Annotated in this window: 50 protein-coding genes (2 of these 50 running past the window's edge); 30 read left to right on the plus strand and 20 right to left on the minus strand. The window is 46.7% G+C overall.

Annotated features, from left to right (window positions below; all coding sequences use genetic code 11):
* The 5 genes from R7Z78_RS03075 to R7Z78_RS03095 form a co-directional block, all read left to right on the plus strand.
* Positions 1–421: the 3' portion of a sodium:solute symporter family transporter gene (locus R7Z78_RS03075; RefSeq protein ID WP_169644592.1), read on the plus strand. It extends 1,313 nt beyond the left edge of the window; the window shows 421 of its 1,734 coding nt (coding positions 1,314–1,734); its start codon lies off the left edge, out of view; it ends in the stop codon at positions 419–421.
* 217 nt (positions 422–638) lie between these two features.
* Positions 639–1,646, plus strand: coding sequence for a LacI family DNA-binding transcriptional regulator (locus R7Z78_RS03080; RefSeq protein WP_017820101.1), 1,008 nt, complete (start codon positions 639–641; stop codon positions 1,644–1,646).
* A 146-nt stretch (positions 1,647–1,792) separates the two neighbouring features.
* On the plus strand, positions 1,793–2,437 hold the full coding sequence (locus R7Z78_RS03085) for a recombinase family protein (protein WP_054576561.1): 645 nt from the start codon (positions 1,793–1,795) through the stop codon (positions 2,435–2,437).
* Complete coding sequence (locus R7Z78_RS03090) at positions 2,434–3,618, plus strand: multidrug effflux MFS transporter (RefSeq protein ID WP_104976386.1); 1,185 nt, start codon at positions 2,434–2,436, stop codon at positions 3,616–3,618. Before R7Z78_RS03085 ends, R7Z78_RS03090 begins: the two co-directional genes overlap by 4 nt.
* A gap of 77 nt (positions 3,619–3,695) precedes the next feature.
* The gene (locus R7Z78_RS03095; protein ID WP_104976385.1) at positions 3,696–4,340 is read left to right on the plus strand and encodes an START domain-containing protein; all 645 of its coding nucleotides are present in this window, start codon (positions 3,696–3,698) and stop codon (positions 4,338–4,340) included.
* Between the two features lie 80 nt (positions 4,341–4,420).
* On the opposite strand, the gene R7Z78_RS03100 is transcribed toward R7Z78_RS03095, so the two are convergent.
* Positions 4,421–6,175, minus strand: a complete 1,755-nt coding sequence (locus R7Z78_RS03100; RefSeq protein ID WP_169644594.1) for a hypothetical protein — start codon at positions 6,173–6,175, stop codon at positions 4,421–4,423.
* Positions 6,176–6,602: 427 nt separating this feature from the next.
* Between R7Z78_RS03100 and R7Z78_RS03105 the strand changes: the two genes are divergently transcribed.
* Complete coding sequence (locus tag R7Z78_RS03105) at positions 6,603–7,556, plus strand: M23 family metallopeptidase (protein ID WP_104976384.1); 954 nt, start codon at positions 6,603–6,605, stop codon at positions 7,554–7,556.
* Positions 7,460–7,912, plus strand: a complete 453-nt coding sequence (locus R7Z78_RS03110) for a bactofilin family protein (protein ID WP_080276973.1) — start codon at positions 7,460–7,462, stop codon at positions 7,910–7,912. The genes R7Z78_RS03105 and R7Z78_RS03110 overlap by 97 nt, the downstream gene beginning before the upstream one ends.
* An 87-nt stretch (positions 7,913–7,999) precedes the next feature.
* Here R7Z78_RS03110 and R7Z78_RS03115 read toward each other — a convergent pair whose 3' ends face one another.
* Positions 8,000–10,750 (minus strand): M16 family metallopeptidase, encoded by a 2,751-nt coding sequence (locus R7Z78_RS03115; RefSeq protein ID WP_033906636.1) that lies wholly within the window; start codon positions 10,748–10,750, stop codon positions 8,000–8,002.
* A 364-nt stretch (positions 10,751–11,114) separates the two neighbouring features.
* Between R7Z78_RS03115 and R7Z78_RS03120 the strand changes: the two genes are divergently transcribed.
* Positions 11,115–13,001 carry a methyl-accepting chemotaxis protein gene (locus R7Z78_RS03120; protein ID WP_064369570.1) on the plus strand — a complete coding sequence of 629 codons (1,887 nt, stop codon included), beginning with the start codon at positions 11,115–11,117 and terminating at the stop codon, positions 12,999–13,001.
* Positions 13,002–13,118: 117 nt separating this feature from the next.
* Here the strand turns inward: R7Z78_RS03120 and fecE are convergent, their stop codons facing one another.
* From fecE to R7Z78_RS03150, 6 genes are all read right to left on the minus strand, one after another.
* Positions 13,119–13,883 carry a Fe(3+) dicitrate ABC transporter ATP-binding protein FecE gene (gene fecE, locus R7Z78_RS03125; RefSeq protein WP_017634499.1) on the minus strand — a complete coding sequence of 255 codons (765 nt, stop codon included), beginning with the start codon at positions 13,881–13,883 and terminating at the stop codon, positions 13,119–13,121.
* A 2-nt stretch (positions 13,884–13,885) separates the two neighbouring features.
* The gene (locus R7Z78_RS03130) at positions 13,886–14,857 is read right to left on the minus strand and encodes a FecCD family ABC transporter permease (RefSeq protein WP_017634500.1); all 972 of its coding nucleotides are present in this window, start codon (positions 14,855–14,857) and stop codon (positions 13,886–13,888) included.
* A complete protein-coding gene (locus tag R7Z78_RS03135) occupies positions 14,854–15,813 on the minus strand; it encodes a FecCD family ABC transporter permease (RefSeq protein ID WP_373417389.1) in 960 nt (319 codons plus the stop codon). Before R7Z78_RS03135 ends, R7Z78_RS03130 begins: the two co-directional genes overlap by 4 nt.
* A gap of 74 nt (positions 15,814–15,887) precedes the next feature.
* Positions 15,888–16,811, minus strand: a complete 924-nt coding sequence (locus tag R7Z78_RS03140) for a Fe(3+) dicitrate ABC transporter substrate-binding protein FecB (RefSeq protein WP_053308093.1) — start codon at positions 16,809–16,811, stop codon at positions 15,888–15,890.
* Between the two features lie 101 nt (positions 16,812–16,912).
* Entirely contained in the window at positions 16,913–19,051 is a 2,139-nt protein-coding gene (gene pvuA / locus R7Z78_RS03145) for a TonB-dependent siderophore vibrioferrin receptor PvuA (protein ID WP_017634503.1), read from the minus strand.
* A 121-nt stretch (positions 19,052–19,172) separates the two neighbouring features.
* The gene (locus R7Z78_RS03150; RefSeq protein WP_025768678.1) at positions 19,173–21,209 is read right to left on the minus strand and encodes a TonB-dependent receptor; all 2,037 of its coding nucleotides are present in this window, start codon (positions 21,207–21,209) and stop codon (positions 19,173–19,175) included.
* A 250-nt stretch (positions 21,210–21,459) separates the two neighbouring features.
* Between R7Z78_RS03150 and R7Z78_RS03155 the strand changes: the two genes are divergently transcribed.
* Genes R7Z78_RS03155 through R7Z78_RS03175 form a run of 5 tightly spaced genes read left to right on the plus strand, consistent with a single transcriptional unit; the run spans position 21,460 to position 28,707 of the window.
* Positions 21,460–22,671: an ATP-grasp domain-containing protein gene (locus tag R7Z78_RS03155; protein WP_005383468.1), complete on the plus strand. Its 1,212-nt coding sequence runs from the start codon at positions 21,460–21,462 to the stop codon at positions 22,669–22,671.
* Positions 22,668–24,500 (plus strand): IucA/IucC family protein, encoded by a 1,833-nt coding sequence (locus R7Z78_RS03160; RefSeq protein WP_104976382.1) that lies wholly within the window; start codon positions 22,668–22,670, stop codon positions 24,498–24,500. The genes R7Z78_RS03155 and R7Z78_RS03160 overlap by 4 nt, the downstream gene beginning before the upstream one ends.
* Positions 24,501–24,505: 5 nt before the next feature.
* Positions 24,506–25,711 carry an MFS transporter gene (locus R7Z78_RS03165; protein WP_064369565.1) on the plus strand — a complete coding sequence of 402 codons (1,206 nt, stop codon included), beginning with the start codon at positions 24,506–24,508 and terminating at the stop codon, positions 25,709–25,711.
* Positions 25,683–27,512, plus strand: coding sequence for an IucA/IucC family protein (locus R7Z78_RS03170; RefSeq protein ID WP_104976381.1), 1,830 nt, complete (start codon positions 25,683–25,685; stop codon positions 27,510–27,512). The genes R7Z78_RS03165 and R7Z78_RS03170 overlap by 29 nt, the downstream gene beginning before the upstream one ends.
* Positions 27,505–28,707, plus strand: a complete 1,203-nt coding sequence (locus R7Z78_RS03175) for a type III PLP-dependent enzyme (protein ID WP_104976380.1) — start codon at positions 27,505–27,507, stop codon at positions 28,705–28,707. Before R7Z78_RS03170 ends, R7Z78_RS03175 begins: the two co-directional genes overlap by 8 nt.
* Before the next feature lie 82 nt (positions 28,708–28,789).
* Here the strand turns inward: R7Z78_RS03175 and R7Z78_RS03180 are convergent, their stop codons facing one another.
* A complete protein-coding gene (locus tag R7Z78_RS03180) occupies positions 28,790–29,236 on the minus strand; it encodes a DUF302 domain-containing protein (RefSeq protein WP_017634511.1) in 447 nt (148 codons plus the stop codon).
* A gap of 227 nt (positions 29,237–29,463) precedes the next feature.
* Here R7Z78_RS03180 and R7Z78_RS03185 point away from each other — a divergent pair, with 227 nt between their 5' ends.
* The 6 genes from R7Z78_RS03185 to R7Z78_RS03210 all read left to right on the plus strand — a co-directional run bounded on the left by R7Z78_RS03185 (position 29,464) and on the right by R7Z78_RS03210 (position 36,733).
* Complete coding sequence (locus tag R7Z78_RS03185) at positions 29,464–31,455, plus strand: peptidase U32 family protein (RefSeq protein WP_104976379.1); 1,992 nt, start codon at positions 29,464–29,466, stop codon at positions 31,453–31,455.
* A 105-nt stretch (positions 31,456–31,560) separates the two neighbouring features.
* Positions 31,561–31,806, plus strand: a complete 246-nt coding sequence (locus tag R7Z78_RS03190; protein ID WP_005374689.1) for a DUF3297 family protein — start codon at positions 31,561–31,563, stop codon at positions 31,804–31,806.
* 225 nt (positions 31,807–32,031) lie between these two features.
* Positions 32,032–32,742, plus strand: a complete 711-nt coding sequence (locus R7Z78_RS03195; protein ID WP_017820083.1) for an ABC transporter ATP-binding protein — start codon at positions 32,032–32,034, stop codon at positions 32,740–32,742.
* Positions 32,729–35,239 (plus strand): ABC transporter permease, encoded by a 2,511-nt coding sequence (locus R7Z78_RS03200; protein WP_033906622.1) that lies wholly within the window; start codon positions 32,729–32,731, stop codon positions 35,237–35,239. The genes R7Z78_RS03195 and R7Z78_RS03200 overlap by 14 nt, the downstream gene beginning before the upstream one ends.
* Positions 35,239–36,363 (plus strand): lipocalin-like domain-containing protein, encoded by a 1,125-nt coding sequence (locus R7Z78_RS03205; protein WP_033906621.1) that lies wholly within the window; start codon positions 35,239–35,241, stop codon positions 36,361–36,363. Before R7Z78_RS03200 ends, R7Z78_RS03205 begins: the two co-directional genes overlap by 1 nt.
* Positions 36,364–36,466: 103 nt before the next feature.
* The gene (locus tag R7Z78_RS03210; protein WP_004746427.1) at positions 36,467–36,733 is read left to right on the plus strand and encodes a DUF2999 family protein; all 267 of its coding nucleotides are present in this window, start codon (positions 36,467–36,469) and stop codon (positions 36,731–36,733) included.
* A gap of 110 nt (positions 36,734–36,843) precedes the next feature.
* Here R7Z78_RS03210 and R7Z78_RS03215 read toward each other — a convergent pair whose 3' ends face one another.
* Both R7Z78_RS03215 and R7Z78_RS03220 read right to left on the minus strand, forming a co-directional pair.
* Positions 36,844–37,431: a GNAT family N-acetyltransferase gene (locus R7Z78_RS03215; RefSeq protein ID WP_104976377.1), complete on the minus strand. Its 588-nt coding sequence runs from the start codon at positions 37,429–37,431 to the stop codon at positions 36,844–36,846.
* Between the two features lie 91 nt (positions 37,432–37,522).
* Positions 37,523–38,383 (minus strand): helix-turn-helix domain-containing protein, encoded by an 861-nt coding sequence (locus R7Z78_RS03220; protein WP_104976376.1) that lies wholly within the window; start codon positions 38,381–38,383, stop codon positions 37,523–37,525.
* A gap of 184 nt (positions 38,384–38,567) precedes the next feature.
* Between R7Z78_RS03220 and R7Z78_RS03225 the strand changes: the two genes are divergently transcribed.
* On the plus strand, positions 38,568–39,467 hold the full coding sequence (locus R7Z78_RS03225) for an AraC family transcriptional regulator (protein ID WP_042522251.1): 900 nt from the start codon (positions 38,568–38,570) through the stop codon (positions 39,465–39,467).
* Positions 39,468–39,765: 298 nt separating this feature from the next.
* Complete coding sequence (locus tag R7Z78_RS03230; protein WP_104976375.1) at positions 39,766–40,863, plus strand: YdcF family protein; 1,098 nt, start codon at positions 39,766–39,768, stop codon at positions 40,861–40,863.
* Positions 40,864–40,916: 53 nt separating this feature from the next.
* On the opposite strand, the gene R7Z78_RS03235 is transcribed toward R7Z78_RS03230, so the two are convergent.
* The 3 genes from R7Z78_RS03235 to R7Z78_RS03245 form a co-directional block, all read right to left on the minus strand.
* On the minus strand, positions 40,917–41,252 hold the full coding sequence (locus R7Z78_RS03235) for a type II toxin-antitoxin system RelE/ParE family toxin (RefSeq protein ID WP_020195558.1): 336 nt from the start codon (positions 41,250–41,252) through the stop codon (positions 40,917–40,919).
* Positions 41,253–41,265: 13 nt separating this feature from the next.
* Entirely contained in the window at positions 41,266–41,508 is a 243-nt protein-coding gene (locus R7Z78_RS03240) for a type II toxin-antitoxin system Phd/YefM family antitoxin (protein WP_005383516.1), read from the minus strand.
* A 264-nt stretch (positions 41,509–41,772) separates the two neighbouring features.
* Complete coding sequence (locus R7Z78_RS03245) at positions 41,773–42,195, minus strand: organic hydroperoxide resistance protein (RefSeq protein ID WP_064369558.1); 423 nt, start codon at positions 42,193–42,195, stop codon at positions 41,773–41,775.
* Positions 42,196–42,332: 137 nt separating this feature from the next.
* Between R7Z78_RS03245 and R7Z78_RS03250 the strand changes: the two genes are divergently transcribed.
* The 4 genes from R7Z78_RS03250 (at position 42,333) to R7Z78_RS03265 (ending at position 47,220) form a co-directional block, all read left to right on the plus strand.
* Positions 42,333–42,791 (plus strand): MarR family winged helix-turn-helix transcriptional regulator, encoded by a 459-nt coding sequence (locus R7Z78_RS03250; protein WP_064369557.1) that lies wholly within the window; start codon positions 42,333–42,335, stop codon positions 42,789–42,791.
* Between the two features lie 305 nt (positions 42,792–43,096).
* On the plus strand, positions 43,097–43,654 hold the full coding sequence (gene ahpC / locus R7Z78_RS03255; protein WP_005374632.1) for an alkyl hydroperoxide reductase subunit C: 558 nt from the start codon (positions 43,097–43,099) through the stop codon (positions 43,652–43,654).
* A gap of 334 nt (positions 43,655–43,988) precedes the next feature.
* A complete protein-coding gene (ahpF, locus tag R7Z78_RS03260; RefSeq protein WP_005374617.1) occupies positions 43,989–45,557 on the plus strand; it encodes an alkyl hydroperoxide reductase subunit F in 1,569 nt (522 codons plus the stop codon).
* A 1,243-nt stretch (positions 45,558–46,800) separates the two neighbouring features.
* The gene (locus R7Z78_RS03265; protein WP_005374615.1) at positions 46,801–47,220 is read left to right on the plus strand and encodes a VOC family protein; all 420 of its coding nucleotides are present in this window, start codon (positions 46,801–46,803) and stop codon (positions 47,218–47,220) included.
* A 77-nt stretch (positions 47,221–47,297) separates the two neighbouring features.
* Here the strand turns inward: R7Z78_RS03265 and R7Z78_RS03270 are convergent, their stop codons facing one another.
* On the minus strand, positions 47,298–47,837 hold the full coding sequence (locus R7Z78_RS03270; protein WP_169644596.1) for a CAP domain-containing protein: 540 nt from the start codon (positions 47,835–47,837) through the stop codon (positions 47,298–47,300).
* 127 nt (positions 47,838–47,964) lie between these two features.
* The gene (locus tag R7Z78_RS03275) at positions 47,965–48,921 is read right to left on the minus strand and encodes a LysR family transcriptional regulator (protein WP_017634524.1); all 957 of its coding nucleotides are present in this window, start codon (positions 48,919–48,921) and stop codon (positions 47,965–47,967) included.
* A gap of 126 nt (positions 48,922–49,047) precedes the next feature.
* On the opposite strand from R7Z78_RS03275, the gene R7Z78_RS03280 reads away from it, so the two are divergent.
* The 3 genes from R7Z78_RS03280 (at position 49,048) to R7Z78_RS03290 (ending at position 51,247) form a co-directional block, all read left to right on the plus strand.
* Positions 49,048–49,734 (plus strand): DJ-1/PfpI family protein, encoded by a 687-nt coding sequence (locus tag R7Z78_RS03280; protein ID WP_005374612.1) that lies wholly within the window; start codon positions 49,048–49,050, stop codon positions 49,732–49,734.
* 120 nt (positions 49,735–49,854) lie between these two features.
* Entirely contained in the window at positions 49,855–50,385 is a 531-nt protein-coding gene (locus R7Z78_RS03285; protein ID WP_255209459.1) for a sigma-70 family RNA polymerase sigma factor, read from the plus strand.
* A 166-nt stretch (positions 50,386–50,551) separates the two neighbouring features.
* Positions 50,552–51,247 (plus strand): VC0807 family protein, encoded by a 696-nt coding sequence (locus R7Z78_RS03290; RefSeq protein WP_053303949.1) that lies wholly within the window; start codon positions 50,552–50,554, stop codon positions 51,245–51,247.
* A gap of 73 nt (positions 51,248–51,320) precedes the next feature.
* Here the strand turns inward: R7Z78_RS03290 and R7Z78_RS03295 are convergent, their stop codons facing one another.
* Both R7Z78_RS03295 and R7Z78_RS03300 read right to left on the minus strand, forming a co-directional pair.
* Positions 51,321–52,313 (minus strand): zinc-dependent alcohol dehydrogenase family protein, encoded by a 993-nt coding sequence (locus R7Z78_RS03295; protein ID WP_053350142.1) that lies wholly within the window; start codon positions 52,311–52,313, stop codon positions 51,321–51,323.
* 88 nt (positions 52,314–52,401) lie between these two features.
* The gene (locus R7Z78_RS03300; RefSeq protein ID WP_104976371.1) at positions 52,402–53,217 is read right to left on the minus strand and encodes an AraC family transcriptional regulator; all 816 of its coding nucleotides are present in this window, start codon (positions 53,215–53,217) and stop codon (positions 52,402–52,404) included.
* 111 nt (positions 53,218–53,328) lie between these two features.
* Here R7Z78_RS03300 and R7Z78_RS03305 point away from each other — a divergent pair, with 111 nt between their 5' ends.
* Positions 53,329–54,033: an MOSC domain-containing protein gene (locus R7Z78_RS03305; protein ID WP_104976370.1), complete on the plus strand. Its 705-nt coding sequence runs from the start codon at positions 53,329–53,331 to the stop codon at positions 54,031–54,033.
* 54 nt (positions 54,034–54,087) lie between these two features.
* Here R7Z78_RS03305 and R7Z78_RS03310 read toward each other — a convergent pair whose 3' ends face one another.
* Together R7Z78_RS03310 and R7Z78_RS03315 are read right to left on the minus strand one after the other, a co-directional pair.
* A complete protein-coding gene (locus R7Z78_RS03310; RefSeq protein WP_064355017.1) occupies positions 54,088–55,326 on the minus strand; it encodes a DEAD/DEAH box helicase in 1,239 nt (412 codons plus the stop codon).
* Positions 55,327–55,591: 265 nt separating this feature from the next.
* The gene (locus tag R7Z78_RS03315; RefSeq protein WP_033906610.1) at positions 55,592–56,593 is read right to left on the minus strand and encodes an arginine deiminase-related protein; all 1,002 of its coding nucleotides are present in this window, start codon (positions 56,591–56,593) and stop codon (positions 55,592–55,594) included.
* A 404-nt stretch (positions 56,594–56,997) separates the two neighbouring features.
* On the opposite strand from R7Z78_RS03315, the gene R7Z78_RS03320 reads away from it, so the two are divergent.
* Positions 56,998–57,671: the beginning of an ABC transporter ATP-binding protein gene (locus tag R7Z78_RS03320; protein ID WP_054578587.1), read on the plus strand. 1,177 nt of this gene lie beyond the right edge of the window; the window shows 674 of its 1,851 coding nt (coding positions 1–674); its start codon is at positions 56,998–57,000; its stop codon lies off the right edge, out of view.

Here is a 57,671-nt window from a genome sequence, read left to right on the forward strand (position 1 = left end):
GATCTGGTATGTAGCCGTTGCGACCGATATTGCGTGGCCTTGGTATTGCGTGATTGGCGTCCTTGTGAATGCCGTTGTCGCTTACATTGCTAGCCTTCTCCTGACGGGTAAACAAGATGAAATGCATCTTTACACAGTGAAAGGCCAGCAAGCGGAATATGCTCGTCTAAATAAACCAATCAAGGAAGATGGTTGGTATGTCGTTCCCGGCAAAATCGATGCTCCATGTTATGGCTTACTAGTGATGTTTGTATTCTCGATCGTGATGCTTTGGGGGATCAACGCGTTTACCGACAACGCTCCTATGCTGATTAACTTTATGCGTGGCTGCTCTATTCTTGTCGCTACCGCTTGCATCGGATACATGGGGTATTCACTCCTCTCCCCGAAACGTAAAGTTGCAGTCAAACAAGCAAATTAATGTTCTTTACGTAGATACTGTACGTCCAACAAACGGACAGTATCTACGCTCTAGATCTAGTGCTAGCTCAAAGCAAATCGAATGGGTTAACCCACATTTTGCTTTTTAACACTCCAAAGCCATTATTCTACTTAGGATACCCCGTCAGAACATTTATGAATACGTACCTATTTATGCTAGTCTTATGACCTCAATTACTGGCAACTAAGTTTTATTCATGAAATCAATTAAACACGTAGTCACATCAAAAGATGTGGCAAAGATGGCAGGCGTCTCTCAATCTACTGTATCGCGCGTGTTTGTTCCGGGTAGCTCAGTATCCGAAAAGACCAAGCAAAAAGTCTTTGAAGCGGCTAAAGCCCTTAACTACCGCCCTAACGCCTTTGCACGTAGCCTGACCACAAACGAATCGAAATTGATAGGTTTGGTGTTTCCTGATGCGGATTACCCTATCCATATGAAAACACTGCAGTTAATTTCCAGTGAGTTACAGAAAAAAGGTTATTCTGCCGTATTGATTCCATGGCAAGTGGATGAAGAAGAGGGCCACTCAATCCCAAATATCTTCCAGTATCGCGTCGATGGTGTCATTGCTGCTTCCGCAACCTTCAATAAGTCCCTTTATGAAGAATGTGAAGAGTTTAATATCCCAATTGTTCAATACGCACGAGTTGTTGAAGGTACTAGGAGTAGCTACGTTATCAGTGACAACTACGAAGCAGGCCAACAAGCCGCGCAACTTCTGCACAAAAGTGGCGTGAAGAACGCGGTTTATTTGACGGGAGAAGTGCCAACCTTTACGAATGACGAACGCCAAAGCGGCTTCTGCTCTGAATTTGAAGACCTAACCGGCAAGACGCCACGCATCATTGAAGCCAGCTATGACTACGCGAGCTCACTTGATAAAGTCCGTGCCATACTGGCAGACAAAAATCGGCCTGAAGCAGTGTTCTGTGCAACCGATAACCTTGCGATGGCGGTCATGGATATCGCCCGTATAGAATGCGGGTTGAGGATTCCTCAGGACTTACAAGTCATTGGTTTTGATAATATTCCTCAGACAGAATGGTTAAGCTATCAATTAACCACGTTCCGCCAGGATTTCCGTCGCCTCGCTCGCGAGTGCGTGAAGATCATTGTTGATCAAATTAATACGAAAAACGGCAGCCTAGTAAAAATGATGGTGCCAGTGAAGTTAATCGAGCGCCAGACAACAAAAGCTTAAATAGCTATAGCCAGCCATTCGGTTGGCTTTTTTATTTGCCTCTGACTCCCAAACGGCTCATTTAGTGTTGTAAGCATTAATGAACCCATGTATATTTATGAGCTATTACACTATATGAACCAAACAAAAAAAGGCTCATAATCCTTATGACCACGTATCTTTACACTCGTTATTCGCCAAAAAATCGAGCTTACCAAGAGCACCTTAATACTCTAAAAGCTTTTGCTCCCGAAGCTCAGCATTTTGAGGATAAGGTTCGTGGTTGCATGCCTCCAACCGAGAGAGAGGCATTCTTACAACTGCTCGATTCCGTCAGAACTGGGGATACGATTGTGCTCTGGTGGCTGACCGCATTTGGTCGCGACTTTAGTCAAGCATTGAACACAATAAAAATGCTACTCGATAAAGGGGTAACATTGAAAACCGTATGTGAATCACTAACTTTTGAGCCAGGTTCTGTTCAAACTCAAACACTACTCACAGTGTTATCTGGATATGGGAAAGTGCAGACTGAACATCGCCTGTTTGCCGCAGAGCAAGGGCGACAGGCCATTAAAGAGCAGCCAGAATTATGGAAACAGAAGTTTCGCGGCCGCCCCGCAAACAAAACCAAACACCAACAGATCGCAACGTTGCTGCTAGAAGGCTACACATTGCAAAACGTAGCAGAGCAATGCGAAGTCAGTCTATCGACTGTGAAGCGGGTCAAAGCAAAGCTAAATGAAGTGGATGACGAAGGCGGCTTAAGATCACGACGCCAAAAAGGTTGTTTGAATGGAGACCAGTCATGAGTCGCCCAATCAACTCTCATACTATACTACTCGCCTGTCTTATTATTAGCGTTGGCCAGTTGAGCATGGGGCTAGTCATGCCCTCTTTGCCATGGATAGCAAAAGACTTTTCCATCTCCCTCGACCAAGCTCAACTACTTGTGAGTATTTATTTGCTCGGCTTTGGCCCCTCTCAATTTATCTACGGGCCAGTGTCAGATGCTTTAGGACGAAAAAGAGTATTACTTACCGGTTTACTCATCGCGATGTCTGGTCTGCTGATGATTATTTTCTTCAGTGACACATTTACAGGGATGGTGATGGGGCGCTTTTTACAAGGGTTAGGTACAGGATGCTGCGCGGTACTCGCGAGGGCGTCGACTCGAGATAGATTTAGCGGGGATGAACTCCCAGTGGCAATGTCTTACATCGCCATGGCGGCTTCAATCACGCCACTTATTGCACCTGTGATTGGCGGCTTTATCAACTTCCACTTCGGTTGGAGTATGGTGTTTATTTCTCTATTGGGCTATGTCTCGCTGGCCTGGGTAATCATCGCCTTTAAGTTCACAGAAACCATCACAAAACGTTCTGTCATTCCGTCACCCCGAAAAATGTTACTCCAATACAAGAGCTTACTTACGTCTCGTTACTTTATGAGTTTCGCCAGTATCAGTTGGTTAAACTTCAGCTTAATGATTACGACAATCTCTGTGATGCCATTTATCATGCAAGATCAAATTGGCATGACCTCCGCTCAATACGCGATATGGGCGCTCATTCCCGCTTTGGGTATGTTATGTGGTACCACGATTTGTAACCGAGTAAGGCCAATTATTGGCAATAAAAAAATGCTGCTTTGCACCCCATTTCTTCACCTCGCTGCCGCAATATGGTTATTTTTCTGCCCTGTTGAGCCTCTATTTCTGATGCTAGGACAGCTATTAATGATCTTGGGTAATGGTATTGCCCTACCTTGTGCACAAGCGATGGTAATGCAACCTTATAAAAAGCAAGCAGGTGCCGCAGCGGCAATGTCTGGTGGTGGACAAATGGTCGTCTCCTCATTGGTCAGCTTAACTCTGGTGCAGCTTGGATTGAGTCAAGCATGGCATCTAGCGATCGTTATCGTAATATTTGCATCGCTTACCTTCACCAACATTCAACGTGGCTTTAGTGCAGAGCAACCTTCAGAACAATAACAACAAACATACTATTGTCCTTATAGCTACAACAAATCGTATAAATTTAAATTTAGGAAAAGTTGGCGGATACTAACATGATGTTGCATTTAAGAATGGGCGCCGTAACACTCGCCACATTGATATCCGCTGGTACTGATGCGAGCGCCAACGAGAACTGGCAGTTCGAGAGTGACAAGAATGGAATCACAATTTACTCCCGAGAACATAGTGACGGTTTAGTTGAGATCCGTGCCCGGATGTTCACACCCACCAGCTATGGTGCATTTTTAACGCTACTGGAAGACAGTGACAACATCCCGAACTGGATTGACAATGCCAGTCATAGCCGGGTTTTAAATCAGATATCGGCCACCGAGAACATCGTTTACACCCAGTTTAAAGCACCATGGCCTGCCAAAAATCGGGATATGGTCACCTACTCAAAGTACTGGGTCGATGAGCTGGGATTCACCGTAGAAATCAAAAGCGCACCTGACTCATATCTTGCTGAACAAAATGGTTATGTTCGAATTCGCTCGGTTGATGCGACTTGGGAGTTACAAAAACTCACAAACGATACAACACTCGTGGAATACAAGGCGTTTGCTGATCCCGGAGGTCTATTGCCAAACTGGCTGATCAACAAACTTTCAAAAGAAAGTGCATGGGCGACATTTGGTAACTTAAGAAAAGAGTTACCTGAATATCAGCAATACTCTCATCCTCAAATAGATGAGTAAGCGTCGCTCTTCCCACTCGCTTTTTAATGCGGTACATAATAACAAAAGGCGGCATATGCCGCCTTTTTCTACTCAATGTGTTACTGTTGTGCAACCGTTACAGGTTTAGTTGCACCACGGTAATCAAACTCAAAACCAATACCTTGGTCTGTCACGTCCATCGTCATACCACCAACAAGCTCGCCTTGTAAGCTTTTGACAACATCATCCGGAACCGGCTCCCCAGTGATTGACGACGCACTCTCTAACACTTCCAAAATACGCTCTGAATCAAAATCAAAGCTGAACAAGCCATTTGGAGAAAGTGATTGCGCCATCACTTCTTTGCTTGCTTCCGCAGCACTATCACCACTGTAAAGGGTGAAATGGTTTTCGTTTAGACGAGCAAACACGTCCACCTTCATGCCAGTATGCATTTCTAATAGGTCACTGACATTAACAGGTTGGTTATCCGGTTGAATTTGCAATTGAGCAAGTTCAGGAACGAACATTTGCGCAGTTTGAATAAGCATCATTGGATCATTGGCAGAAAGAGACAACATACCATCTAGCTGGCTAAATACTTCACCATGCTGAGCATTAGTATCTACTTTGATATCAAACATTTGCAGGCTTAAGCCTTTGAGGCCGTTAACCATGCCTGACCCCATGCTTACAGCGGCTGCTGGATTCTGGCCGCCCATCTCTTGCTGCATTTGTGTCAATAAAGAGCATTGATATTGAGGCTGGGTCAAGTCAGCCCAAATCTGACCAATCGATGGCGCTAGCGTATTAATGTCTAAACCAAGCGCCATACTAAAGAAACTCTTATCACTTTTAGACTCTGCCAATACACCACGAATCGACTTGAGCGCATCTAGAATCACTTTATTGTTGGACTCAACAACAAAAGAACCTTTAATGAACGCCTGATCGCCTTTCATCTTGTATTCTGCAAACGCGACGGACTGAGGCCAGTTTTCTGCAACTTGAGTAAGCTCAGTATGGCAGGCTGGTGAACGCATTTCCTCAATAGTTGGTTCAGGATCTATTGCATCCAACGTGCTGATTTGACGAGCAAACATATTGCCATCTTTCGTCGTCAAACCTTTAATCACTTCGCGATGATCAAAGTAACCAAAAGAGTTGTTGTTTTCACCGTATTTGGCTTGCAACGCCTCAAGGCGTCCACTGTCAGCAATATTTTGACTTGGTGCTTCAAGCCCTAATGCCATTTTAATCGGGTTTTGAACGCCCAGTTGCGGAACATCAACCGTTAACGTAAGCACGTTATCAACCACGGCTACAACCAAGCCAATACCGTCCTGCGGGTCAATTGAATCAGTCATCTCGTAACGACGATACTCGACTTCACCAAGCTTAACCAACTCATGCTTAGCGCCGCTCATCTGCTCTTCATGATCCAGTGTTTTCCATAACGCGGCAGGGTCTTCAATATCCACTTTGTACACCGGTACCATACCAATTGTGTACAACACAGGATTAATGTTTTCCCCGGTGCCCAAATAAGCTTTTAATGTTTCTGGCGACGCAGCACTCTCTAGGTATCCATCGAATAAGTTAACTGCAAACTGCTGTTGTGGAGACAGTGGTTCATCGGCAAAAAGTTCTGCAATCGAGCCTTGATTCGCCGTACCGAATGCGTTCATGTATTTATAATGGTTAAAAGGTTCAGTCTGATACGTCACCATAAGTGAATCTGCAGGAACTTGCGTTAACAGTGAGCCTGCATCACTCGCGGTAATATTGTTTTGGTACAGGTAGCCAGCGCCCCCTGCTGCTGCGACCACTGCTGTAGCCAATAGTAGTTTTTTCACGACCAACTCCGTTGTCATAGTTATGTGTTCCTAAACGAAATGTAACGCTTAGGTTTAAAGCCAATGAATAGTGCTTTATATCAACCGCTATCATAAACAAGTTATCGATGTAATGAATGTCGGTTTGATAAATTATCCAACATTTATAAGGCAAACCGTGAAGTAAGTTGAATTGCGTGCGGATGCTATTGGCAATATTCACAATCCAATTTCTCGGATAACCGCCTTAAAAATCATAATATTCAGTTAAATGAAGCGATTTGGAGTAATTACGACCAAAATCAGCAGAATATTAAATCTTTATTGAGTCTTTTATCTAATATCTGAAAACGCCTCACGACCTGACACTTCTTTCCAATTTGCCTCTGGCAGTCCCTACTCGTTTTCCTTACATTCCTACTAACTCAGTGACGAGACGTATACCAAATACGAGCAATAGAAGACGATGAAAGACCAGTTGACGATCTCTATATCAACTATCAATGGCTCAAGACATTGGTACTGCAGTAAAAGGATGCAACGCAACATAAAAACGTTTTTCGTTTTTTTTGTTGTTGCTCTGGCCGCGACCGTAATCTTAATTCATCACTTGTACACTCGCGTTGATAATGCAGCGTTAAAACAAGCTGAATTGACAGAGCATTCACGCACCATGGGTGAAGAGCTCAGCACACTGAAAACACTTAAATCAGAGCTAGAAAATGACCTTTCAGAACGGGAAGAACGGGTACAACTTGTTTCGGAACGTTTGGGTGAATTAGAGAAAGTGCTTGGGGTTGGAGAACATACCTCGACAAATAACTTGGATGCTAGGCTCGATGCAGCGGCGATAACCTCAAACGTTCGCATGGTGTTATTAAACCAAATACCAAGTGGCTCTCCAGTCGGCAACGTACGGCTATCTTCCGGATTCGGTAAGCGTATCCATCCGGTGACAAAAGTTGCCAAAATGCATCGTGGGCTCGATTTTGCCGTAAATATCGGCACCAAAATTTATGCCCCTGCCGATGGGGTAGTGGAAGTTACCCGCCGCAGTAATAAAGGCTCTGGTAACTTCCTCAGGCTACAACATTCTTTCGGTTTTTCGAGTTCTTATTCGCACTTGAAAGCGTTCAAAGTAAAAAGTGGTCAGTTCGTCAAAAAAGGGCAGCTGATTGCAATTTCCGGCAACAGTGGGCTCTCTTCTGGCCCTCACCTGCATTACGAGGTGCGATTTGTTGGGCGAGCACTGAATCCGAAACCATTTGTCGATTGGAGCCTTAATGATTTCGAAGACATTTTTACTAAGGAGCGAAGAATACGATGGGAATCTTTAATCAAAACAGTGGAACAACGAGTAGCTCAGCAGCTTCAACTCTCATCGCCAAAGGCTGTTCTCTTAGCGGAGAACTCAAAGTAGAAAACGATGTCCAGATTGATGGCATCGTCGATGGTCAAATTAACGTGGAAGGCACTCTCGTTGTCGCAGAAAGCGGGCGAGTAAACGGTGAAATCTACGCTAAACAGCTGATCATTAATGGCATGATGGACGGAAACTGTCACGCAGAACACATTCAAGTGCTTGCCAAGGGACGCGTAAGCGGTAGGATCTGGAGCAATAACCTCAGCATTGAACCTGGTGGCAAATTCTTTGGTGAAGCAGCCGAATTACCTGAAAAGGAAGTGGTAACGTTAAAGGGTAAGGCTCAAGACAGTGCGATCACAAAAGAAAATAACACCAACAATGAAAAGCGACTTTCGCGTAAATCAGCATAAAAGCTTTGATTAAAGTGCTTAAAAAAGACGGCTTTCACGCCGTCTTTTTTATTACTATTGCCACGATTTTCGTCAGAAACTACGTGATTATTCGGCCGGATTTAAAACCATTACCGAGCGTTTTGCTTGTGGACCAAAAGCTGATTTTGCATGCGCTTTCACTTCATCTAACGTCACACTCTTAGCCACTTTCTCAACGTCAAGCAACACATCGACGCCGTAATCATGCACCAAATAACGAGTATATGCCCATGATCTCTGTGCTGGGTTGTCATCCAATCCTTGCATCGCGACTGCCAGTTGTTTCGCGGCCGTATCCACTTCTTTTTGGGTAATATTTGACGCTAAACCATCAAACACTTTGCCCAGTTTACTCTCTAAAAGTGCCACGTCTTCGGGCTCAACTTGAGACTCCAAGAGCCAATCAGAGATGGGTTCGCGATCTTGTGTCATGGTGTAAATGCTCGGGCTGTAATCAAGGCTAGACTCTTCTCGCACAATATCCAAAACACGTGCATTACTAATACGTTGCAAAATATCTTCGATAACCGTGTCTCTTGCCGTACGTTGGTAATCGCTCGTATTAGTCAAACGCATTACATACAACGATGAAGGTTCATGCCCATCCGCAACCACAGTTCGCTCCGGCACTTCCGGGTTAAACGCAACGTGATAATCAATCGAACGACTCGGTTTCATTTCGATAGAGGCCACATACTTACGCAAAAGTGGTGTAATTTCTTCCGGCTCTACGTTTGCAACAATAACCATCTTAAAACCATCATTGGTTTTGAAAAGTTGCTCATGCACCGCTAGTATCTGCTCGGAAGTCACTTGTTCAACATCATCACTGGACACTATACGATGACGACTACCCGGCAAATAAGAATTGCCGTTTGCTTTTTGAATCAGTTTTCCCATCGGTGATTCAAAAAAAGCGCCGCTCTGCTGTTTAAACTCTTGCTTCGCTGCTTCCATCTGGCGCTCGTCGACTTTAATCTCCGTCGCTAGGTTGTATAGTCCATTCAAAGCATCAGTTAGGTGCGTATTTGGCGCCGTAATTTGAGCTCCGTGACTGGTCGCATCAAGCATCGCGCCAAGCGCAATGTTGTTTTTGCGTAAGTAGCTATCTAGCTCTGAACCAGAAAATGTCCCTAACCCACTGCGTATTGCCGTTGTTGCTGCGATTTCATAAGCGGCATACAACGTCGGATCAACAGCGGCTTTACCACCTTGGCTCGCATAGTAAATATACGCTCGACCACCCGCTTTAGTATCTTTTTGGAACCACACTTCGATACCGTTTGATAGCGTATAGACTTGAAAACCACCCGCTTCCTGACGCATGCTCGTGATGCTGCCTTCCTGGGTAGGCTTTAAGAATCCATCCACTTTGTCATACATCTCTAACGGTTTTTCGCCAGTTTGAAGATAGGCACTGTTTAGAGCGGCAAATACACCATTGAACTGTTCTGACGTTTCGCTTTTCCCCAAACCAATAAAAAAGCTTGGCTGCTGAGATAACAAAGCCGTCAATTGTGTGTTAATGCTCTCTAAATTCTCGTTGTTGATGAATTCTGCCAAACTCTGGGCATAATTCTCTTTTGATTGGCTGACACTGTCTTGTCCAATTTGAAAAACACGTGCTTCTGCGTAACTGTTTGGCTTACGCTGACTCCAATCTGAATCAATATTTGCAAGTTCACCTTGCCAATTTGACATAACGCTATCTAACTCGGATTGAGTCGCACCATAATCTCTTAACGACGCCAAGGTACGAATGAAAGTCTGGTGCATTTGTTCGCGGCGATCTGGTGCAAACGAAATCCCTGCCGACATCATACGCTGATAGTTAGAGTAATAGGGCTCTGCATAAGCGTATTGAAAAGGTTCAGCGGCATCACTGAGTACACGGATCAAACGCTGTTGAATGAGTTGTGTTGCGACTTCATCACGCCACACTTCATGTTGTTGCTCAATCGTCGCGCTGCCACTTAGACCACGCTCAATCACTAAATGAAGACTTGGTGATTCCATCGTGTTACTTGGCAAGATTCTGTTTTCGTTGTTCACTCGAATATCACGGCGCTTCTCTATTACCGTATCCGAGGTACTTTCCCAGTTCGAGAACTTGCTTTTGATAATCTTGGACAGTGAATCTACGTCGATATTACCAGTCACAATCAACTCGGCATTTTGTGGCTGGTACCATTTGTCGTAAAACGCCTTTAACTTACTTGAGGAAGCATTTTGAATCGCTTCGCGAGTACCAATTGGGTCATGCTCACCATACATAGTGCCTTCAATCGAGGCTTGGTAAGCATGCATAGAAAAGGACTTATCATCCGGATTGGCACGTCGCCATTCCCCGAGAATCACCCCTTTTTCTTTCTCTACTTGCTCAGGAGCAAACTCAAGTCCGTTACCGATATCTCTCATCCACTTCAGGGCATCTTCTAGCTTCGTATTATTCGCAAGGTCAAGTTGGTAAGACGTTTGCTGATAACTGGTAAAAGCGTTGATATCAGCGCCAAAGCTACCACCAGATTGCTCAAAAAGTTTGACAACGTCGTTACCGGTAAAATGCTCACTACCATTAAACGCCATATGCTCAACAAAGTGAGCGTAACCCTTTTGAGAAGATGTTTCTTGGAATGAGCCGATATTCATCACCAAACGGACCGAGACTTCTTGGTCTTCTGTTGGATAGAGATGGTATTTCATACCGTTCGATAACTGGTCCACGTGCCAGTTGGCGTCAGGTTGAATCGGCGTCGACTGTTGTATCAGAGCACACCCTGACACTAATAACGCGGGGACTAACAATATACTGCGCATAACGATTGCCCATAACAATGATTAAGCTAATCAATATATATCCGGTGCTATAACCTTCACATTTTTAATGGATTATCAGACACGCAAATGTGATAAAGATCACCATTTATTGAAATCAATTCTCATTTACAAAAATCGACAAATCCTTACTTTACAAATACATAAATAATATCGTTCCAAATCCTTTTGCTTATTTGGTGTAAAACTCAAATTCGCGACATGGAGTCAGTATTTATTTTGAGCAATAAAATATAATTATTGAACAGATTCGAATCTGACTTTCTGCTGCATATTCAACAGCGCAGAGAGCACTGATGAGAATAAAAACACAACAACTATTATTCAAAGATCTATTATTCGCTTTATGTTCAAAAATCTATCATTAAAAAACAAACTGGCAATCTCTGCCAGTGCCGCCATCATTCTAGGGGGAGTGCTGGTAGAGGGGCTGTCTTTTCGAGATTCATTAAATAGGCTCGATGTCGAAGTCGCACAGCGACTAGAAAGCACTAGCGCATCTTACAATCAATACGTAAAGGACTGGCTACTCTCTAAAGAGCGCGCACTAACTTCACTCTCTTCTGATTCAGAGAAACGTTCTCTGGTTACGCATTTGAAACAAGTCCGAGACTCTGGCGCGTTCGATAACGTTTTCCTCGCTTACCCGGACGGGTCACAAGACAACGCTAATGGGGTGGTTTTGCCACCAGGTAATAACGATCCTCGTAAGTGGGGCTGGTACACCAATGCAATCGCCAACCCATCGAAAGTCTTTATGGATAACCCGACCGTCGCAGCTGCCACGGGGGCTAACGTCGTGTCGCTCGGTAAAGCCCTGCAATTGCATGGTCAAACCGTCGTTCTGGGTGCTGACGTAGAGATCGGTGATATCCTGAACAGCCTGAACCAAGTGATCCTACCGGGTGAAGGTTATATGTTTATTGCCAATGAACAGGGCAATATTTTCACTCATAACAACGGTAAACTGCTGAATCAACCGGTTAGCAAGCTAGGCCTCAACAACAACGACATTACGTCTGCCGCACGTTCAGGTACAGAGCGTCGCGTCTCTATTAACGGCACCGAATATGTGATTTACGCGCGCCACATAGAGGGTACCAAGCTCACAACAGTGACGGTGTTAGATCAAAACTCGTTGGTTGCCCCACTCTACGATGCTGTTTGGGATCAGATCATCGCAACCACCATCGTCGTCGTTATCTGTGTAGCTTTGTTTAATCTGCTATGTAGCATCTTGTTCCGTCCGCTCTACAACGTTTCGAATGCGCTCGCACAAATCGCAAACGGCAGCGGCGACCTAACTCAACGCATCAAAGTAGAAAACCGTGACGAAGTTGGTGAGCTGGCTGAAAACTTCAACCAGTTCGTTGAAAGTTTGCAGCAACTTATTGGTCACATTCGTCACCAAGCGGAAGAACTGAGCCAACAATCGGAGCTGAGCACGAATCGCGCGAATCAATCGGTTTCCGATCTGAACCATCAGCAACAAGAAATCACGATGGTGGCGACCGCTGTGACTGAAATGGCATCGGCAACGCAAGAGATTGCAGCACATGCAGAGCAGACGGCTAAAGCCGCTCAAGACTCTTCAGCGAGCACACAAAATGGTCATGAGTTAGTGATCAACTCCAAGTCATCCATCAACAATTTGTCTTCTGAAGTCAACCAAGCGAGCGTTGTCATCGGCGAGCTCAACCAGCACGCGCAAGACATCTCAACCGTACTATCAACGATTCGAGACATCGCAGAACAAACCAACTTACTGGCTCTGAATGCGGCGATTGAAGCGGCGCGTGCAGGTGAACAAGGTCGCGGTTTTGCCGTTGTTGCAGACGAGGTTCGCGTGCTATCACAACGCACACACACCTCAACCGAAGAGATTCGCTCGACGATCGAGACCTTGCAGCAAACCACACAACGCGCTGTGACCATCATGGATACAAGCTCTCAGCTCGCGCAAGGTTCGGTGGAAGATGCAGATCGCGCAGCACTGGCTCTGGATGAAATCAACGCGGCCGTTGCGCTGATCAGCGATATGGCAACGCAAATCGCGACCGCCGCCGAAGAGCAAACGCACGTAACCAATGAAATCACGCAAAATGTCACGTCCATTAAAGATGTGACCGATCACTTGGTAGTTGGTGCCGAAGAATCGATGAATCAATCTGCTGAGCTGAAATCGCAAGCTGAGGATCTCAACTCGAAAGTGGCGACGTTTAAACTGGCTTAAACGCCACATTAAGGACGCTCTTAAAAACAACAAACCCCGCTAGCAACTTTGTTACTAGCGGGGTTTGTTTTTATGGATCGACGTTTTTATTGCAGATAGCTTTCCAAAGACGTAAACCTACACCGCCACACACATCGGCGTGCCTGAGATTGGGTCATTAAATACTCTCGCTTGTAAATCAAACACCGATGACAACATGCCTTCTGTCATTACCTCTTGCGGTGTTCCCTGCGTGACTAACTGACCTTTTTCCAACACCACCAAATGATCGCAGTAACGGCACGCTTGGTTTAGATCGTGCAGCACTACGACCACTGTTTTGCCTTTGTCGTTCATCTGCCTCATGAGTTTCATCAGCTCAACTTGGTGAGAGAGATCCAAGTAAGTGGTTGGCTCATCAAGCATCACTACGTCGGTATCTTGCGCCATTACCATCGCAATCCACGCCCTTTGCCTTTGACCGCCAGACAGCGATTCAACTGGCTTGTCAGCAAACTCAATCACGCCAGTATCTTGCATTGCTTGCTCGACTAAGGTCTTGTCTTGTTGACTTAACCGGCCCCAATGAGAGAGATAAGGCGAGCGGCCATATTCGACCAGTTTTCTGACGGTAATACCTTCAGGACTGACAAGAATCTGCGGCAGCAAAGACAACGAACGCGCCAAGCGTTTATCACCGTAGCTGCTTAGTGGTTTGTCGTCATACAACACTTGGCCAGAAGCGGGTTTATTGATGCGTACCAAGGTTTTTAATAGTGTCGATTTACCGCAACCATTTGGACCAACTAGTGCGGTAATTTTACCTTGAGGAATCGACAAAGAGAGATCTGGAATGATGGTCTGTTTGCCGTACGCGACGGATAAGTTCTGCGTTCGTAACATGCTTACCAACCTCTATAACGATACAAAAGAAAAATGAAATATGGTGCGCCAATAACAGATGTCAGCACTCCCGCTGGTAGCTCAATTGGTGGCTGTAAGCCTCTCGCTAAACCATCGGCGCAAATCACCAACAAAGCGCCAAGGGTTGCAGCGGCTGGAATCAACAACTTGTGGTTGTGGCCAAACAGCAAACGCGCAAGATGCGGCGCAAGCAGGCCAACAAAGCTGATCGTGCCTGCCACAGACACACTGATACTCGCCAATAGCACGGCAGCAATCAACGCAATAATTTGGATCTGTCTTGGTTTCGTGCCAAGTGTAGTGGCGCTTTCTTCTCCCAGTCCCATAACATCTAGCCGCCAAGCCAGCCAAAACGCCAATGGTAGTAGCAGCAATAAAGCACTCCAAATAAACGGCACTTGTTGCCAGTTTCGTCCCCACAAACTGCCGGTTAGCCATACCATCGCCGTGTTGATTTCAATAGGGTGCACAATCAGAAGAAAATCGATACCGCTGGCTAAAAATGCGCTGACAGCAACACCAATCAGCGCCAAACGTGCTGGTGTTGGTTTCGACCAGTAAGCCAGCACAGCAATAAAGCCAGCAGCAAGCAAGCCTCCCGACATGGCGACCATCGGCAACATTGCCACTGGCGCATTCGGATACAGCACCAAACAAGCGGTAGCCGCCAGTCCTGCTCCGGCGCTTATCCCCATTAAATCTGGTGAGGCAAGTGGATTACGGATGACGCCTTGAACTAAAACGCCTGACAGCCCCAACCCAGCGCCCACGCCAATGGCGAGCAACATTCTCGGTAATCGATATTGGTGAATCACAAAGTCCGAGTCAGAGAAAGAAAACAGCAATGCAAAAACCTGTTGAGCCGACATGTTCGCCGCGCCAACAAACAGCGTGAGAGAAGACGCAATCAGCAACAATCCAACTAATGCAAACAGTTTGGTTTGATTCATCATGATGATTTCCTCATTGCAATCGCGATAAAGCAAGGTGTGCCCAACAGCGCGGTAATCACGCCCACTGGCGTTTCAGCCGGAAAGGCAATCGCGCGTGATAAAGCATCTGACCACGTGACCAATGCCGCGCCACACAAGGCGGAAACCGGAATGAGAATGTGATAGTTGTGACCAACAATCGGGCGTACCAAGTGCGGCACTAACAACCCGACAAAGCCAATTGGTCCAGCAATCGCTACGCTAGTTCCTGCCAACAGCACAACCGCTAAACCACTGATTAATCGCGTAAGACGAATGTTACCACCCAACCCGACAGCAACTTCGTCCCCCAACGCGAGTAAATTTAAGTTTCGCGCTAAGCCCATGGCGAGCACCAAACCTAAAGTCGCAAAAGGCCACAGTTGCTGCCACTGCTCAGAATCTACCGCGGAGAGTGAACCCGTTAACCAATGCAACACGCTGTAAGCCATGTCATCCGCCAAAATTACCGACGCACGAGTTAACCCTATCAGCAGTGCACTGATGGCAATGCCCGCTAGCACTAAACGCAATGGGTGAGAACGCGCGGAGAAAAAACCGCCCAACAACATGACCGCACCACCACTTAGTAGCGCGCCGAGTACTGCGTTGATGATTGGGTTCAATTGACTAAAGAATGGTACGCCGATGGACGCCAAGGCCATAAAACACGCCGCACCTGCATTAATGCCGAGAATGGATGGCGACGCCAAAGGGTTACGAGTCAATCCTTGCATCAGCACTCCGGATACCGCAAGCGAAGCGCCAATTAATAACCCAGCATAGGTACGAGGCGCACGCAGCGTCGCGAGGATTTGATGCAGCATATTGCCCTCATCAAACGCAAACCAATAGCTTGTCAGATCATTAACGCTCAAAGAAAAGTTGGACCAGCCAATCATTGAGGCTGCATAGCCTGAGAGCGTACACAACGCCATAGCACAGACAAACAAGCTCGCTTTCCAATGCGATTTGCTAACCGAAGACGCGCTTTCCGAGCTTATCGCCGAACTCATGAGCGCTCCAATAACGCTTCAAGATTGCGGGCAATTTCTTCCGCAGCCAACATGCCGCGATTTAACGACCACAGTTCAGGAGATACCTCAACAAGTTGCTGTTTTTTCGCAGCGGTTAGCAGCTTAAATAATGGGTTTTTGCGCCACTCATCCACAATATTTGGTTGAGAGTAAAGTCCAACTAACAACCAATCAGGGTTGGTTCTTAGTAAAAGTTCGAAACTGGTTGGGATATACGCTTTTTGCTCAGATGGAGCCAGCGGGCTTTGGATGCCCAGCGTACTCAAAACGCCCCCAGCGTAAGAAACCGGGCTATGCAGCCACATCCCTTTGTCAGAAACCACACCAAACTGAATGGTTTCTTGTGTCGCAAAATGCTGTTTGAACTCCGCCATTGTCTGTTTGTGCTGCTCAATTCGTTGTGTCATTTTCGCTTGCTTGCCAATCGCAACCCCGATTTTCTGTGCAGATTCGAGGTTTTCTTTATACGTCTCTCCACGGCTTTTTAACAGCAAGGTTGGCGCAATTCGCTGCAAATCTTGATAAATCGCGCGATGACGTTCGGCATCGGCAATGATCAAATCCGGCTTGAGCACCGCAATCGCCTCTAAACTCGGTTGTGAACGCATGCCGACCGATTGCCAAGGTTCAATCTTGGCGCGAACAGCAGGGATGACTCGTGTGGCATCGTTGTCATCGGCGACGCCTACAGGTGAGACATCGACTGCCGCTAATGCATCGACAAACGAAAATTCTAAAACCACAATACGTTGAGGTATCGCTTCTAGCTCAAAAGTGCCTTGCTCATCTTGCACGCTGCGCACCTGAGCACTTGCGGAAAATGACATAAAAACTGAGCTCAACAGCATCAGCAAAACGGTTGAAAAGTGTTTGATCGTAAATTGTTTTTTATTTTTCATCTTGCTTTTTTCCAGTGCTAAGTGTTTTCCAGTACCTAAGATCGGCAAAGTCGCCAAGGTAAATTGGCGACTTTTCTTTTCAAACTCGGTGAACGAAACGCTTAAAACTGATAGTTCAGATCCAGTGTGTAAGAGCGTCCCGGAGCTGGGTACCGACCAACTGGGCTGGTATCAATCCCACGGAAGTAATACTCCTCGTCAAACAAGTTGTTTACTGCAACATTCATGCGTAACTTGCCTTTGTCATCTTTGTATAAATCCGTACCTAAGTTGAAGTTCCACACCATGTAAGACGGCACTTTGCCCGTTGCACCTGTTGCGTCTTCGGCACTGGTGTTGGCGTTATCGGTATACGAATCACTGAAGTAGAAGCCCGATAGCGTGGTGTCCATGCCGTAAAACGCGTAGGTCGCATCCCAACCAAGTTGATGTTTAGAGGTGTAAGGCAGCTGGTTACCTTTATTCGCACCCTCTTCTTCAAGCGTGGCATCGAGGTAGTTGTAACTTGCGCCCAAGCTCAGAGCAGGTAGAACTTCAGGCACGTAACGAGCAGAAAGTTCTAAACCTTGGTGAAGTGTTTTTCCGATGTTATCGAAGGTCTGCGTTGAGCTTTGCCATTGCAGTTGGTCTTCAAAATCGATGCGATAAAGTGCAGCGTTAAAACTGGTCGCATCTTGGGTGTAACGCGCGCCGACTTCGTAGTTCCAAGCCAGTTCGCTCCCTTCTTCACCCAAGCCTCGGATGTAGGCAATTTGTGGCGCACGAAGTGATTTTTGCGCGTTCGCATACGTCACCCACTGATCAGTTAAGTTGTATGCCACCGTCAAACCTGGCAACCATTCCGTCACGGTGTTGTCTGCTGTTTGTTTTTTACCACGATCGGTAAACGTCATTCGAACCGACTCAACACGCAACCCAGGCGTTACCTTCAATGTATCATTGAACAAACCAATTTCGTTGCTAACGTATCCAGCAAACGCGTCCGTATCTAAATGCCAATCACGCGGAACGCTGGTTGCACCACCGGCGATTGGAGTCTGAGTGAGTTTGTAGTCGATGTCTTCGTTAACATAACGGGTACCCACGATCCAGTTTTGAGTAACGGATTTACCTTCGCCAAAGTACATCGCCATTTTTGGCTCTATACCATACACGGTAAATTCACGTGGAGAGGTACGAACGTCCGTCGCTGGCAAAGCCGGATCAGCCCAATGGCCACCCGCGCTGTTAAAGCCCCACTTGAAAAGACGCTCTGACTTATGGCCAAACGTTAGCACTTCTAGCTCAGCACTGTCGGCAAATGGCAAATCGTGGATGTACTTAACACTCCAGCGTGTCGACTTACCTTCATAATCATCGTAAGGACGTTTCGATTGGTGACGATCTTGTTCGTAGTCTTGTGGCGAAAGTGCGCCCGGCATTTGCGTTTCAGCATCGTAACGTTGCAGGAATGCTTGAATCTCTTGAGTGTCACTCAATAGCCACTGTGCTTTAGCTTGAAAGTTCTTCACGTCCGTATCGGAATGTTCACGGAAGCTTTCACCTTTTAGGAAGTTACCTTCCAACTGCAGTGCAAACGTGTCGCTTAACCAGCCGCCCGTGCGCAGGTAAAAATCATTCAGCGGCGCATCACCGCCATCAAACACGGTAAGGCGGTTACTGATTTCAGTTTGCCACGTGTGTGGAATCGGTTTGGTCACTAAGTTGATCACACCACCGACGTTGTTTGGGCCGTACTGTACTGCGGCACCACCGCGTACAATGTCAATACGATCAAGCATCGACAGTGTTGCTGGGAAGATAGACTGACCAGTGTGACCATATGGCGCAAGTGTTAGCGGTACACCATCCATCAAGAACTGAGCATGACCACTACGGCTTGCTTTCAAACCACGTACGGAAATGTTAGGCAATACGCCCGTTCCGCTTTCATCCTGAACTTTAATACCCGGCACGCGCTGTAGCGCGTTATCAATCGAGCCTGCGGCGGTTTTCTCGATTTGATCGCGGGTAATGACGGTACGAGCACCTGGGTACTCTTTGACGTCTTCAATTTCAGATTTACCAATCACGCTACCAGTGACAACGACGGTTTCCATCGCGGTAGTTTGTTCTTTTTTAGCAGGAGCGGCAACCGCGCTCATGGATGTGGCAGAAGCGATTGCAATCGCAAGCACACTGTAAGTGGTAGACAAACCAGCACGTACACGCACTTTACCATCCAAATTCTGGTAAGACATTAAGATCTCCTTTGCGAGAAATTGAGCCTCGGGCAGAATACATCCCGTAGGCTCTCGGGGCTAAACATCCTCAATATGAGGAAAAAAATCGGCTAACAGGCGCTAACTACGCACAAAAAGCCTAGAACTGATATCCGTAGCTGAGCATGAACTCGGCTGGTGCGCCGTAGCCAATCTGGTTTAAGCCAGACGTGCCGTTTGTTGCGCCAAGAATGTATTTCTCATCCAAAATGTTGTAAGCGTTCGCTTGGATTTTGTGACGACCAGTGGTGTACGCCGCCATCAAATCCACCGTTGTGTAATCGCCAAGTGCGACGGCTTCGTCGTTACCTGCGTAACGGTCGCCCACGTACTTCACACCACCGCCTAAACGCCAGTTGTCATCCAATTGGTAAGTGCTCCAAAGAGAGAACAAGTGGTCTGATACATCGTTAGGCTTTTTGCCTGTGGCTTTGTCTTCCGCATCTAAGTAGCTGTAACCCACAGAGATGTCCCACTGTTTGGTGATTTGACCGCGAGCCTCTAATTCAATACCTTGGTGACGCACTTCAATTTTATCGATCACATCGCCGTCCACGTTAGTTTGTGGTTGCTCTTGATCAATCTGGAACAGTGCCGCATTCAACATTAATGCGTTATCCAAAAGGTACGCTTTCGCACCCACCTCTTTTAAGTCGGTGTGGAAGAATTCCGCCAATTTTGGATTGATGTAGATACCAGCGTACGGTAACTGCCAAGAGCGCGCTAAACTGGCGTATACGGATGTGTCGGAATTGATGCGGTATACCAAACCAGCACGGTAGCTGACTTTGTCATCATCCAATTTTTCCTTATCTGAGCCCGCTTTTTGTTGTTCGAGTTCCATCGAGTCGTAACGCACGTTACCGATCAAAGAAAGGTCACCCCACGTATAGACGTCTTGCACATACAAACCTGTCGTGGTGGTGGTATTGTCACGAAATGGCTTAAAGCCCGGATCAGGCGTTGGACCAACGACTGGGTCGTAGATATTTTGCGGAGGAAGCGTTTTGTCACTTGCCAACGTTAGGTCGATATCGATCTGGTTGAAATCAGCACCCACCATCAATTGATTGTCCCTAGTTTCCCAAACCAACTCAGATTGTAAAGTGGTCGTAGTACGTGGATCGTAACCAAAGTTGTTGACGGTTTGAGACACTTCATTACCCGTCACTTTGCCCTGACGCGTGCCTTTTTGCTCAAGTTCGATATGGTTGAACGCCGCTCGGTTGTTCCATACCCATTGATCATTCAGACGCCATTCGTAATCCACCGCAATACGGAGACTGTCTGACTCCTGATAGTCGTTTGTGCCGCCAAAGTAAGTGCTTACTGGCAAATCAACTGGCTTGCCATTTTTTGATGGCACACCACGATACGGCACTAGTTCTTGATGGGCGTATTCCACGTCAATATCAATGGTGTGACCTTCCGCTGGTAACACACGAATGGTCGGTGCAATGAAGAAATCGTTTGAATCAACATGATCAACGTACGAGTCGGCTTGACGGTATTCCAAGTTAATACGCCCGTTGACCTTATCTGTAAACGCCATTGAGCTGTCGACCTGACCAACATACTGGTTGTTGCTGCCTACACTACCGTTTACGTGAGTAAAATTCTCACCGTTAGCGCGTTTCGTCACCAAGTTGATGATGCCCCCAGCCGAACCGCGGCCATACAAAGCACCCGCAGGGCCTTTCACAATTTCAACGCGTTCAACGTTCGCTAAGCTGCGGTAAGACTGCAACGTACCGTCATCTCGCAAGCCATCACGGTACATATCGTTGAGTGAATCAAAACCACGGATCATGAACTGATCGCGGCTGCCTTCGCCCAAGGTGTTATTGACCCCGGCTACCCCATCTAGCGCATCCACTAAACGCACCGCGCCTCGGTCTTGCATTTCTGTTTTCGTTACTACGGATACCGCTTGTGGCACATCAAGCCATTCCACATCGGTTTTGGTGCCTGATTGAGGCATGTGTTCAGCATAACCTTCGTACTGATGACCGAAGACTTGAATCGTTTCAGTTGCTGATGAGGTTGAGTTCGTCTCTTCTGAAGCCACTGCGCTTGGTGCTACTAATGAAGAACCAATCGCGACCGCCAAGGGGGTCAGGGTCAATAATTTATTCATTCCATAATTCCGTTTAGTTGTTATAAAGCCAACGGATGGAAATAAGAACAAATATTATTTCTATTTGCAATATTAATTTTATGCTCTATATTTATTTACCCTAAAAACACAACTAACAACAAAAAAAACCAAATATCATAACAATAAATACTAAAACTTCTGCCCTCCGTCTCGAGAGAGGCACATTGGAAGACGACCGTGAGCGACTTTATCAACGTTAGAAGAAAATGTTAGAAAATTAGGAAAGCTCATGAAATCTACGATGATTATCGTAAGTCATGTCGTTAACGATGCAGTCACTCACGGCTTTGTGCCTGCAGCTAAAGCGATGGACCTTCACGTCGTTCTTATCACCGACCATAAGCTCAGCCATTTAGAGTTGGCGAGTCATGATAGTCACTTTAATCCGGATACCATTCTAGAATGTGATGTCTTCAACCCATTAGAACTCATCGAAACCATCACGGAGCATGAATTAAAGCCAGACGCTATTTTCAGCAATAGTGATCACTTACAAACTTCCACCGCCATCTGCGCGCAATTTTTTGGCCTCCCATCCAAAGATTGGTCTGTCACGTTAAAGGCCAAAAACAAACACTTAACTCGACAAGTGTTAAATGAAAAATCCTTACCCAACACACAAAGCTGTTTGCTGCATCGCCATTCGAATGTGGCATTAGGCATGGCCTTCCCTGTCGTAGCAAAACCCAAAGAAGGCGTGGCAAGTTTAGATGTACAGCGCTGTGACTCCCAAAGCGAGCTCGATGCTTACTGCGAGGCGTTTTGGCAAAAGCACCCAAACGCCGCCATTCTGGTGGAGCAGTTTCTTCAAGGACCGTTGGTTACGCTCGAAACTTTAGGAGACGGTAACCAACTTATCGCCGTGGGCGGTTTTGATGTGTCGCTCTCTGAGCCGCCTTACTTTATCGAAACCGCCGCAGACTGGAACGGACCAAACGGCATTGCTCACCGAGAAGCTTGCTTGGCTCAACTGAAAGCGTTCGGCGTTGGTTTTGGAGTTTGCCACAGCGAATTTATTATTACGGAAAATGGCCCGGTTCTGGTGGAAATTAACTACCGCAGTATTGGAGATGGCCGCGAATTCTTGCTCAACAATCTCGCTCCCTTCGGTTGGTTTAGCACGATTTTGGGTCTGCATCTGGGTCGAAGATTGGACGGCGATTACCAAATTCATGGGTCAGCGCACGTGCACTACGTAGTTGCGGAACACAGTGGTGTGATTGACGGAGGTTCGACGTCGTTCATCCAACACGATGACGATATCATCACCCAGCAACAGGTACTAAAAACCGCTGGAGAACACTTCCAACAGAGTTATTCCAATAAGGATTATCTCGCCCGAATTTCGATTGTCTCACCATCAGGGCGAAACCTCGACCAAGCGCTGCAGAACGCGCTTAGCAATTTCGATCTCGCTCCGACTCGTGAGGTGGCAGCATGAATGACAACGCTTTGTATCTAACGCAACGATTGATCGACACTTGCTTGCGCGAAGACATGTTTGGCATTTTGTCGAAGGCCAAGTTCAGTAGAGACGCGCCAAAAGGGGTAATTGTTCCTCAAGACGAGCAAGTCTGGCTGATATTTGCCAACTCTGATTTCACGTTGTATTTACCTGTTGCGCCAACGTATTACATGCAGCACTGGCGCTACGGTCACGCCAATGACGAAACACCACCAGGTTGGTGGGTGGAGAAAAATGGCCAAGTCGAGCATCAACAGCATTACAAAGAGTGGATTGCGCTACTAACGACACTGGCGCACGAGAGCTCTCACGAGTTGCTGGCGGGATACCTTCAAGAACTGGAATGTGCAGAGAAACACAAAGCGCTGTGTGACCAAGCGTTTCATCATCATGCAGACCACATTTCTCAACCAATATCCGAGCTTGGTTCTTGGCATCAAAAACTGCTGCTAGCCGACCAGATCGCTTCTTACCTTGACCATCCGTACTATCCAACTGCGCGGGCGAAGTTTGGTCTGAGCGATGAAGACCTTGCTAAGTACGCGCCCGAGTTTGCACCAAGCTTTGCTCTGCATTGGATTGCGATTGAAAAATCACTGGTGACATTAACCAGCGAACAACCTGATTGCTGGCCGACCATGGAGCAAGTTGGGCTTCCTGCTGATTTTGCACTGAGCCACGTTCTGTTCCCTGTACATCCGCTCACCCTGCGACCTTTAGAAGCCTTACCCGAAGGTGTGATAGAAGCTCCTTTAACGTATCTAGACGTGACGCCGACGCTTTCCGTTCGTACGGTGGTCGTGAACGACGCACCGCACATTCACATCAAAGTTCCGCTGATCATGCGATCGCTAGGCACGAAAAACATTCGCTTAATCAAGCCTTCAACACTGTATGACGGCCACTGGTTTGAACGCCTACTCAGCCACCTTGAACAAACGGACGCAGACTTAAACAGTCGCTTGTTCCATTGCAACGAAAAACACGGTGGACACGTCGGCGAGGATAAAACCTTCGCGTACATCGTACGTGAGTACCCACTTATTCATTGCGAAGACAAAGCGCTAGTTCCGGTTGCCGCACTGGCAAGCCCAATGCCTGACGACCGCTTGTTCTTAGAACACTTGGCAGAGCAGTACTATCAACAAGATACGCTGGCGTGGTTCAAAGATTACGTCGACCTATTATGCCAAGTACACCTTACCTTGTGGCTTCGTTATGGCATTGCATTGGAGTCCAACCAGCAAAACGCCATCATTGCATTTGATCAACAGGGCAAAATGACGCTCGCGATGAAAGACAACGACGCGGCGCGAATTTGGCCAGAGCGCTTCCACTTTGCAACAGAGCATGCTGCCCAAAAACACGGCGCAAAACTACTTCCAGTGGATTGCGATGAACTGCTCGATCAACGCATCAAAGTCGACAATGAATTGGCGCTCGGTCAGATGTTTACCACCATCACATTACAACTGGATATCGCAGCGATTGTAGAAGCCATGGCAGCGAAGGGCATTGCCTCTTCAGCATCGCTTTACGCCATCGTGGCCAAAAGCATTTCAGAACAACTCAACCGATTAGAAGGCGAAGGGTTAGAGACGAAACTGGCACGCGAGTTACTGCAAGAGGCGCCTGATTTGTACGCCAAGTACTTGTTGAGCTCTGGCAGTTTGCTCTCGAAAGAAGCCTCCGGCGCGAGCGACATCAATAAGTTCTATGGTTTGTCGGCCCCGAACTTCTTACTGCTTTCTAGCGAAGAAGCGCAACGCGCCTACATAGAAGCCATCAAAAAAAGCGTACGTTAACGATTATGACCAAACTCATCTACAGTGTGTTGTTGTGCCACTTTATCGCTGCGTTTGCCGCGTTAGGTATGCCGCTATTTCTACCCGTCGTGTTGCCAACGTTAGGCGCAAGCATTGATGCGGACTGGGCAGGGGTATTGTTTATCCTACCTACGTTTTGTACTGCGTTGGCGGCGCGATTTTGGGGCAACTTTGCCGATCGCTACGGTCGCCGCCGCTCACTCTTGCGTGCGCAACTTGGCCTTGCAGCAGGGTTTGCGCTGTGCGGCTTGGCAGACAACCTCGCCATGTTTGTGTTTGGTCTTATTGTTCAAGGAACCTTTGGCGGCACCATGGCCGCCTCGAACAGCTACTTATCTAGTCAAATTAAAGAAGCCAAAACACTCGGCAAGTCACTCAATAAAACCCAACTATCTGCTCGCTTGGCGCTGATCGTTGCGCCTATTGGGCTCGGCTGGAGCTTGTCAGAGACCAACCCGCTCAACGCGTACCTTTGGTTATGCGTTTTGCCTTTGATTGCGATGGGCATCACGCTAACACTGCCTGCGGATAAACCTGCCGAACGAAACCTCGAAAAGCCAAACTCAGAACCTCAGCAAGAAAAACCGGTTGCACAGAAAAACGCAATGCATGCCATTCGTTGGATCTTCTTTGCTCAATTCGGGTTTGCGTTTTCTATGGTGGTGACCTTTCCTTATTTCTCGCCGTTTGTGCAGCAATATGGCATCACTAACCACGCATGGATCGGTTTTTTGTACGCACTGCCGCATGGCGTCTATCTGTTGCTGGCAGGAAAAATTCACGTGTTGTCAGATGGGTTGAATCGCCATCAACCGCTGCGCACGTTGTGGCTTGGGTTTGCATTGCTTGCCGTGAGCTCTGCCTTGCATTTGATTGCGTCCGAAACCGCACTCATTGCTGCGAGAATTATCTTCGGCATCGCGATGGTGTGTTGTTATCACGGATTGCATCAGCATCTTGCGAGCAATCTGGATCGCAAACTCAGTGGCAAAGTATTTTCTCGCTTTGATGCCATGTCCAAATGGGGTGGCGTGGCAGCGGGATTTTGCGCTTCTTTCATTTCTAGCTTGGGGCTACTTGAGGTTCCTTTCCTACTTTCTGCGATAGTCAGCGTAATCACCTTGATCGCGCTGGTTCTCCACTCAAAATTTGGAAATCAACATGTTACAAACTCAATACTCTCAGACTAGCGAGTTACGCGCGCATGAGGTGCAGCTCAATCGTGAGAAAGCCCAACTCAACACGATAATGGGTGTTCTTAATTGTTACTTACGAGAATTTGCGCTACCGAATCAACAAGTAGAATGGCACTACCAATCGACATCGCTACCCCAAACGTTAAAACGCAACTATTCCGCAAAACAACGGGTAGCCGTTCATCTGTCTCAACAAAATGGCGTATTGGTTTTGCCGATTCACTACGCGAGCAAACTGGGCAAAATCAAATTGGCAGAACTGCCTTGGGCGAAAATGCCGGGATCTAGTTGGGCGAAATTGGATGCCACGCAAACTCTTACGCTTTTGCTTAACTATCTCAAGCAGGTGTTGGCGATCCCATTTAACCATGAGCTGATCGAACAACTGGAAAATAGCGTGCTGGTTACCGAGCAGTTTCTCAACGTCGCGCCCAAATCGCATCACAACGAGTTTATCGCTTCGGAACAGTCTCTGATTTGGGGGCATACTTTCCATCCGACCCCAAAAAGTCGTTCGGGCGTCACCATGGATGATCTCTTGGCGTTTTCTCCAGAAGTCGGCGCGCAAGTCCCGTTGTACTGGTTTGAAGTGGATACGTCCTTACTTGATGTGCTGAGTTCCGACGGAGAAGCTAACCCTGCGCAACGCATGCTACAACAGCTCGCGCCACAACACGCCACCAGCGATGGGAAGACCCTCTACCCTTGTCATCCTTGGGAAAGCTACACCATTTTGAGTAACCCAAGCGTGAAGCGTGCCATTGAACAAGGCAAGATCACGCCACTGGGTTTAGGTGGTGAAAAGATGCAGCCGACCTCTTCAGTTCGTACTCTCTACCACCCTGACATGGACTGGTTTGCGAAATTCTCCATCAACGTACGATTAACCAATTGCGTGCGCAAAAACGCGTGGTACGAACTCGACAGCGCCGTGCAACTCACGTCGATTCTCAAACCAATTAGAGAAAACGAACAGCTGCACAACCCCGTATTTAAAGTGATGACAGAGCCTTACGCCACCACGTTGAATCTAGAAAGTGTCGCTGAGCACAACTGGGACGACAACACCAAAGCACGCGAATCGTTTGGGATTTTGTATCGCGAAAATTTCTCGCTGAGCGAAGTCGACATCTTGAAACCAACCCTCGCTGGCGCTCTGTTTGCTTACGACAATAACGGCAACAGTTGCATTGCTCAACGCCTTAAAAACAAAGCGCGTCCTACGCAAAATCGCTATTCCGACATCGCGACACTTTGGTTTGAACGCTATTTGCATTGCCTGATCCCGGGCGTATTTAATTACTACTTCAAACACGGGGTGGCGTTTGAGCCGCATTTGCAAAACACCCTGATTGGCTTTGAGCAAGAGATGCCGTGTTGTGTTTGGATTCGTGATTTGGAAGGCACTAAATTACTGCCGGAGTTCTGGCCAGCAGAAACATTAACTGACTTGTCTGAACGCGCACGACAATCGGTTTACTACAGTCGCGAACAAGGCTGGAATCGCATCGGATACTGCACCTTTATCAACAACATCAGCGAAGCGATTTTCTTCATCGCAGAAGGTGATGAGCCACTAGAGCAAACGCTGTGGAATGCGGTGCAAAGTGCCATTGTGCATTGGCAATCAGTGAATGGAAAACAACCGGAACTAGAAACGTTGCTAAATGGCGGTCACTTCCCAAGCAAAAATAATTTCACCACGCGTTTGATGCAAAAAGCCGATAAGGAGTCGGGCTATACCCAAGTCGCCGCGCCTTGGCAGCAACACGAAAAAGGATCGCAACATGTCTAATTCACTCTCTCTACCGACACGCGTTTGCCAACAAGTTCACACGCTCGCACAGCAGCAAAGTCAACCCTTGTGCGCGTACGTGTATGACCTAAGCGCCTTAGAAGAACACATCAAACAACTGCGTCACGTTTTGCCGAAAAATGTCGAGCTATTTTACGCAGCTAAAGCCAATCCATCGGGCCCGATTCTCAAAACGCTCGCGCCGTATGTCGATGGTTTTGAAGCGGCATCTGGCGGGGAGTTGGCACACCTCCACCAGCAACAACTCGATAAACCATTGATCTTCGGTGGCCCAGGAAAAATGCCAAGTGAATTGCAACAAGCGATTGAACTTGATGTCGATGCGATTCACGTCGAAAGCCTCACTGAGCTGCAACGCATTGGTGCGCTAACCGAGCGCCTCAACCGCCCTGCTTCGATCTTTTTGCGTATGAACATCGATATTGGCGACATCACGCTCAGCAAGTTGGCAATGGGCGGCAAGCCGACTCCGTTTGGCTTGGACGAGTCCGAACTGAGCAATGCTTTGATGTTGCTGCGCGATTTCCCGCAAGTGTCACTCAAAGGCTTCCATTTTCACTTGATGTCGCATCAGCTTGATGTTGAACGCCACTTAGCGTTAATGCAGCGCTATTTCCAAGTCGTGAAGGCGTGGCAGCAGGAGTTCGAACTCGGTGAGCTGATGATCAACTTGGGCGGCGGCATGGGCATCAACTACCAAAACCCTGAGCAACACTTTCCGTGGATGGAGTTTTGCGACAAGTTGGAATTCCTCATCGCTAAAGAGCAAGTGCAAGATTGGACACTGCGTTTTGAATGCGGACGTTTCATCACGGCGGCATGCGGTTATTACGTGATGGAAGTACTGGATATTAAGCAAAATCTTGGCGAAAACTTTGTCATCGCACGCGGGGGAACTCACCACTTCCGCACGCCAGCGGCGCAGAGCCATGATCATCCATTCGTCATCCTGAAAAGCGAGCAACACCACGAGATTTCTCACCCAATTCAGCATGCACAAGCAACTTTTGTCGGCCAGCTTTGTACGCCCAAAGATGTGCTGGCACGCAATCAACACGTCGCCCACGTCGATATTGGTGATTATGTTGTGTTTACCTTAGCGGGCGCCTATGCGTGGAACATCTCCCATCAAAACTTCTTGATGCATGAACCGCCGATCTTCCACTATTTCTAAACGGCATACTTCGCTTTACTCAAGCCCCAATCATTGGGGCTTTTTTATTCTTCAACATAACAAGCAGCCCTAATACTGCACCCTACTTCGCCGCCGCGTGGGTTAAATTGCCCAGCACGCCGCTGATTTTGTTCAATACCTCGTCACAGCCTTCAATATGATGGCGCTGCTTTAAATACATCGGATCGTTGTAAGCTAACCACGTTTTGCCTTCAGCATCTTCATACACCAACACTTTTTGGGGTAAATCGAGCGCCACCTCCTGCGCACAGATCATCAGTGGTGTGCCCACTTTAGGGTTTCCAAACACGATAACTTCAGTTGGTCGCAACGTCATATCGACTTTCGTGGCATTCTCTTGATGGTTAATGCGCGCAAAGACGTTCAACCCTTTTTCTTGCGCGATAGCGACAAATTTATCCGCCGTATCTTTTGCTGAATGTGTGCTCGCAACGGTTACCACGCCCTCACCAGCCAACGCACTCAATGACGTCAACGCCACGACCAACCCGATGATTACTTTTTTCATTTGTCGTCCCTTCCTCTCTCTGAGTCGAAAACTAGATATAGAAAAACCAAGTGTAGGAAAACTATAGAAGTCAGATTCCGCTATCGCGAATTGCACTCTACCCACTCAAGAGTCGACCGTGTAACACGGATAAATTGATTCAGATTAATAAAGCATTAACTAGCCGAGCATCAAAAGCGTGAAATACGTAACATTTGCAGCCTATTTTAGTAAGAAAGAGAAAAGTAGTGACACGCGATCAATTTGAGTTATTAGCACCCGGTGGTGATTTAGATTCCATCAAAGCCGCCATTGCCGCTGGCGCCGATGCAATTTACTGTGGGCTCGACCGCTTCAATGCTCGTAACCGAGCGACCAACCTCACCTTAGATAACTTAAATGGCGTGTTAACGTTGGCCCATCAGCACAGCTGTAAGATTTTCCTAACGTTGAATGTGCTGATTTTAGAAAGTGAAATTCCAGCGATTGTTCGCTTGCTCAGCCAACTGAACACCACCAAAATCGATGGCGTGATCGTACAAGATCTCGGTCTGGCCTACATTCTCAAACATCACTTTCCCGATTTGGATGTGCACGCTTCAACGCAACTGAACACGCATAACGAAGGCCAAATCCTCTTTCTCAACCAGCTCACCGCAAGCCGAGTAAACTTATCTCGCGAACTTAACATCGATGAAATAAAACATCTGGCGCAATTTGGTCGCGAGCACAACGTAATGATGGAAGTGTTTGTCCACGGCTCATACTGCATCGGATTCTCCGGAATTTGCTACATCAGTTCAGCTCGCAATGGCGCATCAGGTAACCGTGGACGCTGTAGCCAACCTTGTCGCGAACAGTACGAAACGACCAAAACAGGCAACAACTACCCACTCAATATGAAAGACAACTCCGCATTTAGCGATTTAGAAGCGCTTGCTGATGCGGGTGTGTATTCGTTGAAAGTGGAAGGCCGCATTAAGAAATCCCACTACGTCTATACCGTGGTCGACAATTGGCGGCAGCAAATCGATCGCTTGTGCGAGGGTTTGGAACTCTCTGAAGACACCACCGAGTTATACACGGTGTTCAACCGCGATTTCTCTAACGCATTTTTGCAAGGTGATTTCGGCAAGGCGATGTACATCGACAACCCGCGCGACCACGCTGTAAAACATTTTTCGAAGGTTTATCAATGCCAGTCTGCTGATGATGTGCAAGCGGTGAAAAAGAAACTCTACGACGACAAAACCGCGATCATTGAGAAAGTGGCAGAGCAAACTAAGTCGTTCGATGTCACTTCGACACAAGTATCCGGCAGCAGCTTGAAAGGGTCGATTGATGTGCCAGCTCTGCCAGCGTTACCTCAACCAGAGCCTCGCCAAGGTGCGCCAAAATTATCGGTTCTGATCTCGTCAGCACAAGAAGCCATGCTGTGCGAATACCACGACGTTGATGTTTACTATCAATTGCCAATGGGGTTGTCTGGTGAACTGAGCGCGATGATTGAATTGTTCCAAGCCAACCCAATGCTCAAACCTTGGTTCCCTGCCATTTTTATTGGCGAAAACTACCAAGCCGCGCGCGTATTTTTGGAAACCATCCAACCTGAGTTGTCGATCACCAACAACTCAGGCGTCAGCATGATCGCAAAAGAGCTCAGCTTAGGCTGGGTGGCAGGCCCACAAATGAACACGGTGAACTCATACGCGTTTAAATGCCTTCAAGACGAGTTCGCTGCAAGTGGCGCGTTTATTTCTAACGAGCTGAATATGAAGCAGATGCGCCATATAAAGCGCCCGCAAAACATGCGCAGCTTCTACAGCATTTATCACCCGAACACTCTACTCACGAGCCGCCAATGTTTGTTTCAACAAACCGAAGGATGCCGTAAGGTGAAGGTCAACAAAAGTTGTTTGAAACGCTGTGACAAACGCACGTCTATCATCAACTTAAAAGACAATCCTTACTTGGTGCAAAAACAAAAAGGCAGCCACAATTCAATCTACAGCGAGCACAACATCTTAAACCTGCAAGTGCTGCACGATCTGCCGCAATTGTTTACCGATGTGTTGATCGATCTGCGTGATATCCAGACCGAAACGAAAGTCTCAGCAAGCAAACCTGAGTTGATTGACGCGTTCTTAGCTCTACTTGAAGAACACAGCGAACAAACCGTCCAAACGCTGAATGCCATGATTCAACCAACAGCCAACGCGCAGTATTTGAAGGGGTTGTAGGAGTTACTTGAAAGTTAAACAACGCATCGACTCTCAACATATCTTGAACACACACAGTGCACTGACTACAATAGCGCACTTTTTACGGAATTTAGGTCACACAAAATGACAGACACAGCTAAACCAGCTCTACCAGATCGCCTAGCGGGTAACCCACGTAGCCCATTCTTCATCAAAGAATGCTTCGAGCACCAAATCGGTATTCGTATCAACGGCCAAGAGCGTACTGACGTAGAAGAATACTGCATCAGCGAAGGTTGGGTAAAAATTGCTTCTCCTAAAGCAAAAGACCGTTTCGGTAACCCAATGCTAATCAAACTTAAAGGCGAAGTTGAAGCGTACTACGTGTAAGCTGACCACGCTGAATGTATTTGAAAGCTCGAGTTTGACTCGGGCTTTTTTAATGCCTGTCATATCCCTCCTCATTTAATCTCTTCCCTCTTCTTTTCAGTACAAGTTATTAAGAAATCGATGTAAATCGCTGTTTTTATCTGATTGTTGTCTAAAGTTTCTAAAGAACGAACAGCAATAAGCATTGCCAAAAGAAACGACACCTTTTGAATACAGGGAGAGGAAATGGAAAGCCCACTTGTCACACTCAAACACGCCAGCAAAAGCTTTGTCGATGGCAAAGAGACACATCGCGTGTTGGAAGGCGTCGACTTCACGTTGAACACAGGAGCGAGTGTTGCGCTGACGGGCGCAAGTGGCAGCGGCAAAAGTACTTTGCTCAATGTCATCGCTGGCTTTGAGCCGCTTTCCGATGGTGAGTTGTGGTTAGATGGCGATAACACGGCGGCTTGGAAAGACCCACAATGGAGCCGATTTCGACATCAAAAACTCGGTGTTATCTTCCAGCAATTCAATCTATTAACGCCGCTCAACGTGCAGCAAAACATCGCCTTCCCTCTGCATTTGAATCAACAGAAATGGAACGACTGGTGCGATTATTTGGTCGAGACTCTAGGTATCAGCCAACTTCTCGACAGGCATGTTTCTGCCCTTTCCGGAGGTCAACAACAACGAGTCGCGATTGCGCGCGCATTGGCACACAAACCTAAGCTTCTACTCGCCGATGAACCCACAGGTAACCTCGACCAAAAAGCAGGCTTGGAAGTGATGAAACTACTCAGTGAAATCACCACCCAAGGCAATACCGCCGTGCTCTTGGTGACCCACAGCCATGAATGCGCTGAATTTATGAAAGCACGGCTGCGATTGGATAACAGTCAGCTACAGAACAGCCATCAAGTAAACAAACATGAGCTTCACCATGAAGCAAACTAAGCCATCAAACAACAGATTCACTCATACTCGACTCGCCCTGAATCTGTTTGCAGCGCACTATCGGCAGGCGCCACTGCAAGCCGCCGCGATTCTGATCGGTATCGTGTTGGCTGTGACCTTATTCGTTGCGGTGCAAGCCATCAACCTCAATGCCAAACGAAGTTATGCGGAATCTACCGAGCAGCTTAGCGCACAAGCTCAGAACTTAATTATTCCACCAGCAGGGCAAAACTATCTGCCCGAGTCTCTTTATTTCACCCTTAGACAAAACGGGCTCAGTGCAGCACTACCTGTAATCGAAGGGCGAGTGAGAGACGAACAAGGGCGTCGCTGGTCAGTGCAAGGTAGTGAGTTGATTGCCGCAATTTCCTCACGTTCGCGCTATTCGTCAGAAAACCAACAAAACGTGTCTTTGTTCGACAGTGCTTTACCTTTACCTGAGCTTTTGGCCGGTAAGCCGATCGTGATGATGAGCCAATCTCAACATCAAAACTTAGGGGAAGTAGAAACCCTAACTCTGGATGACATTCCAACCCAAGTGGTGGTGCTACCAGACGAATGGCAGTTAGGTAGCCGAATGTTGATGGACATTGGCTTTGCCCAGCAACTGCTCAATAAACAAGGGCAGCTCAGTTACATTGCAGTTTTCCATTCGGGTGATAAAGGGGATAAAGACACGCAGGCAAATTGGCAGAAGCTGATTAGCGATCAAGGGCAATGGATTTCCAATAACCAAAGTACAGACCTTGGTTCGCTGACCGACAGCTTTCACCTCAACCTCACCGCAATGAGCTTACTCGCGTTTTTAGTCGGGCTGTTCATCGCTTACAACGGCGTAAAGTACAGCTTGCTGAAACGCAATCGGCTGTTAGTGCAAATTCAACAAGCGGGTGTTGCGCCGAGCATTGTGTTCTCTGCGCTGTTAGTTGAGCTCACTCTTCTCGTTACCATCGGCGCTTCCCTCGGTTTTGTGTTGGGCATACAGCTCAGCCATTGGCTGCACCCGACCGTAGCACTGACTTTAGAACAACTTTACGGCGCAACACTGCTGCCCGGCACTTGGCAGTGGCAATGGTGGGCGCAAGCATTGCTGCTCACGTTAGCCGCCACCCTATTGGCATGTTGGCAGCACTTTAAACAGCGAGTGCGCCAACCGCTTTCCTCTCATGGCGGATTTTATCAAGCACCTGAAGCCTCTAACGAAAACCAATTGTTTTTGATAGGTGCTGCGTTAACGATTCTTGCGCTTGCGGGTTTATGGCTGAGTGAGCACCACCGATTTACCATGGCGTGGCTCGGCGTGCTTGTGGTGTCGATTCCTTTGTATCTACCCAAAACAATCAGCGTATTAGCCAATTGGTGTGAAAAACGCACCAGTTCCGGTTTGATGCAGTATCTGTTTGCTGAGCTGCGCGAGCTGATTTCTCCGCTTTCTCTCGCCATGATGGCACTGCTACTCGCCGTTACTGCCAATATGGGGATGAACACCTTAGTGGGCAGCTTTGAATCCACCCTTAAACAGTGGTTAGAACAAAGGCTGCACGCCGATATTTACGTCAGCCCTGCGCAAGGAGAAATCGCTGATGTAGAGCGCGCATTAGGGCAGTTCGATAAGGTTGAGACCGTCTACAAGCAATACTACGTCGACGATAACCTGCAAGGCTTACCGATTTTGCTTGGCACCAAAGACAAAGACACCTTAGAACAAACCATGGTATTCAAATCGCACTTGGAAAACTTCTGGTCACGCTTTTATCAAGGTAAGTTAGTCGCGATCAGTGAACCTACTGCGGTCAAACTGGGTTTATCACTGGGTAGCGAGCTCACGCTTGATGCTGTTCCAGATAAGAACCTGCTTGTGGGTGCGGTATTCCACGATTACGGCTCACCCAACGGTGAAGTCTTATTAGCACCCAAATTATGGCAAGAGAGTGGCTTTACCGACCTGCCAACAAGCCTTGGTATTAAAGTCTCGGGTGACCCACAAATCGTCTACGAGCAACTGCGCGAGCAATTGAATCTGCACCCAAATCAGCTCTACGATCAGGCGCAAATCAAATCCATCGCGTTGGATATTTTCTCGCAGACCTTCGCCATTACCCGCGCACTCAACGGTGTGACTTTAATGGTCGCGGTGATTGGCTTGTTCAGTGCTTGTTTCATGTTACTCGACGCGCGTAAAGCCGCTATTGCAAGGCTGTATGCACTTGGCGTCAGCCGTCGTAAATTAATGACCATGGTGGTCGGACAGATCGTCGCTTTAGTCAGTTTTACGCTGGTTATTGCCCTACCTTTAGGAGCCATGGTGGGATATGTGCTGACAGATATTGTCACCTTGCGCGCTTTTGGTTGGAGCTTAAATTATCTGTGGAATTGGAGTGATGCGCTGAGCATTGCGGCAATCACCATCTTGGTGGCAGTGATCGCAACCTTGATTCCGCTGTGGCGATTGGTCAGTAAGCCTGTCGTATCCAGTTTGCAAAGCGAGGTGTTGTGATGGTTCGATTGGCAAGCAAGCTTACTCTACTCATAAGCAGCTTATTCCTATTCGGTTGTGAAGATGCCCAACAAAAAAATATGGGCACGCAAAATATGGGCACGTTGCTGGGCAGTGGAGATACACAAAGCGAGAGCAACTTATTCACACCCGTAGAAAAAGGGATTGAACTCACCTTCCCTGCAGACCATCAAGCACACCCAAACTTTCGTCATGAATGGTGGTACTTAACCGCTAACTTAATTGATGAAGATGGCACTCCACTTGGCGTCCAGTGGACACAGTTTCGCTTTGCTGCTGCGCCGCCAACGGGCGAAGATGACGTGAAGAAAACCGAATGGCAAGCTCAACAAATCTACATGGCGCACAGCGCAGTGACGACCGCAGACAAACACTACGCCGATGAAAAATGGTCGCGCGATCAAGCCTCTCTCGCTGGCGTCGACACTTCACCATTTCGGGTTTATCTCGATGATTGGCAGTGGACTTCTTCAACCACCGATCTCTTCCCTGCCACATTGAATGCAAACTCCGAACAGTTTGGCTATTCGCTCACTCTTACCAGCAGCGCACCGTATCAAAAACAAGGAGAGCAAGGGTACAGCACCAAAAGCGCCGATGGTCAGGTGGCTTCGTATTACTACAGCCAACCGTTTATTGATGTCTCCGGTGAAGTCACGATCGACAGCAAAACCCATCAAGTGTCGGGCAAAGGCTGGATAGACCGAGAGTGGAGCTCGCAACTCTTACTCGACTCACAACAAGGCTGGGACTGGTTTGCCCTAAGGTTGAGTGACGACACCAGCTTGGTGGTGTTCCAATTGCGAGATTCCAAAACCGGACAAGCCAGTTACTCCAGCGCAAGGCTGATGCAGCAAGATGCTTCTGGCATTGCTATCCCACAGAAAGACATTCAGCTAGAGGCGACTAAGCAAACAGAAATCCAAGGGCGAAAGTATCCAACCCAGTGGCAAGTGTCGATTCCTAAGCAGCAAATCGAGCTAACCGTTTCTGCACTCAACCCGAACGCGAAAATGCCGCTTTCAGTGCCTTATTGGGAAGGCCCTGTGCGCATTAAGGGCTCTCATTCTGGGACAGGTTATATGGAACTAACGGGGTATTGAAAAGTTGAGTGATTACCCCAATTATTCAGCTAGTACAAACACAGGTAACCGAGTGATACACTGCACCTCAGTGTCATCCAATGAATGATTGAAAGGAAATATGATGAACCCAATTATCGCCTTGCTGAAAGAGAACAATATCAGCGACGAACAAATCAACGAGATTTTTCAGACTCTGACGCAAAACCCTCTAGCGGCAATGGCAACAATCAGCCAACTAGGTTTGCCACAAGACAAGCTACAAATGCTGATGGCGCAAGTGATGCAAAACCCTGCGCTAATTAAAGAAGCCGTAGACGAGTTGGGATTGGATTTCTCAAAGGTTGAAGAAGCAAAAGAGAAGCTTCAAAGCCAAAACCAAGGCAACTAAGTGTTAGCCATTTAGCGCTGAATATAGAAAAGGCCGTTAACCCGAGCATGTGGGTTAACGGCCTTTTTTGTTGGCTACTTTGTTGTTAGCTACTTTTTGTCGGCTAATTATTAGCGATTTAAAGACGCGAATTGTTCTGCGGTTATGCCGTAATAGAGCTTGTCGTCAAAGCCTTGCGTTAGTTTGTAGTAGTCTTTCTGACGGCCTTCCTGAGTAAAACCATTTTTCTCTAACGTCTTGTAAGAGCCAGCATTAGAAGCGTAGCAATCCGCACTGACTTTATGGGCGTTTAGCTCAGTAAAGCCAATCGCGGTCATCATTTGGCAAGCACGGGTTGCAACGCCTTTGCCCCATGCGTAAGTAGGTAATTGATAACCCACTTCGTAGTTGCCAGTTAAGAACATCACTGCGGTCACTGCACACATTCCCATGTACTGACCTTGCTGGTCACGAATCACGAACGTTGGGCTATCTGGCCAAACACCGTCTTTGCTCGCTTGTGCCGTATTTTCAATAATAGGGTCAAAGAAGTCTTCATATAGGTTGTTGTCAGCAGGTGCGAAGAACAGATATTGATTGACCTTATCGTCGTTCAACATCTCGATAATATCTTGTAGATCAGAGCCTTGAATCAGTTGGATAGTCAACGATTCGTTAAATGGGATGGCTTCGCCTTGTTTTAGTTTTTGATATGACATGTGTTACCTCGTTATCTGCTGAAAATAGTAGCCCAGCGGATAAGAGAAAAATTGGATTTTTGCGACAACTTTCGGGCTGATTAGCAATGTATTACGACTCAAAATCGCCATAGATATCGATGGTTAAGTCGCGCTTTTTCAAGTATTTGCTTGGCGTTTTTCTTAGCTGCTGTTTGAGGGTACGAATCAAATGCGATTGGTCACTGAAACCAAATTGTTGTGAGAAACTCGCCCAATCAATCGCTTCTTGTTTGTAGAGGGTCAAAATCATCTGCTCCAGACGTGCCATTTGTTGATACTGCTTAACGCTCAGCCCCACCACTTGCTTGAAACTGCGCTCAAGCGTTCTTCGAGAACAGGCGCATTGTTTGGCTATCTCATCAATATCCATCGCTAGATCAGGTGAGCGTAGCGCTTGAGCGTCCATCACGGATACCGCTTTTTGCGATGCCAAAAACGGTTTGGTGCAACAAGGTTCGATATCTAACGCATCTAGATGTTGTTTGATGTAGTTCAGCAAACATTGCGGTGAATCTTGCAACTCTAGCTGCCATAACCCTTGTTGAAAGCACACATCAAACGCCGCGTTGAGCCAATCAAACCAATCGCATTGGTTAATTGCTGCTACTTGGGATGCATCACTAAACCGTGATTCAATGGCATACAGACCCTCTGGACGAAAGGTGATACCAATACGCTTGATGGGAGCCGTATCTTCCAACAACAGCAAATGCTCGTTAGCCGTTAATAAATGGCAGCCTTTGCCAGCAAGCTTTGTGTCTCCCGTGTCGTAGCTGTAGCCTTGCACTGGTGGCGTAAAGAGTAAATGAGCACGCGGGTTTGGAATAAGGTGCGGCTTGGGGTCAATGACTTCACCCTCTGGCACTTCCAAGTACCAAATTTGATGAATGAGCCATTCGTACTCTGGCAGAGACTGTTTCCAAGCTATCATGATTGTCCTAGCGGTTAGTAAAGATAATAAGCGCAACGTTTTTGCTTAAACATCTGCTCGTTGAGTGTGACTGATTGACGCTCATCTCGCCACGCATTTCTCACCCTGCTCCCTTGCAAGCTTGTTGGATTGCAGTAGGCTTTGAGCAGAGAATACAAGCTGAACAGAACAAGGAAATACCCCGATGCGCGTCGACTACCACCAACGACTGGTTCCTGTGATTCGCTTTTTAGAACAACACTTTAATGAACCACTCAACCTGCCAGAAGTGGCCGCGCTGGCGAACCTTTCTCCTTATCACTTTCATCGCACCTTCAAAGCCGTGCAAGGCGAGACATTGGCTGATTTCATTCGACGTTTGCGTCTAGAAGCCGCCGCCGATGACTTATTCAAATCCAAGCAACCAGTATTGAACATTGCCCTAGAGTACGGATTTTCTAGCTCACAGAGCTTAGCCAAAGCCTTCAAGCAACATTATGGCGTTACACCCACGGCCTTTCGTGACTGCGAAAACTATCAGCAGTTTTCTGAATTAGCACGAAACAGCAAGATTGGACACACGTTGCGCAAGAATGGAAACGAAGTGACACCAAGCGATTCATATACTGGCTCTGAACTCACCAAATGGAGCACGACAATGGAAACGCAAAACTTTGAAAAAGCAAAACTGGCTTACATTCGCGTAAACGGCCCTTACGGCCAAGGCTATGAAGAGCCATCAGGTCGCTTGTATCAATGGGCAGGAATGAAAGGTTTGGCAGGCAATACCTGCATCTTCATCTACCATGATAATCCTGAAATCACGCCAGACGAGAAGTGTCGCACTGATATCTGCTTGATGGTGCCAGAAGATACCGAAGTTCCGAAAGGCATTGAGCTGCAAGACTTCCCCGGCGGTCAATACGCGGTGATGCGCCAGCACATTACTGACCCGAGCCAATACTCAAAAGCGTGGGATGATGTCATGAGCAAAGTGATTGAATCCGGTATTGAGAACGACGACCGTCCTTGCTTTGAGCTTTACCACAGCTTCGACCCACAAACGCACCATGCAGACGTTAGCTTCTGCACCGCCATCAAATAAACCAAAAGCCTGCATCGTTGCAGGCTTTTTCATTTCTTACTCTGGTTGCTTAAATTCGTTCTTCCAAACGCTGTTTATCTTTTAATCCAATTACTTAGAGCACGAACGAATACCTCAATATTTTCGTGATCCTACTTCGCGTTTTGACCACGCGCGTTCATTCGCTCGGCTGAGTTGGGATTCATTTCACAGATTATTCATGAAGCGAACCTAGACTGAAAAAATTCTATCGACCCCGTTCGACCTACAACGCTAGGCACAATAAAAACTAGGTACTACAGCACCTCTAGGACATTCCATGAAGAAGAACTTACTTGCCATTGCTCTTGGTAGCGTGATTGCGCTGACTGCTGCCCCATACTCTATCGCGGCTAACGATGCTGCCGTCCAATCTTCCGCCGATTACTCACAGATCGTCACCAAACGTCAGGTTGTCGACCAACTTCTCAACGACGCGGTACAGGCATTCAAATCCCCTGCGCGTATCTCGCATGCGGGTTTTACCGCCAAAATGCCGAGCAACATGGAGATTGTTACCGACCGCTTACTAGAGGCCTACAAACTTGAGCCGTACCGCACTGACCTGCTGATTTCTGCGGCAAATGCGCAGATCTACAACAAGAATGCAGACCGCGCGATTGAACTGTTCGAACAAGCCCTTTCGGTCGCACCAGACGATGTGGATTTGCACGCTTACTTAGCGGTATGGCAACGCTTTGAGGGCAACCAAGCGGAATCAGCGAAACACATGGCGACGCTCACGAAGCTCAATACAGGTAAAGCGGCAGACATCCAACGCATCTTCGACACCGTAGACCGCGTACTTGCCACGCCGCTAAAAGAGAAAGCCGATAAAGGCAAATTGGATGACAAAGGCGCAATCGTCACGCTGGGATACGCGCTGAATCCGGATGGTTCAATGCATCAAATCTTGGTTGAGCGTTTGGAAAACACGCTAGCCATGGCGAAAGCAAACCCAGACGCGTTGATCGTGTTGACGGGAGGTGTACCGAAGAACCACAAAACCGAAGGCAAGTTAATGGCGGATTGGCTGATTGAAAAAGGCATCAGCAAAGATCGCATCATTGAAGAAAACTACGCCACCAGCACGGTAGGTAACGCCCTATTCAGTAGCTATGCATTGGCACGTCATAACATCAAGCACGCGACCATCATCAGCTCAGCGAGCCACGTACGTCGTGGTCAAACCTTGTTTGAAATCGCAAGCTGGCAAACTGGCCCACAAGGCATCACTTTCGACACTGTGAGCTACCCAGACAAGCCACTGAAAGACTTAGCCAAAGCCAGCGATGGCGAATTGCTTGGTATTTACCGCGATGCACTGCGTACTTACGGCATGTGGAGCTACCGCTCTTACCCGCTAGAGTCGCGTTAATACACTAGAGCCAGAAAGCAAAAGAGACCGCGTTAATGCGGTCTCTCATAGAATCATTTGAACATGATGCAGTGGTCAATCAATGCGTTTTGTAGGTTTTGTTTGTCACTCAGAATCACTAGAGCATAGATAGTATTTTTGTCACCAATTCGGTAAAGCAGCTTGAATCCATCAAAGCTAAATTGCCGGATGTCGTAAACACCGATTGTTGTCAGTTCATAACAAGGGGGATAGATAGACGGGTTATTCAAAACGTTGTGTTCAAACCTCTGCTGAACCGCAATTAATCTATCAATCACATCGTTGCGAGCGCTCCAGTTCGATAAATAGTTAATACTCTGAATAGCCGTATTTTCAAAGGTTTGTGTATAGAGAACTTTTGCTTCCATGCTCGTATCAAACTCAATCTTTGAGTGCTGCTAACGTGCTCTTCATATCTTCTGATGACTTTACACGTTCATTCGCAACATCATTTTGAGCAAAGCTAACAAACTTCATTAAAGCAATGGCTTCATCACGCTTCTGACGTTCTTCATAAGACTCAACGACATAAATAGGCTTACCATTTTGCGTAATCGTCATTGGCTCATCCAGTTCAAGCTTCGCAGCATTCTTTTTTAGATAACTTACCGTTTCAGTGCTCATCACATGACTCCTATCGGCAACCTCGCTGGTGTAACAACAAGCGAATCCAGCCGAACTATACTGCAGGTTTGACCGAAATATTTGAATCAATAGAAAGTGCTAATCACATTCTATTTTTCGTTTAGATTTTGACCTAATCTTGCCAACTATACCTGTGCATTTCGAACAAACCAAATTAAGTTTGAATTTAGACTCCTACTTCAAATATAGAAAAAGCCTGCGTACTTGCAGGCTTTCTTGTCTTTGTGCAGTGATAAGAACCGCTTAAATTGCTTCGCCGTTTACCGTTACTACCACATCAATGTTGCCACGAACTGCGTTTGAGTATGGGCAAACTTGGTGTGCAATGCGCGTTAGTTCTAGCGCTTGTTCTTGTGGCATGTCTAGCTCTACGGCTAGGCTCACTGTTAGTGCAAAGCCGCCGTTATCGTTCGGACCGATGCCCACTTCTGCCGTTACAGGAGCGCTTTTCAGGTTTACTTTACCTTCACGTGCTACGTGCAAAATCGCGTTAGAAAAACACGCTGAATAGCCCGCTGCAAAAAGCTGTTCTGGGTTAGTTGCTGCGCCTGTGCCGCCCATTTCCTTCGGGTATGACAGCTCTAGATCGAGAAGACCGTCATCTGTTTTTACTTGACCATTACGACCAGCCAAAGCGGTAGCTTGAGTTTTGTATAGAGTAGTCATGCGAGTGTCCTTCTTAATTTAAGTTGCGCACAATTTAATTGCTTGCAATCTTATATCGAAGTAAAGATCGTTTGCAACTATATTGTGCACAATTTATTTTATGACTCTCTTTCTCTATGAGCAGGTAGGCAGCGCCAATGAGCCAGTGTTACACCGACAACACCATGACCAACGACGATAAACTCTTACTCGAAAACCAAGTTTGCTTCCCGCTCTACAGCGCAGCAAATGCAGTGATCCGAGCGTACCGCCCGTTGTTGGACGAGCTTGATCTGACTTATTCGCAGTACTTAGTGATGATGGTGCTGTGGGAGAAAGACGGTGCCAGCGTAAAAGAATTGGGGTCACAACTGCATTTGGACTCAGGCACACTCACACCGCTGCTTAAACGCTTAGAAGCAAAAGGCTATGTAGAGCGTGGTCGCAGTGAAACCGATGAGCGCGTTCGCGTACTCAACCTAACAGAGCAAGGTCGTGCCCTTAAAGAGCAAGCTAAGTCGGTGCCAAACGCCATGATGTGTAAAATCACCTTAGAGCTAGATGAAATGATCATGCTGAAGAAGTTGTGTGGCAAAGTACTCGACAACCTGAGCTAACAAGATAGAAGCATCCGCTTCACCACTTCCTATTAGAAAGAGCCTGCCGAGATGCAGGCTCCTTCGATCTTAGTTAGACGATCTACTCAAAGTAATCATCGGTATTCTCTATTGCTAATCTGCCTTCATCTTCAATAAAACCTATCAAAGCAAACTCATCTACATCGGATATGCCTATCAAGTGAAATAGGAAATGGCTATCAATAGGATAGTTACAAGCGATTTTCCTTAAACACACTCCGATGAGAATATACTTTCCGAAAGCAACAACAGCTCAGCTTAAAACATTCAAAGGAAAGTAAATTATGATTAATACTCAAATCAAACCATTTGCAGCTACAGCGTACAAAAACGGTGAATTCGTTGAAGTAACAGAACAAGACGTTCTAGGTAAATGGGCAGTATTCTTCTTCTACCCAGCAGACTTTACGTTTGTATGTCCAACAGAACTGGGCGACCTAGCAGACCACTACGAAGAGCTACAAAAACGTGGCGTAGAAGTTTACTCAGTATCAACTGACACACACTTCACTCATAAAGCATGGCACGACAGCTCAGACACAATCGGTAAGATTCAGTACTACATGCTTGGCGACCAAACAGGCAACATCACAAACAACTTCGGTGTGATGCGTGAAGGTCAAGGTCTTGCAGACCGTGCAACGTTCCTAATCGACCCAGAAGGTACTATCCAAGCAATGGAAATCACTGCTGAAGGTATCGGTCGTGACGCAGAAGACCTACTACGCAAAGTGAAAGCAGCTCAATACGTAGCAGCACACCCAGGCGAAGTTTGCCCAGCAAAATGGAAAGAAGGTGAAGAGACACTAGCTCCATCACTAGACCTAGTTGGCAAAATCTAAGCCACTGAAATTTAAGTTCTAATCAGTTCCGATTTCCTTTTTCTGATTAGAACTGAATTAGAGAGCACTTCAGGTTAGATACCTTGACGACCTTCTGCCTGATTTGCTCTCTCCCCCTCAGGTTTTATCTACAGTAACCACTTTTTATTACCTATCTGAATAAGTAGGTGTGCAGTAATTGCGTAGAAAAAATCGTTTAGAACTAGGCATAGATTTTCGATAGCTAGTTACTCTAACTACAAAATCTATAACGCAGTTATCAACGATTTTAGCTAGCAAGAATGAACAAATACTTGTTTTGATTGGTAACTATTTAATTAAGGTAGTAACAACTATGTTAGACCAAGCGATCCAACAACAACTCAAACAATATCTGGCTAATGTAAAAGAAGAAGTTCGTTTAGTGGTTAGTCTAGATGAAAGCAAAGCATCGAATGACATTTTGTCTCTAGCGAACCAAATCGCAGAGATGAGCGACCTAATCACGGTTGAACGTGACGACAACGCAAGCGCACGTAAACCAGTGATGGCGGTAACTAACCCAGCTAAAGGCACAGCACTACGCTTTGCAGGCTTGCCAATGGGTCACGAATTTACCTCTCTAGTATTGGCACTGCTTCATTCTGGCGGTCACCCAATCAAACTAGAACCAGAAGTGATTGAGCAAATCGCAGCACTAGACAAAGATCTAGACGTAGAAATCTTCATTTCATTGTCGTGTCAAAACTGTCCGGACGTGGTTCAAGCGTTCAACATGATGGCGGCGATCAACCCGAAAGTAAAAGCAACCATGATCGACGGTGGTTTGTTCCAAGATGAAGTGAAACAACGCGACATCATGGCAGTACCAAGTGTATTCGTGAACGGTGAGCTATTCGGTCAAGGCCGTATGTCTCTGACTGAAATCCTAAACAAAGTGGATGACGGCGCGAGCGAGAAAGCGGCGAAAGCACTAAGCGAAAAAGACCCATACGACGTACTTGTTGTCGGTGGTGGTCCTGGTGGTAGCGCAGCTGCTCTGTACGCCGCTCGTAAAGGTATTCGCACTGGTGTTGTTGCTAAACGCTTTGGTGGTCAGGTTATGGACACCATGGCAATTGAGAACTTCATTTCGGTAAAACGTACTGAAGGTCCAAAACTAGCAACTGACCTAGCAGAACACCTAAAAGAATACGACGTAGACGTCGTGACTGAGCAACAAGCTGAGAAGCTAATGGGCGCAGCACACACAGAAGATGGTTTGATTCACATCCAACTTGAAAGCGGCGCAACGCTGAAGAGTAAGAGTGTCATCCTAAGCCCTGGTGCACGCTGGCGTGAAATGAACGTTCCGGGTGAGCAAGAGTACCGCAACAAAGGTGTCGCGTACTGCCCACACTGTGACGGCCCACTGTTCAAAGGCAAGAAAACCGCCGTTATCGGTGGTGGTAACTCAGGCATCGAAGCGGCTATCGACCTTGCTGGTATCGTAGAACACGTAACGGTTCTTGAATTTGCAGACGTACTTCGCGCAGACCAAGTGCTTATCGACAAAGCGAACTCACTACCAAACGTAGACATCATCACGATGGCGCAAACAACAGAAGTAGTGGGCGACGGTACTCGCGTAACAAGCTTGAAGTACAAAGACCGCAACACAGATGAAATCAAAGAGATTGAACTGTCAGGTATCTTTGTTCAAATCGGTCTAGTACCAAACACAGAATGGCTAAAAGATTCAGAAGTAGCCCTATCTGAGCGCGGTGAGATTGAAGTCGGCAGCCGTGGCGATACTAGCCTAGAAGGTGTGTTCGCAGCAGGTGACGCAACAACCGTTCCTTACAAACAGATCATCATTGCGATGGGTGAAGGTGCAAAAGCAAGCTTAGGCGCATTTGACTACCTAATCCGTAAGCAAGGTTAATCTCCAATTTCTTGAGCACAAAGCGCACGGTGCTGTGTTTTCTTCCCCGGAAAACCAATCGGGGCACCGTGACAGCGATGAGTAACAAGAAATAAAATCAAAAAACCTAGAAGCCCAAAGACTTTGCCAGCAGGTATTAACTGCTGGCTTTTTTGGTTTGGGGAGAGGTGTAAGCAAATCCCTCAGCGCTCCGAGTTCAAACTGGAGGGAATGGCTCTACAATCACGGATAATTCAGTTCACTCCACCAGCATCACAACGCGCTGCGAATAGATTCTGAATACTCGCTTAGGCTCCTTCAGAATGACGCTGTCCGTTTAGCGTTCTCTTCCCGTCATTCCCGCGAACCTAGGTGAGACTCGGAATCTACTCACCAAAAACTCGATCGAAAATGATTAGCAAGAACACGAAAAAACAAAAGGTGAAAGAAGGTTGCAAACACCTAACCCAACATTCAGCCTCAAACCAACGACCCCACCTAACCTCCCCCTTATATCAAACTCTTAAGATCTCATCATTCCGAGCGCAAGGTGGCAAGTTTTACAGTCACAGATAATTCAATTCACTCCACCGGCATCAAAACGCGCTGCAAATAGATTCTGAATACTCGCTTAGGCTCCTTCAGAATGACGCTGCTCGTTTAGCTCTCTTTCCGTCATTCCCGCGAACCTAGGTGAGACTGGGAATCTACCTACCTAAAGCTCGAACGAAAGACATTCACACACATACACGTGACGCATCAACGGTTGGAGGGTTCATGAACATGATCCTCCTCTCAACCTCAAACCACCAATCCCATCTAACCTTCGCTTATATCAAACTCTTAAGATCTCAGCATTCCGAGTGCAGGTGGCAAGTTTTACAGTCACAGATAATTCAATTCACTCCACCGGCATCAAAACGCGCTGCAAATAGATTCTAAATACTCGCTTAGGCTCTTTCAGAATGACGCTCTTCGTTTAGCACTCTCTTTCTGTCATTCCCGCGAACCTAGGTGAGACTGGGAATCTACTCACCACAAACTCGCTCGAAAATGATTAGCACGAATAAACAAAGGGTGAAACAAGGTTGCAAGCCCCTAACCCAGCTCTCAGATTCAAAGCACCAAACCCACCGAATCTCTCAATGTATCCAGATCCAAAGATATCAATCCTAAAAAATTTTAAAAAAGCCCTTTACCTCAACTTTACTTGAGGTTTTAGCATATTCATCGTTGGCTAGAAAATGACAAAAAGGAGCACATCATGATCCAACTAGAACATATTAACTTAGTCGTGAAAGATATCCCTGAAATGCTGAAGTTTTACCAAACTGCATTTCCACATTGGTACGTGCGTGATGAAGGTAAAGGCGAATGGAGTGGCAAGCCAAGAAACTGGCTACATTTTGGCGACGAGTATCAATACATAGCCATGAGTGACCATGGCGAAGGAGAAAACCGCGAGTTGAGCGGGCACCAAGTTGGGCTAGCGCATTTTGCTTATGTGACCAACAACGTCGATGCAATCATCAAAAGACTAACCGATGCAGGTTATCCGATTGCCCAACCTGGTGCTGATGAACCATACCGCAAAAATGTGTATTTTGTTGACCCTGCCGGTTTTGAGATTGAATTTGTTGAATACCTGGCGGATGACCCAAAACTTCGTAACCTGACAAGCTAAAAGAGATGTAAATAATAAAACGCCAGCAGATAGTGACTGCTGGCGTTTTATTTTATCTATCAGGCTTCTTTATCGCATTAGCGCTGTTTGGCAAAAACCTGAGTCCAGTAATATCCGTAGCGTGCAGAGTGATTTTCGACAAGCGACGCGCCCATCTGATCAAAATCCACACTCATGATATTAAGGCAGTGACCTTCACTCGATAACCAAGCATTAATGACGGCGTTAATGCTGCTTTGCCCTACGGCGACATTCTCACCAATGGCGCTCCAAGCATAACCCGTTGCGTTAACTCGATCTGACATTTTGCTGCCATCAGAGCCTGTGTGGCTCATGAAATCGCTGTTCGCCATATCGCTTGAATGTCGATAAGCGGCGCTTTCCAAATCGTAGCTCCAAGTCAGGGCCCCAACAGGTGGCATGGTGGTTGCGCCACACTGTTGTGTAGTAGAGCGGGCGCTGTTGACCGCTGCAAGCATCTGCTCGGCAAATGTGCCTTGTGACGATGTGGAACCTGTGTTTTGTGAGCCGCTTTCTGCTGGGGCTGACGACTCCCCATCGCCGCCACATGCGCTGAGAAGTAGGGCCAAAGCAGGCACTAAGATCTTAGTTGGCATTGTCTTTCCTTTATGAGTGACGAAGAGCAAACTGCGCTTTTCGATAATAACGCCCAATAAACTAACAAAAACCAATAAAAGCACCATATAGCTTAGGGGTTTTTAACCAAAGACTCACATGAAGTTTTCAATCACCTTGGTTCGGTCGATAAATCGGCAACGTTTCAGCCCAAGTATGGAATGGCGTTTCATCCATATCCTGTATTGATTGAGTGATAAAATCGATGAACACCCTAACTCGTGCAGGCACATATTCCCGGTTGGCATAGAGAAGATACACGCCATTTCCTGCTTGGCGCATGCTCGGAAATATCGGCACTAAACGCCCCGCTTTAAGCCAGTCCCTCGCGATAAAATGAGGGATCTGAGTCAATCCTAAACCTTCTGCGCAAAGCTCTGCCATAGATTCACCGTCATTTACAATGTAGTTTCTTTCGGGGTCATATTCACTCGCACCGTCTGGTTCTGGCATCCGAATCGGCAACAGTTTCCCCGTTTGTTTAAAACGAAAACGAACCCAAGAATGGTCATTGAATACATCCGGGCCACTCGGAACACCATGGCGCGCTAAGTAATCCTGACTGGCACAAATGATAAAATCGATAGGGCTCAGCTGACGCACAATCAATTGACTATCGTGAACGACACCAGAGCGAATCGACACATCAATACCTTGCTCAATAATATCAACGTAGGCGTCATCGTAATGAATATCGATAGTGATGTTAGGGTAGCGGCGACAAAACTCTTTTAATAAAGGACGAATATAGAGGCGACCGTACGAGACTGGCACATTAATCTTAAGCTGCCCTGAAAGCGCATCATTGTGACTTTTTAATGAATCCTCACATGCCGCCAGCTCCTCCAGTACAAACCTAGCAGTATTTGCGTACCTACGACCAGCTTCTGTCAGGCGGCTCTGTCGCGTAGAACGTTGAAAAAGCTGTATACCCAAATCGCTTTCAAGACGATGTATGGCTTTACTCACGGTCGAAGGGTCAGTGCCATACACTTTGGCAGCCGCAGCAAAACTACCGCCATCTAAAGTGGCAATAAAAAATCGTAGGGACCGTATCTTATCCATATAACCAATGAACTCTATTCATGAATTTTATTCACTTTAGTAAAGACCAAGTGGCTCTTCAATCACTAATTAGCCTAAATATAATGAACCTCAATAACTTGATGCTCTGTTAGCGAGGAAAAAACCATGGGTAAAAACGGATTGAAGAATGCACTACAACTATTGATAGCGACACTAGTCCTATTCTTTGGGGTGCTTCAAACAGCACATGCCGCAGATAAACGAATTGGTATTCTGGTTTACGATGGCGTACTGACCTCTGATGTTACTGCGCCTTTAGAGGTCTTTGGCGTCGCAAGTCGTCTCACTTGGTTTAGTGATTATGACGTGCTCACCATTTCCGTCTCAGATCAGAAAACCATCACCACTGAAGAAGGATTAAAAATTGGTGTGGATGCTTGGATTGGTGATCTGCCGGAACTCGACGTATTGGTTTTAACATCCAGCTATGACATGGATGCACTAATCGAAAATAAAGATCTCATTCACTTTATTAAAACTACCTCAAAGGCGGCAGATTGGATGGCAAGTAATTGCTCTGGCGCGTATTTGTTAGCCGAAGCTGGCCTTTTAAACGGCAAAAAAGCAACAACTTGGGCCGGAGGTGAAAACGGCTTTCAAAGAGATTACCCAGCAGTCAAAGTACAAGTCGACCAGAATTTTGTCATTGATGATGGCGTTATCACTTCGAACGGTAGCCTAGTTAGCTATCAAGCTGCTCTTAAGCTACTTCACCTTATGACTTCAGAGTCTAAAGCTCAGGAAGTCGCAGATGCCATCCAGTACTCACGCTTTTCCAACCAACCATTTTAAGCGTGTAAGAAAGAAATCAGAGTCACCCTTCGATATTTGGAAGGTTAACTCTTCGAATTTGTCTTCCTAATCGAACAACCCTTTTTATCACTGTAAAAGCGATAAAAAGGGTTGTCGTTCATCTGGCAGACACAACGTGCTCTCCAAACTTTTTATCTTAATGCTATGGAAAAACATAAACGTTACGAAGCACTGACGAAAGATCGATACCAAGAGATTTACCGTCTCGCGTATTGGTTATGCAAAGATCACCACCTTGCTCAAGATTTAGCGCAAGAAACCTTTCTGAAAGCGTGGCGATTCTTTGATAAATTAAATGACCCCAACGCCGCGAAGTCTTGGCTCATTACTATTTTGCGTCGTGAGAATGCTCGGCGCTTTGATAGAAAACAGTACGATTTTGTCGACATTGATGAGTGTGCAATACAGACAAAAACCTACCCTGGCAGTGACTACGACATGGCCCAAGATTGGCTTCAAAAACAAATGATGATTCTCGAACCCAAATACCGAGAGCCGTTGCTCTTGAGCTTAGTGGCTGGGTTGAATCATGATGAAATTGCCCAAGCCTTGAGGCTCAACCACAACACAGTGGCGACTCGATTATTCAGAGCGCGTAATCAGATCATCGCACAGAAGGAGAGTCATTAAGACACAAAAAGTAGTCAACCATGTAAACTAACTGGCTATGCTCCGGTCTATTTCATAAGTCGTTACACAACTCGACGCTTTAACGCTTTACATCAAGCGCGACTAGATGAACACTTCTTGTCAAAGTACAATAACAGCCGACATAGAGTAGAGTCAGTAAAACATTATGAGTAACACGACGGCGAAAAAGCCGAATCCCTTATTTGAAATCCTTTTCAACGTATTTATCCCTTCCTTCATTTTGATGAAGTTTAGTGGCGATGAGCATCTAGGGACAGCAATGGCGCTGGTTGTCGCTTTGCTATTTCCTATCATTTATGGCGGTATGGACCTTGTCCGTAACAAGAAATTTAACTTTATTTCTGCTCTGGGCTTTATCAGTGTTCTACTAACTGGTGGCATCGGCTTGTTAGAGCTTGATACACGCTGGTTAGCACTAAAAGAAGCCCTGATTCCTGGCCTGATCGGTTTAGCGGTTTTGGGTTCAACGTTTACCCGCTACCCGCTGATGCAGAAGTTAGTACTGAATGACACAGTGTTGAACCTCGCGTTGATTAACCAACGTTTAAAAGAAAATGATAAAACCGATGCGTTCGAACGTTGCCTTATGTCTTCTAACTACCTGTTTGCAAGTACTTTTGCGTTCTCATCTGCAATGAACTACTTCCTTGCGACTTGGATTGTGACTAGCCCTTCTGGTACTGCTGCCTTTAACGAAGAGTTAGGCAAAATGACGCTGTACAGTTACCCAATGATTGCCATCCCAAGTATGTTGATGATGTTCGGTATTTTTTATTACATTTGGCGTCAAGTACGTGCGATGACATCGCTCGAAACAGAGCAAATCTTCCATCTAAAATAGCCCTATCATTACAAATAAACCCATAAAAAAGGGAGGATTTTATCCTCCCTTTTCTCAACAGACTCACTGTAAATCATAGCGTCAAAATGATTTTACCTGACACTGCTGACGAGCGTCGCTCAACCATTTCAATCGCTGTTTGAAAGTCCTCTAACGACAGATCATATGCAACGTTTAACTTTATGTCGCTGCTAATAAAGTGTTCTAACATTTCAGCGAACACCGTCTTTCTCCCGCCTTTACCTACCGATTCTTCCCAATACCGCAAAAAGAATGTACTAAAGTCGATGTTGTTGGCCTTCATCGATTCAAAAAACTCAGGCGTATAAGGCGTTAACGACAATGTTCCGTAGTTGATGTATTGGCCGTTTTCTTTCAAGGTACGAATGAGATCCGTGCCAGCCTCACCGCCTATCGCATCCAAAGCGACCGTTGGTTGTGGCAGTTGGCGCGTTTGCAGCTGCGCGTGTAAGTCTTGTTTTGCGTCCAACACTGGAATCGTATCGTACGGATACTTTTCTGGCTTTGAAGTCACAGCAATCAGTGTAAAACCCAGTGAGTGAGCAAGCTGGGCGAATATCTTACCGATCGCTGACCCTGCCGCATTGATGATTACCACATCGCCTTTGTTCAACTTCGCCACTTTAGTGGTGATAACCCACGCGGTTAGCGCGTTGATGTACAATTGGCAGGCATAGCCGTTCTCCAAACTCTCAGGTAGCGGAAAAAGATTCTCAGGCGAAGCATCTATGTAGTATTGCCAAGTACCACTCATCGCCACCAACACTTTTTGCCCAACTTGAAGGTCAGTTTGACCGACTGCACTGACTTCCACCACACGCCCAACCGCTTCAAATCCCGGCACGCGAGGTGGTACGTGAACGCGGCGGTATTGCCCAACACCATGAATGGAAAGCAAGTCACTTGGGTTAATGTTTGTAGCTTCGAGTCTCACCCGAACCTTGCCCTGAGCAAGCGGATTGAGGGGCTCTTTTTCCAACGACAGCGATGTTTTGGGTTGACCAAAACAGAATTGATTCACTCGAGTATTTATCGTTGGTGCCATTGTTATTCATACCATGTAATTGAAATTCAAAAAGGAAGTTTCGTAACTTCTACTCAAAAGCATTAAGTGAAGTCGAAGCTCTGTATTTCTACCTGCGCGATGCGCCGTTCACTCTAAACTGTTGTGGCGTCATATCAAAATAGGCTTTAAATGCTTTGATGTAGGATGAGTCGTTTTGATAACCCACTAGGTCTGCAATGGCTTGGATTGACAACGATTCATCTAACAAAGAAAGCGAGTAAATTAGCCGAATTTGTTGCCGCCAAAGCAGAAATGAAGTGTTGAATTCCTTGGCGAACAACCGTGATAAAGTACGCTCCGATGCCCCAATTTTCTCCCCCCACTCTTTTAGCGAACAGCTCAACGCTGGCTCGTCAGTCAGTCGCTCGAAAATCAGTTTTAGTCGTCTGTCTTGTGGCAGCAATAACTGAAATGTCTGCACGTTGCGTTTCAAAATTTGATCATGCAGCACCGCCAGCAAATGCAACACTTCTTCGTGGCTTGTCTCACCTTCACACTGTCTGCAGATCTCTTGTAAAAGCTCATTTAAAAACGACGTTAAAGCAATGGTTCTCACTTGTGGCTCGTACGTCGCACCAAACTCAGGGTTGAGGTAAATACCAACAAATATCGTATTGCTTAGAGCAATCGACTCGTGTTGAACACCCGCAGGAACAAATAACGCAGAAGTGTGCGGAACCAAATGCTGATAATGCTCCGTTTGTGTTTGCAATAACCCTTTGATAGGAAAGATGATTTGATGCCAAGTGTGTTGATGCAGCGCATCAATGTAACCTTTTGGCATGTCGATAGTTTTCACCAAAACAGGAGAATGGGGATTCGCGGCCATCATCTCATTGGAGGTGATGACGCCTGACTTCGAATCAATTTGGCGAGTTAGCATTGTTTATTGTCTTTTCATCCCTATTCCGACACAAGTTCTCTAGGCTATCATGCTCCGCATCGTGAATGAAGGTAAACACTTTATCTCTCATTCAAATAATAAGGAGGTTATATGAAGAAAATCGGCGTCGTAAAAGCTGTGCTAGCAGGGAAAACCGTCCCTTATGCTCATGGAGCGCAAAGCGCAATCAACAAACAAGTGCTGCCTGAGCGCCAGCACGCAACAGAGCTTGGTTTTACCAGTGATGAGCAAGGCGATCCGCGCTTTCATGGTGGCATTCAAAAAGCGCTTCATCTTTACCCAAGCGAGCACTACCCAATCTGGCAACAAGAATTAGGCAAAAGACCAATTTTCCAATCCGCCGGCGGCTTTGGCGAAAACATCAGCTCCGAAGGCGTCACCGAATCCATGATTTGCTTGAAAGATAAAATTCGCATCGGCTCAACACTACTGGAAGTGTCGCAAGGTCGCATGCCTTGTTGGAAACTTAACGTACGTTTTGACCAACACGACATGGCGAGAAAACTGCAAGATACGCTTCGAACAGGCTGGTATTTCCGAGTGTTGGAAGAAGGCGATATCGGTGCAGGTGACGAGATTATTCTGTGCGAAAGACCTTATCCAGAATGGCCACTGGCTCGCATCATGGGCGCGGTTTTCACTGGCTGTTTAGATAGAAAAGAACTCACTAAGCTGTCTGAGCTGCCGTTAGTCGAGTCTTGGGGCAAGCTGGTCGAGCGCCGTCTAGAAACTGGTGAAGTCGAAGATTGGGAAATGCGCTTGATTGGCCCAACTGCCGTTAATACTCAAAAGTAAAATTTGTAAGCCACGCTCTGAACCGACTATGCCGTCAAGAGCGTGTTTTTTGTTTTACTTCGCACTCGGGGCTGGGCGTTTCGACTTACCTTGAAACTGCTTAATGCTCTTCTTAGCATGAGTTCGACGGTTGGCTTTTTTATCACGTGGCGCGCGTTTGCTCTCGCCAGTTGATGGCTTATCCGTTACTGGAAAACCTGCCATATCTTGCACTGGTAATGCACGTTGAGTCAGGTGACGAATCGCGCTTAGTGCGTCCATTTCACCATGACAAACCAATGACACCGCCACACCTTGTTCGCCTGCGCGAGCGGTGCGTCCTACCCGGTGAACATAGGTTTCTGCATGCATTGGCAGTTCAAAGTTGATCACTACAGGCAATTGCTCAATGTGAATGCCGCGCGCTAGTAGATCGGTGGCAATCAACACCTGAATTTGCCCAGATTTAAACTGCGCCAGTGCTTCTTCTCGCTCATCTTGACTCTTATTGCCATGCAGCGCATTGGTTGAGATGCCCGCTTTATTCAGCTTCTTCGCTAAGCCATCGGCGTTCTCTTTCGCACCAATAAAGACTAATGCCTGAGTCCACGCGTTTTTTTGAATCAGTTCAATCAATGCCTTGGTTTTACTGCCTTTGTTAACGAGGTACAGCGTTTCAGCAATATCTTGGTTGGTGCTGTTTTCTTGATGCGCTGCAACTTGCTTTGGTGCCGGCATAAGCAGCTTCGCTTTACCCTTCAACTCATCTGAAAACGTTGCCGAGAACATCGCGGTTTGACGCTGGTTTGAAATAAGCCCCGCAATATTTTGTACGTCAGGCCAAAAGCCCATATCCAACAGACGATCCGCTTCATCCAACACTAGGTAATGGATATTGCTTAAGTCTAAACCGTTGTTTGCCAGATCAACCAAACGACCTGTCGTCGCGACAAGGATATGAGGATTTGTCGCTAGCGCCTGCTGTTGTTGCTCTTTATCAACGCCGCCACACAAACACACTGTGTTGAGGTCAAGAGCTTGACCAACTTGGTTAATTGCTTCACTCACTTGCATTGCCAGCTCACGCGTTGGCACAAGAATCAGCGCTTTTTGCTCTGGATTGACACTCAGCTTTTCCAACAAAGGCAAACCATAAGCAAGGGTTTTGCCGCTGCCTGTATTTGCCAAAGCCAATAGATCTTGACCAGCCAACAGCTCAGGAATGGCCAACGCTTGAATATCGGTCGGTCTCTTGAAGTCTTTTGGCAGTGCGTGAATCAGCTCAGAACTCAATGAGAGAGTAGAAAATGGCATTAACGAAAACCTTGTACTTTGGGTTGAAGAAGCAATAAAAATAATGAAGATGCGGTAAAACGCAGGCGCGGACTTTACCACAATCTGCTAGGTGAACCATCCTATTTTAGGCGCTTAAACCAAGCGGCGCCTATGCAAATCGTCAGAAAACTAAAAAGCGCAAAAAAGCCGTTAGTCTGTACTGCCACAGAGCTAACGGCTAAAAACCCTTGAAGAGAACGCTTCGTCAGCCTTTCACTGCGGCTGAAAAGAAATGTGCAGTTTATTAAAGCACAGCTTTACGATTCGGTAAGAACACCTCACCCAACATACAACGAACCGAGCCACCACCAATAGATTCTATGGTAGAAACGTCGAATGGCAGCAATTTACCGTGCGTTGCCAATTGCTTTCTTTGTGCAGGTGAGAATGCATCGTACGCCGATTGCGACATCGCAATCACCTTGTCGCCGTTGATCGTTTCCAGTTGCAGAATGTTACCGCAGAACTGGTTCATCTGATCAAGCGAAATTGAGATGACTTGCTTGTCTTTGGCGAGTGACTTCATTACAAAACGACGCTCAAATTCTGGGATCACTTCGTCACAAATCACGCAAAACTGTTCGCCAACCGCCATCATCACATTGGTGTGATAAATCGGCGCACCAGACGGCAAACGAGTTTGGAAAGAAATCACTCGTTCATAGCCAATACGATCGGCGTAATCTTCTAAAACCAGACGATCACAACGTTGTGAGAGTGCGGCGTAGACCGTTTTATTTAGGTGGTCAAACACCATCACACCCGTGCTTTCTAAATACGCTTGCTCGTCAAGATATTCAGTTAGACTGCTGCGTCGATGAACTTCTCGCCCTGCTTGCGCTAGTGCTGCTACAAGCGCATCGGGACGTACTTCTTTTTGACGGTTTTCACAGGCCATTGGAAAGGTGTACAACGTGCCATCTGGCGTAGTGCTAAACCAATTGTTTGGAAATACCGCGTCTGGCGTCGCAACATCTGAAGTTGGATAATCAAACTCAACAACTTGAACGCCCTCTTGACGCAGCGTTGCAACCATACTCGCGAACTCGGCCATTACTCGACGTGAGACTTCTTCTTGGCTGAGTGACACTTTATGTTGGAACTCATTATCTTGTGCGGTTTCTTCATTAAAACGAAACTCTTTCGGTGGCACCATCACTACGCAGTTTGCGGTTTGGCGCTGAGCACTTTGCGTGCTTTCTTCTTTCCCATTAGCAAATTGGGTCACTGATTCGTGTAATAGCATCCAATACATTCCTTATCACTAGAATGAGGAGATTGTAAATTTATTGTTAACTTCAGTTTTGCTGTTTTGACAATTAATTTAATTGCACAAAAGTAATTTTTGCTGCATTAAGTTCATTTTTCCTTAAATTTTATTGTCACTTTGCAGGTTTAAGCTTTTATGGCACCACGATGAACATGATAAGAATTCATCATAAGAATCAGAACCATAGACAATCACACTCATAACCAACTAGTTACATTTAAGACACAATCGGTTAGACTATTTTTTCGCCCCTCTCGTCAATCGGTCTGCTTTATCGAGGAGCAGGCAAAAAACTCTCATACACGCGGTTTCGTCCAAAGCAGCGTGAATCGATGGATTTAGCCACCCCAAATGGCACTGTTTTAACTTTAGGATGAGTTATGTTTAAACGATTTGAAGGCTTTACAGAGCCGTTCCCCAAATCTACACCGGATCAGCCTCCTTCAGGGATGTTCGCTTTTCTGCGTTATTACACTCGTGGTTATGAAAAGCCTTTGATCATCATGTCTTTGATGGCCACAATTGTGGCTGTTGTTGAGGTAATGTTGTTTGGCGCGATGGGACAATTGGTTGATTGGTTGTCTACCAGCAATCCAGAAACGTTCTTACAAGACAACAAATCGGATTTGATTTTCTACGGAGCCTTATTGCTGGTTGTCATGCCTATATTGGTGATCTTGTACTCGTTGCTCGTTCATCAAACGTTATTGGGCAACTACCCAATGTCTATCCGCTGGCTTGCACACCGGTATTTGCTCAATCAAAGCTTGAACTTCTATCAAGATGATTTTGCAGGTCGAGTCGCAACGAAAGTCATGCAAACCTCATTAGCTGTGCGCGAAACCGTAATGAAAGCTATGGATGTGTTTGTTTACGTTACGGTTTACTTCACCAGCATGATCATTATGTTAGCGACGGCAGACTGGCGTTTGATGATCCCAATGATCGTCTGGTTACTCGCTTACATCGCTATCCAAATCTATTTTGTCCCTAAGCTCAAAGACGTCGCTTCAGCGCAGGCCGATGCACGTTCGACAATGACAGGGCGCATCGT

The sequence above is a fragment of the Vibrio sp. 1167 genome (assembly GCF_033340375.1).
Taxonomy (GTDB): Bacteria; Pseudomonadota; Gammaproteobacteria; order Enterobacterales; family Vibrionaceae; genus Vibrio; species Vibrio alginolyticus.

What these genes read in the sequence shown, in the direction of transcription:
- R7Z78_RS03080 (WP_017820101.1), top strand. Translation starts at nt 639, where the DNA reads ATGAAATCAATTAAACACGTAGTCACATCAAAAGATGTGGCAAAGATG.
- R7Z78_RS03085 (WP_054576561.1), top strand. Translation starts at nt 1,793, where the DNA reads ATGACCACGTATCTTTACACTCGTTATTCGCCAAAAAATCGAGCTTAC.
- R7Z78_RS03090 (WP_104976386.1), top strand. Translation starts at nt 2,434, where the DNA reads ATGAGTCGCCCAATCAACTCTCATACTATACTACTCGCCTGTCTTATT.
- R7Z78_RS03095 (WP_104976385.1), top strand. Translation starts at nt 3,696, where the DNA reads ATGATGTTGCATTTAAGAATGGGCGCCGTAACACTCGCCACATTGATA.
- R7Z78_RS03100 (WP_169644594.1), bottom strand. Translation starts at nt 6,175, where the DNA reads ATGACAACGGAGTTGGTCGTGAAAAAACTACTATTGGCTACAGCAGTG.
- R7Z78_RS03105 (WP_104976384.1), top strand. Translation starts at nt 6,603, where the DNA reads ATGAAAGACCAGTTGACGATCTCTATATCAACTATCAATGGCTCAAGA.
- R7Z78_RS03110 (WP_080276973.1), top strand. Translation starts at nt 7,460, where the DNA reads ATGGGAATCTTTAATCAAAACAGTGGAACAACGAGTAGCTCAGCAGCT.
- R7Z78_RS03115 (WP_033906636.1), bottom strand. Translation starts at nt 10,750, where the DNA reads ATGCGCAGTATATTGTTAGTCCCCGCGTTATTAGTGTCAGGGTGTGCT.
- R7Z78_RS03120 (WP_064369570.1), top strand. Translation starts at nt 11,115, where the DNA reads ATGTTCAAAAATCTATCATTAAAAAACAAACTGGCAATCTCTGCCAGT.
- fecE (WP_017634499.1), bottom strand. Translation starts at nt 13,883, where the DNA reads ATGTTACGAACGCAGAACTTATCCGTCGCGTACGGCAAACAGACCATC.
- R7Z78_RS03130 (WP_017634500.1), bottom strand. Translation starts at nt 14,857, where the DNA reads ATGATGAATCAAACCAAACTGTTTGCATTAGTTGGATTGTTGCTGATT.
- R7Z78_RS03135 (WP_373417389.1), bottom strand. Translation starts at nt 15,813, where the DNA reads ATGGCGTTGTGTACGCTCTCAGGCTATGCAGCCTCAATGATTGGCTGG.
- R7Z78_RS03140 (WP_053308093.1), bottom strand. Translation starts at nt 16,811, where the DNA reads ATGAAAAATAAAAAACAATTTACGATCAAACACTTTTCAACCGTTTTG.
- pvuA (WP_017634503.1), bottom strand. Translation starts at nt 19,051, where the DNA reads ATGTCTTACCAGAATTTGGATGGTAAAGTGCGTGTACGTGCTGGTTTG.
- R7Z78_RS03150 (WP_025768678.1), bottom strand. Translation starts at nt 21,209, where the DNA reads ATGAATAAATTATTGACCCTGACCCCCTTGGCGGTCGCGATTGGTTCT.
- R7Z78_RS03155 (WP_005383468.1), top strand. Translation starts at nt 21,460, where the DNA reads ATGAAATCTACGATGATTATCGTAAGTCATGTCGTTAACGATGCAGTC.
- R7Z78_RS03160 (WP_104976382.1), top strand. Translation starts at nt 22,668, where the DNA reads ATGAATGACAACGCTTTGTATCTAACGCAACGATTGATCGACACTTGC.
- R7Z78_RS03165 (WP_064369565.1), top strand. Translation starts at nt 24,506, where the DNA reads ATGACCAAACTCATCTACAGTGTGTTGTTGTGCCACTTTATCGCTGCG.
- R7Z78_RS03170 (WP_104976381.1), top strand. Translation starts at nt 25,683, where the DNA reads ATGTTACAAACTCAATACTCTCAGACTAGCGAGTTACGCGCGCATGAG.
- R7Z78_RS03175 (WP_104976380.1), top strand. Translation starts at nt 27,505, where the DNA reads ATGTCTAATTCACTCTCTCTACCGACACGCGTTTGCCAACAAGTTCAC.
- R7Z78_RS03180 (WP_017634511.1), bottom strand. Translation starts at nt 29,236, where the DNA reads ATGAAAAAAGTAATCATCGGGTTGGTCGTGGCGTTGACGTCATTGAGT.
- R7Z78_RS03190 (WP_005374689.1), top strand. Translation starts at nt 31,561, where the DNA reads ATGACAGACACAGCTAAACCAGCTCTACCAGATCGCCTAGCGGGTAAC.
- R7Z78_RS03195 (WP_017820083.1), top strand. Translation starts at nt 32,032, where the DNA reads ATGGAAAGCCCACTTGTCACACTCAAACACGCCAGCAAAAGCTTTGTC.
- R7Z78_RS03200 (WP_033906622.1), top strand. Translation starts at nt 32,729, where the DNA reads ATGAAGCAAACTAAGCCATCAAACAACAGATTCACTCATACTCGACTC.
- R7Z78_RS03205 (WP_033906621.1), top strand. Translation starts at nt 35,239, where the DNA reads ATGGTTCGATTGGCAAGCAAGCTTACTCTACTCATAAGCAGCTTATTC.
- R7Z78_RS03210 (WP_004746427.1), top strand. Translation starts at nt 36,467, where the DNA reads ATGAACCCAATTATCGCCTTGCTGAAAGAGAACAATATCAGCGACGAA.
- R7Z78_RS03215 (WP_104976377.1), bottom strand. Translation starts at nt 37,431, where the DNA reads ATGTCATATCAAAAACTAAAACAAGGCGAAGCCATCCCATTTAACGAA.
- R7Z78_RS03220 (WP_104976376.1), bottom strand. Translation starts at nt 38,383, where the DNA reads ATGATAGCTTGGAAACAGTCTCTGCCAGAGTACGAATGGCTCATTCAT.
- R7Z78_RS03225 (WP_042522251.1), top strand. Translation starts at nt 38,568, where the DNA reads ATGCGCGTCGACTACCACCAACGACTGGTTCCTGTGATTCGCTTTTTA.
- R7Z78_RS03230 (WP_104976375.1), top strand. Translation starts at nt 39,766, where the DNA reads ATGAAGAAGAACTTACTTGCCATTGCTCTTGGTAGCGTGATTGCGCTG.
- R7Z78_RS03235 (WP_020195558.1), bottom strand. Translation starts at nt 41,252, where the DNA reads ATGGAAGCAAAAGTTCTCTATACACAAACCTTTGAAAATACGGCTATT.
- R7Z78_RS03240 (WP_005383516.1), bottom strand. Translation starts at nt 41,508, where the DNA reads ATGAGCACTGAAACGGTAAGTTATCTAAAAAAGAATGCTGCGAAGCTT.
- R7Z78_RS03245 (WP_064369558.1), bottom strand. Translation starts at nt 42,195, where the DNA reads ATGACTACTCTATACAAAACTCAAGCTACCGCTTTGGCTGGTCGTAAT.
- R7Z78_RS03250 (WP_064369557.1), top strand. Translation starts at nt 42,333, where the DNA reads ATGAGCCAGTGTTACACCGACAACACCATGACCAACGACGATAAACTC.
- ahpC (WP_005374632.1), top strand. Translation starts at nt 43,097, where the DNA reads ATGATTAATACTCAAATCAAACCATTTGCAGCTACAGCGTACAAAAAC.
- ahpF (WP_005374617.1), top strand. Translation starts at nt 43,989, where the DNA reads ATGTTAGACCAAGCGATCCAACAACAACTCAAACAATATCTGGCTAAT.
- R7Z78_RS03265 (WP_005374615.1), top strand. Translation starts at nt 46,801, where the DNA reads ATGATCCAACTAGAACATATTAACTTAGTCGTGAAAGATATCCCTGAA.
- R7Z78_RS03270 (WP_169644596.1), bottom strand. Translation starts at nt 47,837, where the DNA reads ATGCCAACTAAGATCTTAGTGCCTGCTTTGGCCCTACTTCTCAGCGCA.
- R7Z78_RS03275 (WP_017634524.1), bottom strand. Translation starts at nt 48,921, where the DNA reads ATGGATAAGATACGGTCCCTACGATTTTTTATTGCCACTTTAGATGGC.
- R7Z78_RS03280 (WP_005374612.1), top strand. Translation starts at nt 49,048, where the DNA reads ATGGGTAAAAACGGATTGAAGAATGCACTACAACTATTGATAGCGACA.
- R7Z78_RS03290 (WP_053303949.1), top strand. Translation starts at nt 50,552, where the DNA reads ATGAGTAACACGACGGCGAAAAAGCCGAATCCCTTATTTGAAATCCTT.
- R7Z78_RS03295 (WP_053350142.1), bottom strand. Translation starts at nt 52,313, where the DNA reads ATGGCACCAACGATAAATACTCGAGTGAATCAATTCTGTTTTGGTCAA.
- R7Z78_RS03300 (WP_104976371.1), bottom strand. Translation starts at nt 53,217, where the DNA reads ATGCTAACTCGCCAAATTGATTCGAAGTCAGGCGTCATCACCTCCAAT.
- R7Z78_RS03305 (WP_104976370.1), top strand. Translation starts at nt 53,329, where the DNA reads ATGAAGAAAATCGGCGTCGTAAAAGCTGTGCTAGCAGGGAAAACCGTC.
- R7Z78_RS03310 (WP_064355017.1), bottom strand. Translation starts at nt 55,326, where the DNA reads ATGCCATTTTCTACTCTCTCATTGAGTTCTGAGCTGATTCACGCACTG.
- R7Z78_RS03315 (WP_033906610.1), bottom strand. Translation starts at nt 56,593, where the DNA reads ATGCTATTACACGAATCAGTGACCCAATTTGCTAATGGGAAAGAAGAA.